This is a genomic window from Streptomyces sp. XY431 (assembly GCF_001279805.1).
Lineage (GTDB): Bacteria > Actinomycetota > Actinomycetes > Streptomycetales > Streptomycetaceae > Kitasatospora > Kitasatospora purpeofusca.
The window spans coordinates 1-47,513 of the sequence record NZ_LGDO01000480.1 but is presented as its reverse complement, the minus strand read 5'-3'; the positions used below and the strand labels follow the sequence as shown (position 1 = coordinate 47,513).

The 47,513-nt window shown below is 70.5% G+C and carries 31 protein-coding genes; 16 read left to right on the top strand and 15 right to left on the bottom strand.

Annotated features, from left to right (window positions below; all coding sequences use genetic code 11):
* The 4 genes from ADK60_RS31015 to ADK60_RS30995 all read right to left on the bottom strand — a co-directional run.
* Positions 1–4,566 (bottom strand): hypothetical protein (locus ADK60_RS31015; RefSeq protein WP_053650337.1); only part of this gene is annotated, 4,566 nt, incomplete at its 3' end.
* Positions 4,566–7,466: an SNF2-related protein gene (locus ADK60_RS31010; protein WP_234371361.1), complete on the bottom strand. Its 2,901-nt coding sequence runs from the start codon at positions 7,464–7,466 to the stop codon at positions 4,566–4,568. The genes ADK60_RS31010 and ADK60_RS31015, both read right to left, overlap by 1 nt.
* Before the next feature lie 163 nt (positions 7,467–7,629).
* Positions 7,630–8,760, bottom strand: coding sequence for a serine/threonine-protein kinase (locus ADK60_RS31005; protein ID WP_053650336.1), 1,131 nt, complete (start codon positions 8,758–8,760; stop codon positions 7,630–7,632).
* Between the two features lie 1,346 nt (positions 8,761–10,106).
* Positions 10,107–10,340, bottom strand: a complete 234-nt coding sequence (locus tag ADK60_RS30995) for a hypothetical protein (RefSeq protein ID WP_053650334.1) — start codon at positions 10,338–10,340, stop codon at positions 10,107–10,109.
* A gap of 500 nt (positions 10,341–10,840) precedes the next feature.
* Here ADK60_RS30995 and ADK60_RS30990 point away from each other — a divergent pair, with 500 nt between their 5' ends.
* Positions 10,841–11,230, top strand: coding sequence for a hypothetical protein (locus tag ADK60_RS30990; RefSeq protein WP_053650333.1), 390 nt, complete (start codon positions 10,841–10,843; stop codon positions 11,228–11,230).
* 180 nt (positions 11,231–11,410) lie between these two features.
* Here the strand turns inward: ADK60_RS30990 and ADK60_RS30985 are convergent, their stop codons facing one another.
* Complete coding sequence (locus ADK60_RS30985) at positions 11,411–13,024, bottom strand: peptide chain release factor 3 (RefSeq protein ID WP_045940472.1); 1,614 nt, start codon at positions 13,022–13,024, stop codon at positions 11,411–11,413.
* A 1,744-nt stretch (positions 13,025–14,768) separates the two neighbouring features.
* Between ADK60_RS30985 and ADK60_RS30975 the strand changes: the two genes are divergently transcribed.
* From ADK60_RS30975 to ADK60_RS30965, 3 genes are all read left to right on the top strand, one after another.
* Positions 14,769–15,518: a hypothetical protein gene (locus ADK60_RS30975; protein ID WP_053650331.1), complete on the top strand. Its 750-nt coding sequence runs from the start codon at positions 14,769–14,771 to the stop codon at positions 15,516–15,518.
* Between the two features lie 194 nt (positions 15,519–15,712).
* The gene (locus tag ADK60_RS30970; RefSeq protein ID WP_159400667.1) at positions 15,713–19,003 is read left to right on the top strand and encodes a S16 family serine protease; all 3,291 of its coding nucleotides are present in this window, start codon (positions 15,713–15,715) and stop codon (positions 19,001–19,003) included.
* Between the two features lie 434 nt (positions 19,004–19,437).
* Positions 19,438–19,680 (top strand): DUF5302 domain-containing protein, encoded by a 243-nt coding sequence (locus ADK60_RS30965; RefSeq protein WP_159400666.1) that lies wholly within the window; start codon positions 19,438–19,440, stop codon positions 19,678–19,680.
* 262 nt (positions 19,681–19,942) lie between these two features.
* Here the strand turns inward: ADK60_RS30965 and ADK60_RS30960 are convergent, their stop codons facing one another.
* Positions 19,943–21,169, bottom strand: a complete 1,227-nt coding sequence (locus tag ADK60_RS30960) for a glycosyltransferase (RefSeq protein ID WP_053650329.1) — start codon at positions 21,167–21,169, stop codon at positions 19,943–19,945.
* Between the two features lie 297 nt (positions 21,170–21,466).
* Between ADK60_RS30960 and ADK60_RS30955 the strand changes: the two genes are divergently transcribed.
* A complete protein-coding gene (locus ADK60_RS30955; RefSeq protein ID WP_053650328.1) occupies positions 21,467–22,597 on the top strand; it encodes a glycosyltransferase in 1,131 nt (376 codons plus the stop codon).
* A 46-nt stretch (positions 22,598–22,643) separates the two neighbouring features.
* The gene (locus ADK60_RS30950) at positions 22,644–23,402 is read left to right on the top strand and encodes a glycosyltransferase family 2 protein (RefSeq protein WP_053650327.1); all 759 of its coding nucleotides are present in this window, start codon (positions 22,644–22,646) and stop codon (positions 23,400–23,402) included.
* Between the two features lie 39 nt (positions 23,403–23,441).
* On the opposite strand, the gene ADK60_RS30945 is transcribed toward ADK60_RS30950, so the two are convergent.
* Positions 23,442–24,584, bottom strand: a complete 1,143-nt coding sequence (locus tag ADK60_RS30945; protein ID WP_234371360.1) for a hypothetical protein — start codon at positions 24,582–24,584, stop codon at positions 23,442–23,444.
* A 348-nt stretch (positions 24,585–24,932) separates the two neighbouring features.
* On the opposite strand from ADK60_RS30945, the gene ADK60_RS30940 reads away from it, so the two are divergent.
* A complete protein-coding gene (locus ADK60_RS30940; protein ID WP_053650325.1) occupies positions 24,933–26,225 on the top strand; it encodes a M23 family metallopeptidase in 1,293 nt (430 codons plus the stop codon).
* 57 nt (positions 26,226–26,282) lie between these two features.
* Here ADK60_RS30940 and ADK60_RS30935 read toward each other — a convergent pair whose 3' ends face one another.
* On the bottom strand, positions 26,283–27,170 hold the full coding sequence (locus ADK60_RS30935) for an NAD(P)-dependent oxidoreductase (RefSeq protein WP_053650324.1): 888 nt from the start codon (positions 27,168–27,170) through the stop codon (positions 26,283–26,285).
* 53 nt (positions 27,171–27,223) lie between these two features.
* Between ADK60_RS30935 and ADK60_RS30930 the strand changes: the two genes are divergently transcribed.
* Positions 27,224–27,619, top strand: a complete 396-nt coding sequence (locus tag ADK60_RS30930; RefSeq protein WP_053650323.1) for a winged helix-turn-helix transcriptional regulator — start codon at positions 27,224–27,226, stop codon at positions 27,617–27,619.
* A gap of 112 nt (positions 27,620–27,731) precedes the next feature.
* Positions 27,732–29,105 carry an MFS transporter gene (locus ADK60_RS30925; protein WP_079008824.1) on the top strand — a complete coding sequence of 458 codons (1,374 nt, stop codon included), beginning with the start codon at positions 27,732–27,734 and terminating at the stop codon, positions 29,103–29,105.
* Between the two features lie 113 nt (positions 29,106–29,218).
* Here the strand turns inward: ADK60_RS30925 and ADK60_RS30920 are convergent, their stop codons facing one another.
* From ADK60_RS30920 to ADK60_RS47120, 5 genes are all read right to left on the bottom strand, one after another.
* Entirely contained in the window at positions 29,219–29,923 is a 705-nt protein-coding gene (locus tag ADK60_RS30920) for a hypothetical protein (protein WP_053650322.1), read from the bottom strand.
* A 19-nt stretch (positions 29,924–29,942) separates the two neighbouring features.
* A complete protein-coding gene (locus tag ADK60_RS30915; protein ID WP_053650321.1) occupies positions 29,943–30,653 on the bottom strand; it encodes a class I SAM-dependent methyltransferase in 711 nt (236 codons plus the stop codon).
* An 823-nt stretch (positions 30,654–31,476) separates the two neighbouring features.
* Entirely contained in the window at positions 31,477–32,166 is a 690-nt protein-coding gene (locus ADK60_RS30905) for a DUF4097 family beta strand repeat-containing protein (RefSeq protein ID WP_053650319.1), read from the bottom strand.
* Between the two features lie 73 nt (positions 32,167–32,239).
* Positions 32,240–32,884: a response regulator transcription factor gene (locus tag ADK60_RS30900; protein WP_045940454.1), complete on the bottom strand. Its 645-nt coding sequence runs from the start codon at positions 32,882–32,884 to the stop codon at positions 32,240–32,242.
* The gene (locus ADK60_RS47120) at positions 32,875–34,200 is read right to left on the bottom strand and encodes a sensor histidine kinase (RefSeq protein WP_234371358.1); all 1,326 of its coding nucleotides are present in this window, start codon (positions 34,198–34,200) and stop codon (positions 32,875–32,877) included. Before ADK60_RS47120 ends, ADK60_RS30900 begins: the two co-directional genes overlap by 10 nt.
* A gap of 201 nt (positions 34,201–34,401) precedes the next feature.
* Between ADK60_RS47120 and ADK60_RS30890 the strand changes: the two genes are divergently transcribed.
* Positions 34,402–34,731 carry a hypothetical protein gene (locus ADK60_RS30890; RefSeq protein WP_053650318.1) on the top strand — a complete coding sequence of 110 codons (330 nt, stop codon included), beginning with the start codon at positions 34,402–34,404 and terminating at the stop codon, positions 34,729–34,731.
* A 151-nt stretch (positions 34,732–34,882) separates the two neighbouring features.
* Here the strand turns inward: ADK60_RS30890 and ADK60_RS30885 are convergent, their stop codons facing one another.
* Entirely contained in the window at positions 34,883–35,953 is a 1,071-nt protein-coding gene (locus ADK60_RS30885) for a MupA/Atu3671 family FMN-dependent luciferase-like monooxygenase (RefSeq protein WP_045940452.1), read from the bottom strand.
* Between the two features lie 952 nt (positions 35,954–36,905).
* On the opposite strand from ADK60_RS30885, the gene ADK60_RS30880 reads away from it, so the two are divergent.
* From ADK60_RS30880 to ADK60_RS47890, 3 genes are all read left to right on the top strand, one after another.
* On the top strand, positions 36,906–38,489 hold the full coding sequence (locus ADK60_RS30880; RefSeq protein ID WP_045940451.1) for an MBL fold metallo-hydrolase: 1,584 nt from the start codon (positions 36,906–36,908) through the stop codon (positions 38,487–38,489).
* A 75-nt stretch (positions 38,490–38,564) separates the two neighbouring features.
* Complete coding sequence (gene hppD, locus ADK60_RS30875; protein WP_053650317.1) at positions 38,565–39,584, top strand: 4-hydroxyphenylpyruvate dioxygenase; 1,020 nt, start codon at positions 38,565–38,567, stop codon at positions 39,582–39,584.
* Positions 39,584–42,001 (top strand): aminotransferase class I/II-fold pyridoxal phosphate-dependent enzyme, encoded by a 2,418-nt coding sequence (locus tag ADK60_RS47890; RefSeq protein WP_079008823.1) that lies wholly within the window; start codon positions 39,584–39,586, stop codon positions 41,999–42,001. Before hppD ends, ADK60_RS47890 begins: the two co-directional genes overlap by 1 nt.
* Before the next feature lie 249 nt (positions 42,002–42,250).
* Here the strand turns inward: ADK60_RS47890 and ADK60_RS30865 are convergent, their stop codons facing one another.
* Positions 42,251–43,054, bottom strand: a complete 804-nt coding sequence (locus tag ADK60_RS30865; protein WP_053650316.1) for an alpha/beta fold hydrolase — start codon at positions 43,052–43,054, stop codon at positions 42,251–42,253.
* A gap of 719 nt (positions 43,055–43,773) precedes the next feature.
* On the opposite strand from ADK60_RS30865, the gene ADK60_RS30860 reads away from it, so the two are divergent.
* Genes ADK60_RS30860 through ADK60_RS30850 form a run of 3 tightly spaced genes read left to right on the top strand, consistent with a single transcriptional unit; the run spans position 43,774 to position 47,400 of the window.
* Complete coding sequence (locus tag ADK60_RS30860) at positions 43,774–43,983, top strand: hypothetical protein (RefSeq protein ID WP_053650315.1); 210 nt, start codon at positions 43,774–43,776, stop codon at positions 43,981–43,983.
* Positions 43,980–45,737 (top strand): acyl-CoA dehydrogenase family protein, encoded by a 1,758-nt coding sequence (locus ADK60_RS30855; protein ID WP_053650314.1) that lies wholly within the window; start codon positions 43,980–43,982, stop codon positions 45,735–45,737. Before ADK60_RS30860 ends, ADK60_RS30855 begins: the two co-directional genes overlap by 4 nt.
* Positions 45,727–47,400, top strand: coding sequence for an acyl-CoA dehydrogenase family protein (locus ADK60_RS30850; protein WP_053650313.1), 1,674 nt, complete (start codon positions 45,727–45,729; stop codon positions 47,398–47,400). Before ADK60_RS30855 ends, ADK60_RS30850 begins: the two co-directional genes overlap by 11 nt.
* The last annotated feature ends 113 nt before the right edge of the window (positions 47,401–47,513 follow it).

Sequence of the window (47,513 nt, the reverse complement as noted above, 5' to 3'; positions counted from 1 at the left end):
GTCGGGGGCGGGCATCTTGCGGGCCTCGGCGACACGCAAGTCAGACCGGCTGGTAATGCGCAGTAGATAGTCCAGCGGAAGGGCAGCCCAGAACCCTGCGTTCAGCGCGGTACTCCGATTGTCTTCCAGCGCCATGGAGTTCACCGCGTCCATATGTGCTGGCCCGGGTGGGATCAGTGCAGCGAATAGTGAACGCTCGGTATCAAAGGGCACCATACGTCGCCAGGTCAGGCGGAAGTACTCGGTGTAGCGTTGACCGTCCCAAACGTCCTGCGCAGCGCGGTAGGTTTCGAGGTCGCAGGCGCGCACGTAGTTGGTCACTGGCACGGCGTCTTCAGGCAGCACAGCCAGGTTACTGGCGGACCAGTCGCGGTTGGTGCGGCAGGGGATGTTCGGTTGTTTGGAGAACGGATTCGCTCCAGCGATATGGGGGCCCTGAAGGATTACCTCATCAAGGCTCGGCACGTGCGAGGTGTTCCACTCGTACAAGCCGAGCTTCCTTGTTGCCAGGTTCTCAAACATGCCAACCGAAATGTTTGGCTCATGCTCTCCCAGACGCTTGCTGTAAGCGGCAAGAGCCTGGACAGCGCCCTGCTCACTGGCCGTCACCGGATACAGCAGCGCGGCCTGGGCTGCGGGCACGTCCGTCTCGCCGCTCAGGCGGTGCCACTCGGCGAGTTGGACCCAGTCAACTTCGACCAACCGGTCGCGGTGCGGGCGCGACTCCCACCGACCTTCGTGCTTGATCCCAGGCAGCTCACCTTCCCCTTCGTGCTTGAGCGAGTCGCTCAGTGTGGCAGCGTGGAAGAGCCAGCTCACATGGGTGAACCCGATCTCCTTCGGCGGACCGTAGACCTGCACACCGAACTCGGTGTTGGGGTGGATGTCAGGGAATGCACCCGCCCGGTTCCAGAAGTGCGCATGGAACCGGAGCCGCTCGTAGGCTGCCTGCCGCAGCCGCCCCTCCTTCACCCCGTTGAAGTGGGTGTCGGGATGGATCAGCCCCGCCGTCCCCTCCCCACTAGCGAGGTTGCGCCATGCCCGGCACATGAACGCCCGGTACAGGTCCGGCCGTGTCCCCGCGATGAGCGGGTACGTCGTGCCGCTGCTCAGCATCGCCACCGTGCCGGCAACTCCGGCCAGCTCACCGAGCCAGGTTCGCTGCGCGCCCTCGTCCGCGAGGACCTGTTCCTTCCGTGCCAGCCACTCATCCCGCGTCGGCTTCTCCGCCAGAGCGAACCAAGGCTCGAACTCGGCCAGTCCGCTCTGCTCTACCCAGTCGGGCCGCACCCACGGCGGGTTGCCGACCTGGAGGTCGAAACCGCCCTTCCGCGCGAAGACCAGGGCGAAGTCCAGCTCCCAGTGGAGGAAGCCCTGCGCAGTGGCGATGTCCTGTGCTGCATCGAGCCAGGGGAAGCGTTCGCTCAGGCGGTACTCGTTGTCCATGCCCATCCAGCCGGGCAGTTGCTCCTCGTACTCCTCCAGGCTGTCGAGGTCGGCGAAGGAGGGGACGATCGATCCCTCCTCGACGTCCGCTGTGCCGAGCACGCCCTCCAGGAAGTCGAGCCAGTCCTCGAAGTTCGTCAGTGCGATGAACGGCCGCCGTTCAATCGCGTGGCGCGGCTTGGCGGCTGCCTTCTTCCTCGCCTTCGGCTCGGGCAGCGCACGGACCTCCTGCACAACCTCCTCGTCGAAGGAGAGCGCGACGGACTCATAAGTGAGTTTTGGCGTCGCCATCACCGTCTCCGGCGCCAACGCCTCGCCGACGGGCAGCTCCGCAGCAGCCGACGCGTCGTCAGCTGCCGGGAGCTCGCTCCCGTCGAGCTTCCCTGCCAACTCCAGCGGCCAGAACCAGAGCGAGCACCACACGTCCATGACGGTCTTGAGCCGCCAGTACGGCGTGCCCTTCGCAGTGAACAGGTCGTGGAACACCTTCTCCTTCGGCACGGCCTGCTCCGGCCGCGCGAGGAAGGCGTACTCCGGGTCATCCGGATCGGCGCCCCACACGTCGATGTGGCGGGAGATCTCCCGCTCCGAGATCTTCATCCTCTCGACGACAAGCTCCCACAGGAACTCGGCTCGCCGGGACACCGCCTGGAGCCGCGCCAGCTGGGAGAGCTTGCGCCCCCGGGCAGCCGTGGCCGTCGGAGCCTTGAGGATGCCCTTCTTCCAGGCAGCGAGCCGCTTCTCCGCCTCCGGCGCGAGCGCTTTGGCCTCGCTCTCACCGACGACTGACGCCCACCCGGCATTCGGCAGCAGGAACTGGTGCACCGCGCCGCGCGGCAGTTCCTCCGACATGGGCAGCTCACGCGGGGCGAGTGCGCCCTTCGTCTTGAGCCAGTCCTTGCCCTTGACGGCGGACTCGCCGTAGACCGCGCGGCGGCCACCGATCAGCGAGTTGCCCCGGCGTAGGTGCAGCCCGAACCACGGGGCCCGCATGCCCGGGTGCATGGTGTTGAGCCACAGCGACACCTCGGCCAGCTCGACGCCCGTCGCGTTCAGGTCGACGCCGTACGCGTTGTGCAGCGCGATGTAGGCCTTGACCTTCTGCTTCTCCGCCAGGGCATCGGGCGTCGGCACCCGGTATCCCAGCTCTTCCTGACGCCGCCGCAAGTACTCCTCCGCGACCTGGTTGATCGCCTCGTTGAGGAACGCGCCGGAGCCGAGCGCAGGCTCGCAGATCTTGTACTGGAGCAGCTCGGCAGCCCGAGTGCCTTGGCTGAGCCGCTGCTTGAGGGTCAGCTCGACCGTGACCTTGGTCAGTGACTCAGGCGTGTAGTACGACGCCGAGGTCTCCCGGTCCCGCCCGGCCAGACGGTAGACGAACGTCCCTGCCGGGTACTTCTTCACCCCGCGCCGACCGCGCTGCGCATCGGCTTCGCCGTACTCGACCAGGCACTCGCTCGGGTACTCGTTCTGCCGCTTGCTCGGGATCAGCCAGGAGCCCTTCTCCGGGTCGCCACCCTTGGCGACCTCGCAGAGCTCATCGCCGGCGATGATGCCGGTGTAGGACATCAGGCCCTCGTAGACCGCGCCGAGCTGGTTGATGCCCAGGTTGCGGTAGGAGATCACCGCGCCCCGCTCGCCGCGCCGACCCGGCTTCAGGGTGAGCAGCCGCAGCACCTGGTGCAGGCACTCGTTGCGCAGCCGCAAGTCGAGCCAGCGCGGCCCGTATGCCTCCTCCGCGTCCTCGTCCACCCGCGGGTCGGGCAGTCGGGTGCCGATCAGCCGCACCGCGCCCGGCTCGAACAGCTCGCTGCGCAGTGCCTCGAAGCGCAGCCCCCGGTCCTCGCTGCGGCGGGCGGCCTTCTCGCGGCGGGTCTCCTCGTCGTCGCCCGGCAGGTCGTCGTCCGGTTCGGTGCCGTACGGCCGGTGGCCCGAGTTGACCTTGTTGAACAGCAGATCGAGCGAGGCGAAGAGGTGGAAGCCCTGGCGGGCCTCCTCCTCGACCAGCTCCTCGTCCCGCTCGACCAGCTCACGCAGGCGGGCCACGGAGTACCCGGCCTCGTACGAGCCGTCGTCGGCCGGCAGGATGCCGAGCTCCGGGCGGGCCTCGGCGTACAGCAGGAAGAGCACGCGGTACAGGTAGCGCAGCGACTCCCTGGTCAGCTGCCGAGCGAAGGGCGTCCGGGGGTCGGTGACTTCCTCCGGCTTCACGCCTTCCTCACGCAGGCGCTCCAGCACCTCGTTGGCGATGAGCTCGACTGAGCGCTGCAGTCCGTGCCGCAGTTCCTTCGAGACTCCCGCCGCACTGTCGTTGGCCGTCTTGCGCAGCTTGTCCAGGCCTCGTTCGCGGTCGGCGTCGCCCACCGCCAGCATCTCGCGGCAGAACAGGGCGGCCGCTACCGCCAGTTCACCGCCGGCCCGGGTGTCGTTGCGCTCCAGTGCCGCGTCCAGGCTGACCGCCAGATACCGGCCCTCGGCCCAGGCCTGCCGGTCCGCGAGTACGAGCACACCACCGCACAGCAGCAGCACGAACCGCACCCGCCGCCCGCTGTCCTCGCCGCCGAGCTCGGAGCCGAAGAGCCAGGAGGTGAGCTGTGCGCCGGTCTCGTAAGCCTCGCCTGCCCGGATCCGGAGCGGGTGCAGCAGGTGACCGGGGGCCCCGGCCTCGTCGTCGAGCGCGCTGTCCACCTCGGTGGCCCAGCCGCACTCCACGGCGAGGATTCCGTCCTCCTCGCTGGCCCAGGCCACTGACATCTCGACGGTGCGTCCGGCCTGGTGGAGGCTGACTCGCTGCGGCTCGCCGCTGTCGTAACCAAGAGCGGCAAGCAGCTCGGCGTGCCACTCGCCCAGCCGTTCCCGCCACTCGGCGTTCTCGTAGGTGTCGAGCTCGCCGCCTGCCGCCGCCTTGGCGAAGTAGCCGCGCCGGTCGTCGTCGAAGTAGCTGCTGCGCAGAGAGCGCAGCAGCTCCCGAGGGGTGCGACGCGGGTCGTTCTCGTCGTTCTCGCGCAGCGACCAGGTCTTGAAGATGCCCTTCTTGAGCTCCTCACCGAGCTGTTCGGCGAAGAAGTGCGCGGCCAGGTACTCGCCGCGATTGCTGAAGGAATCGAAGTCGGTGACCATCAGCGGTGCCCCTCCTCGGCGGTGGCAGCGGCAGCGGTCGGTTCGAGCACGGCGAGCAGCCGCAGCAACGGCGCGCCTGCGGTCTGCAGGGACTCGGCGAGCCGCAGCCGCCGGTCGGCGGTCTCCGCGACGCGGGCCGACCCGCCCCAGAGCGTCTGCTGCTGCCACCGGCTGACGCGCGCACGGAAGGGTTCGAGTACGGCGTCGATCCGCTTGCGGTACTCGTCCTGCAGACTCTCCATGTGCTGCCGGGCTGCCTCCACCACCTGAGGCACCAGCGCCTGCAATGCCAGCAGGTCCACCGGCACGGCACGGCCCGGCATGTCCGGGCCCACCCCGTAGCGGCGCAGCAGCTCGTCGGTGACTGCCGCCACCCTGGGCCCGTCGTCCTCCGGGCCGAGGCCCGACACCGCCATCCACTCGACCACGGTGGGCCGGCCGAGGCCGTTCGAGTAGACGCCCTGTACCAGGTAGGTAGGACAGTCCACGCCGGCCGCCGCGAGCACCGGTGCCTGCTTTCGGCCGAACTCCACCAGGACTTTGTCAGTGATCCAGTCCATCACCGGATGAATGTCCGTCAGATAGGACACGTTCGGCCACTGGGTGTCGCTGGTTTCCCGGGCGGCGCCCAGCCGGGCGTCGGCCAACGGCTTGCTGAAGGTGACCCTGATCCGACCGGGCTGGTCCTTGCGCGGGAGGATGCGCTGCTCGTCCAGGTACGACTTGGGGAGCGAACGCAGCCGGTGCAGCAGGTCGCGCGGGGGCTCGAAGGCAATCGTGCCGTCCTCCTCCCGGCGCAGTCGCAGCGCGTCCGCGGGATTGGGGCGGAAGACCTGGTCGAGGGCAGCGTCGAAGTACTCCGTCGCGTCCTTGAACAAGCTGGGCACCACGGCACGGGCGACGGGTTCGGCCGTCGTCGCCGAGCCGACGTTGCCGAGCAGGTCCGCGAGGAAATCCGCGCCGGCCAGGCGCGACTCCTTCAGCGATGCCTCGACGGTGCGGCCCTGGATCAGATCGAGGGTGAGTCGGTTCTCCTCCTCCTTGGCGCGGTACAGGCCGGTGACGGCCTCGGCGCTGCCCTCGATGCGGTGGGCCTCTGCCTCGCGGGCGAGCAGCTTCTCGCCGACCAGGCGGTCGTCAAGGGTGCGCGGCGCACCGAGCTCGTCGGTGCGCCAGGCCAGGTCACTGGTCAGCACGATCGCGCGGAACTGCGGCGGGATCTCCTGCTTGTACCGGTCGATCCGACCGTTGCGCTGCTCGATGCGGATCAGTGACCACGGCAGGTCGTAGTGGATCAGCAGATGGCACTGGTGGTGCAGGTTGACGCCCTCGGAAGCGATGTCTCCGGTGAACAGCATCCGTACCGGAGCATCCTTGAGACCGAACTGCGCGACCATGGCCTGCTGCTCTTGGTCGGTGTTGGCCTCGCCGTGCATGACCTGTACGGCACCCCGATAAGCCAGCCAGGGCTTGCCACTGTCCGGGCTCTTTCCACGGGGGAAGTCGAGCGCGGCGGGTACGGCTTCCGCGAGCCACTTCAAGGTCCGTACCCGCTCGGAGAACACCACCACCCGAGTGTCGGAGCCCGGACCGACACCCAGCGTGCGCAGCTCTGCGATCAGGGCGGCGAGCTTGGCGGAGTCGGCGTCCTCAACCCGCCCGGCGCACTGCTTCAGGGCGGCGAGCGCCTCGCGCTCGGCTCGGAGGCGCTGCAGCTTCGCCGGATCACCGGACTTCTCCAGCTCACGGTTCAGAGTTCCCGTGCGCGTGGAGATCGTCTCCAGCAGGGCTTGGTGGGACGAGAGGAAGGACTTGAGCAGCTGATAGGGCACCAGCTGATGGCCGCTCACTCCGGAGGCGGCCTCGTCGCGGGGGATCCAGTGGTCGATGAGCTCCCGGAAGACCGCCAGTTCCTTGTCGCTCGCCGGCGCGTGCACCGGAAGCGAGGGGCCACGGTCCGCCCACGCTCCCTTGAGGCCGTCGCGAACTTCAGGAGTGGTCTTGGTGCGACGGATGTAGAGGTGTTCGAGATCGGCGATGTCATAGCGACGTGGATCGGCGATCGCAGCCTCGTCGAGCATCCGCACCAACTCGGCGAAGGACGTCGCGTCGCCGTTGTGTGGGGTGGCGGAGGCGAGGATCAGCGCGTCGGTCCGCCGTGCGAGCAGCCGGGCCAGCGTGTTGTTACGGGTGCCCCGGTTGACCAGGTTGTGGGACTCGTCGATGACGACGGCGTCCCAGTCGGTGCGCTCCAGGTGGTGGGCGTACAGGTCGCTCTTGAGGGTGTCCACCGAGATGATCGCGCGCTTGAAGTACGCAAAGGGGTTGCGGCCGGCCGGGATCTCCTGCTGGATGCGTTGGATCCCGGTGGAGTCCAGCCGGACCAGCGGGATGGCGAAGCGTGTCCACAGCTCGCGCTGGAACTGTTCGAGCACATGCTGAGGGGTCACCACCAGGATCCGCTCGCCGCGACCCCGGCGGATCAGCTCGGCCAGCAGGACACCGATCTCCAGCGTCTTGCCGAGTCCGACCACATCCGCGATGAGGAGCCGGGGCTGCGGATTGCGCATGGACAGCGCGAGCTCGGCCGGCCGCAGCTGGTGGGTCTGGGAGTCCATCAGGAAGTTGTCGGCCAGCGCGAGCCCGTGTTCCGTCTGCGGCAGGGCGGTCTTTCGGATCACGGCTTCGAGATGGAGGCGGGAGCGGCGGTGGCGTGGGGAGTCGTCGCGAACCAACTCGGTGTCGGCCGGGTCGAGCACGCGGACAGCGTCGAGCCTGCTGTAGAAGACGGCGTCAGCGCCGCGGACGAACGGCGAGACTCCGGAGACCTCGATCATCCAGCCGTCGTGCTCGGTCCACTGACAGCGGCGCACCAGCCAGAGCTCGTCGCGGACCTCCACCTGCGAGCCCGCCGGAAACCCGCTGCCCCGGCCCGCCCCCGCACTGACCTCGCTGTCTGCCGACGCCGGTGTTGACGCCGAGTCCAGTCCCAAAGCTCTACTCCACTCCCGCCATCACCAGTACGTCTACTTCACACAGCTTGCCATCTGCCACCGACCGTGATCAGAGCCGGGTCGCCGCCGCGTACTCACGCCGCAGGGTGTCGGCGATCCGGCGCGAAGCAGGAACTCTGACCGCTCGGGCCGTGCCGGGCTCCGGCTCGCGGTCCGTGGCAGGAGCAAGGGGCATTGCCAGCTGGTCGTACGAGTCCTGCGGGTTCCCGGCCGTCTCCGCAGCATCATCCGCGACTGCCGGCTCGGCCTCGGCCTGCTCCAGCCGTCGCTGGAGCGACTCGGTCAGCTCCGGAACGGGTTCGAGCTGCGGTGCGGTGCGGGACATCAGCAGCAGTCGGGCATCCACCGGCGTGAGGCCGACAGCTCCGATCAGTTCGCCGCAGTGCTCGGCCACCTGGTCGAGGGTGGGCCGGTCTTGCGGGTTCTGGGCCAGCATCCAGGAGACGAGCGGACGAAGCGACGTCGGCAGGGCCCCCAGATCCGGGGCCGTCGCCGGGTCTACCAGACGCCCGCGCAGCTCGTCCCAGCTCGCACCGTCGTAGGCGTAGCAGCCGGCTGCGGCGTACAGCAGGACCGCGCCGAGACCGTACACGTCCGCCGCCGAGGTCACCTGCGGGTTCCCCGCCGCCTGCTCCGGGGGCATACAGCGGATCGAGCCGATGACCAGTCCCTGGTGCGAGAGCGAGTCCTGATCTGCGGGGCCGGGCACCGTGAACGCGCCGAGACCGAAGTCGATGATCACCGGTCCGTCCGCACCGAGCATGACGTTCTGCGGCTTGAGGTCCCGGTGGACCAGGTCTGCCCGGTGCGCGGCGTCCAGCCCCTCGGCCAGGAGTGCGCCCAGACTGGCGACCAGCAACGGCGGGAGCGGCCCCTCGGCCTCCACATGGTCACGCAGGGTCCGCCCTGGGACGTACTCCATCGCCATCCACGGTTGGTCGGCGAAGGGGTCGGCCTCCAGGAACCGGGCGACTCGGTTCGTGGCGACCAGTGCCTTGGCGATAGCCGCCTCCCGCTCGAAGCGGAGACGGGTGGCCTCTTCGAGCTGGTCGCGGCGGATCAGCTTGACCGCCACCGGATCACCGGCCGGGGTGTACGCCTTGTAGACCGTGCCCATACCGCCAGACCCGAGCTCCTCCTGCAGGAAATACCGACCGACCTTCTCAGGCATCGCCGCCATCTGCTGCTCCGCACTCCTATGTCGATGCTCTGGACAGGCCGTCCGACTGTTGAAGTCATTGGTGCCGGGTTCGCCAAGCCTATCTGTTGTATTCGCGACCTTGCTGTTCTTCGGGGTCCAGGCACGGGTCAGTCCCCGTGAGGGAGGGCTAGCGACACCCGGAGTCGTAGTGGTCGGCGGTTGGGGCCCGGACGCGGCAGTCAACGCGTCGGTGCTCATGGTGGCAGTCTGGGTCGGGCCTGACCAGTGGTCGCCCTACCTGATCTTCAATGGCCAGGTCGTCATCACTCACAGCTCCGAGGAGCCCCGTACTCCCGGGCATGCGCCCAGTAGCCGAGACGAGGTGCGCGGTCGCACCAGAGACTCCTGCGAGAAAGTCACCCACTCCGCATACCTGGAGCTGCTGCCTGACCGAACCCCCGGCCTCGTGCTTATGCAGCCCTTGTCCCCTTGCAAACAGCTTCACCGGGAGCCCACGTGATCTCGGCAGAGGCCACCGAGACTTTGTGGGCTTCCACCAGACGGCCGTCGCGTGCTGCCCGGTCGTAGAAGCAATGGCGGGCCATAAAATCACGAAGTCGAATCCTGCCTTATCGGTGATTGTCGGATCGACGGCAGGCGTCACCTGGAAACCCCCGGCCAGTCTGATTGGAAGATCAGCTGGTCTCTCGAATTTGCCCTAGCGAGACAGTAGACCACTCTCTGAAAGAGTCTTCCCTTTCTGGCGCCTCGGTCTACGATGAGATCATGGATGACGTGAAGTTGCAGGCGAGCTGGGGTTGTGTGGCCTCGTGGCCTGGGGACCAGTCGGGGACCACACGTCCTGCACACCTCTGCGCGACGTCCCTGCATTGCCCTTTTCTGAACACGTATGACGTGCGCGAGCAGGTATTTCGGGGGGAATGGCGAACCGCTGGGGGCCAAGGGGTCGCAGGTTCAAATCCTGTCGTCCCGACCAGCGTTGTCGCAGGTCGGAGGCCGTTCTTGTCGAAATGATGATAACGGCCTTTTCCTTTGGTGGTCGCAGTGTGGTCGTGAGCGCTCGTTCGCATCGCCTCGCTGAGCACGTTTCCGCAGGCCCGGCTCCTCCGACCTGGTCGTGACGGGGCATCTGTTCATTCACCCGGGAATCCGCGTGCCGGCGATCTCGGGCTGGTCGCCTCTTCGGCGCTGAAATGGGCGGGGACTCGCGGGAAATGGGCATGCCGACGGAACCTGCGGCGGCATCTGCCTCGACGGGCCGCACGTTTTCGGGTGTCAGCTGTGAGCCGTGAATCCCGGTTGCTTGTCGGCCCTGGTGGCCGGAGCGGCCAGGAGCGCCGAGCCGTCTGCAGCGGTGGGGGCCATCAGGCCGCGTGGCTGAACAGCGGGTTCGGCGAGCCGATGTCGTGAACGGGGGCGTCCGGGGCGTGCCGGGTGCGGGCTTCGACGAGGTGGAGCCTTGCCTCGATGGTGTTCACGGCGGCTCTGGCGACGTCCCAGGTCAGGTGGCTGTAGATGTTCGCGGTGGTCGACAGGGTGGAGTGCCGCAGGGTCTTGGAGACCCGTGACCCGCCTCCCCCAGCAGCCGCACGCACCACGGACCCAGCTGCTTCCCGTGCCCGCCCGTACAACCACACCGCCGGTAGACCCTGCCACGCTGCGCACGCTGTCCCATGAGCTTCCCCTTCTCTCGGACTGGGTGGTCCCTCTGGGGCAAGAGTGGCTGCCGTGTCGGGTGTGGCGGCAGGGCGTGCGGGGCGAAGCGCGAAGCACTCAGAACCAGACGGCGAAGACACGCTCAAGGCGACACACCGCTCGGAAGATCACGATCCGTTGAACGGAAAGGGTCTGCCGGTGCAGGCCGGTAGCAACTGAATGATGTTGCACAGCGATGAGGGTTTTGGCCCCTCGGAGTCGCCCCCGGGGAGGGAAGCTCCAAACCGCCTCCTGCTGCGTCGGCTGAAGACCGTCGCGGTGAGGGTCGGAGGAAGAGGTGCTCTTGAAAGGGCGTAGCCGGCCCGGCTCCCGCCTCGGATACCGTGTGCCTCTACGGGGTGCCACAACGGATGTGGTGCCCCCTACCGGAGGTAGTCGGCGTATGAGTTCAAAGCGCAGCAAGAATCCAGCCCTGCCCGTACTTGACGACGCATTCCGACTCGCGTCGGTCAAGGACGCCGAGGAGTCCACCCGTGACTTGGCCGCGCGGCTGGCCACCACCGAGCTGCGCCGCGTTTCCCACCCGGGCCGGGTCACCTGGGATCCCACCGATCAGGCCGAGCCCGTACCGGTCCCGCCGAGTGTGGTCGACGGTGACGGGGACCTGTGGCTGCGGGACCGGGGCACTGGCACCTGGACCATGCCCGAGTTCGACCCGAAGGAGTTCCCGGCCCGCTGCGGCGAGGTTCTGACGTGGAACGAGCTTGCCTGCGAGTACGGCCCGCTGACGGCACTGGCCGACGACCGCCGTATCGGCGGCGGCCGACGCTGACGGCGCGCCCTCTGGGACGACCGCGCCCCTGAAGCACCCGTTGCGGGTAGCGGTCGGCCTTCGGTTGCCGTGGTGAGCGCGCGGCCCGGCTCGCCGAGCGACTGCTGCCGGTCGGCCAACTGCCCGAGCGGGCCGCGCAGCAGTTTGTCGACGGCGGCCGCCGGGCCGAGAGTACGGCGATCAGTCCGCCGTGGCGATCAGCGGCTGGAGCAGGATGTCGGGTTGGGCACGCTGGAAGGCGTTCAGCTGCCACTTGTCGGCGAACAAGGCCAGCAGCACGCCATCCGAGCGGCGGGTGAGCACCTCGCCGCTGATCAGGCGGGCTTTGGCCAGGGCAGCGGCGCCGTCGGCGTCAGTGATCCGGGCCAAGCGGTAGGAGAGCTGGTCGAGGGCGATCGGGGAAGAGAACTCGTGCTCCATCCGGTGCAGGATCACATCGAACTGCATCGGGCCGACCGCAGCCATGACCGGCGCCTGGTCGCCACGCCGGTCGGAGACCAGCACCTGGATCACGCCTTCCTCGTCGAGTTGGGCGACGCCCTTGCGGAACTGCTTGGACCGGCTGATGTCCTTGGGCCGTGCCACCGCGAAGTACTCGGGGGCGAAGGCGGGCAGCGGGGGAAACTCGGTCTTCTTGCCGGTGAAGAGGGTGTCGCCGACCCGCAGCGCGCTCGCGTTGATCAGGCCGACCACATCGCCGGGGTACGCGGTGTCGACCACGGTGCGCTCGGCTCCGAAGACGGTGTGCGCGTACTTGGTTGCGAACGAGCGGCCGCTGGCCGCCCGGGTGACGTGCATGCCGCGCTCGAAGACGCCGGAGCAGACTCGGACGAAGGCGATCCGGTCGCGATGGGCCGGGTCCATGTTCGCCTGGATCTTGAACACCAGGCCGGAGAACTCCTCGCCGACCTCGCGGCTGCCGCCCTTGGCCAGCCGGCGGGGCCCGGGAGCCGGAGCGAGGTCGACCACGGCGTCCAGCAGGAGCTTCACACCTATGTTGGTCAGCGCGGCGCCGAAGAAGACCGGGCTGATCCTGCCGGCCTCGAAGGCCTCCTGGTCGTAGCCGGGGCCGGACGAGAGCACCAGCTCCAGCTCCTCCAGCGCGGTCGTCCAGGCTTCGCCCTCCTGCTCGGCGGCCTTCTCGGAGGTGAGCTGCTCCTCGAGGGCGGCGTGCGTGCCGGCCGGCACCTTGGTGTAGCGCAGCATCTGCTCGGTGTTCCCCGCTTCGACCAGGCCGCGCAGGTTGCCCGCGCTGCCAACCGGCCAGACGACCGGGACGGGGGTGATCCCGAGGTGCGTCTCGATGTCCTCGAGCAGGGTGAGTGCATTCTGGCCGCGCCGGTCCCACTTGTTGATGAAGGTGATCACGGGGACGCCGCGATGGCGGCAGACCGCGAAAAGCTTGCGGGTCTGCTCCTCCAGGCCCTTGGCCGCGTCGACCAGCATGATCGCGCAGTCGACGGCGGCCAGCACCCGGTAGGTGTCCTCGGAGAAGTCGGCGTGGCCGGGGGTGTCGACCAGGTTCATCACGTGGCCGCGATAGCCGAACTGCAATGCGGCCGAGGTCACCGAGATGCCGCGCTCGCGTTCCAGTTCCATCCAGTCGCTGGTCACGCCGCGTCGGTCACCCTTGGCGTGCACCGCACCGGCAGAAGTGATCGCCCGCGCGTGCAGCGCCAGCGCCTCGGTGAGCGTGGACTTGCCCGCGTCCGGATGGCTGATCACAGCGAAGGTCCGTCGGCGGCCGGCCTCATGAAGGACCTGCGGGACGGGGAACGATTGTACGGTGCTCACGTGTTTCCTCGGGTACGCATCGGCAGCAGGCCGGGTGACGCCTCTCCGTACCTGGTGAGCCGGGGATCAGGTCCGCAGGCCCAGGAAGCGATAATAGGCTGTCGGGCGGCGTGGCCCCGAAATTCCCGTTCTCCGGGGGAGAGGCTGATCCAGGCTCGTCCGGCCTCGGTCTTGGACCGGCCGAAGGCCAGGCCGTTGTTGGTGACGGCGGCGAGCGTCCAGCGGACGAAGAGCTGGCGGCCATGAGGTGGACGTCCGACCAGTGCAGGGCGAGGGCCTCGCCGCGGCGCAAGCCAGTACCAAGGATGACCTCGAACAGGTCGGCGTACTGCTCGGCGTACTGCTCGGCGTTGTGCCGCGGGAAGCTCGCGGCCTCTTCCGGAGTCCAGCAGGTACGCTCGGCGGCGCGGGGCTTTGGCGGGACGGAGTGCTTGGCCGGGTTGTAGCGCAGCCGCCAGGAGGAGACGGCGCCGTTCAGCGCGTTGCGCAGCGTGGACGCGGCCGCGCCCGGCCTCCAGCTGGGCGGCGATCCACTCGTCAACGTGATGGGGACGAAGGTCGGGGTAACTCGCCCCCTTGGTTCGGCGGTTCTCGTACACCCCGCGCAGCTCACCGTCCAACACCGCCCGCATCTCCCGCAACGCCTCCGCACGGCTGGCGAAACACGCTCAAGGCGACACGCCGCCTGGAAGATCACGCGCTGGGGGTCAAGGGGTCGCAGGTTCAAATCCTGTCGTCCCGACAGTGATGTCGGAAGGCCGTTGGCCGGGAGTAATCCCAGGTCAGCGGCCTTTTTGTCGATGGCCCGACAGGTGGGGCGGGGCGCTGGGGCAGCCGGTCCGTGATCTTGCTGGGGGTCGGCCGGGGACCAGCGGGTCGGCGAAGCCGGGACCCGCCGCGGCTCACCCTGGTCCGGGGGCGCGCGCATGGGGGCTTTCGGATCTTGCCGCATCAGCGTGCACCGTTGGGGGTCCGGCGGGTGCGCCGCCGACGCAGGCCCCGGGCCGCCGGCGCGGTGACCAGCTCTCCTCGGGTTCGGCAGCTTTGCGTGGTTGATCGCGTTTGCCCCGGGCGAAGGGCAAGTGCGGCGCCGGTACCACTTGCGCGGCAGGGTGGCCATGTGCACTGGCAGTCGGCCGGCTTGGCGACTTGCCCGGTCGGCCTTGGGATCAGCGCTGTCGCCGGTCGGCCCCGGGCTTGCGGGCAACACCGGGCAGGTGCGTGCCGATTGCCGAGGCGCGCGCCGTCAGTTGCCCTCTCGGAGTCGGCGCGCCGAAGGCGTACGCCGACTCTCCGTCAGGAGTGGTGGCACGAGGTCGGCTGGGGGCGGATTGATGCTGACGTGGATCGAGGCCGTGGTTGCCGGGGCGGGCGGTGGACTGATCGCCGAAGCGGTCGTCACCTACGGACGTCTGCGCAGCTGGCAAGAGGCACGGCATGCGGCACGGGCGACCGAGGACCCGCTCCCGCCGCTCGGTAGGTTCGTCGATCCACTGGCAGACTCGCTCGCCGCACTCGTGCGCGTGGCGCTGGGAGGCGCGGCCGGGTGGCTGCTCCATACCGAGGTCACCGGCATCTACGCGGCGGTGACTGTGGGAGCCTCCGCCCCTGCACTATTGGCCCAGATCGGTCGGGCGACCACGCCGACCCAAGCTGTCCGCAGGCCCGGCGAAGCGGTGCCGGACGCGCCTGCGGCCCCAGCGGACCACGGAGGGGCGCCTCCCGTTCCGAGGGAGGCGTCGTGATGGCCGCAGACTCGGTCGCCCGGCGCTCCTGGCGCTCGTTCACCGGCGGCACGGTCGCCCACCGTCCCCTGGCAGGGGCCCGCGCCCGCGAGGGGTACACGCTGCGGCAGCGGCTCTGGGCCTCGTTCATCGGAGCGGACCTGCCCGCCGGACCGCTCGTCGCCGGACCGCTCGTCGCCGGGACGGTCTCCCCGGGGGAACCGGCTGGAAACCGGAATCCGGAGCCCGAGGCTGCGCGCGATCGGTCACGCTCCCGGCCGATTGCTCCGGGTTGGTTTTCTCTCCCGCAGCTTCCGCGGGCCGGCGGCCTGGCCGCTGCGGGAGGGGACACCCCGCTGGTGGAGGCCGCCTCCCCGGACGGCACCGCCCGGTTCCTCGTGCGCAGCCATGGGATCCCTCCTGAGTACAGCCTGGAACTCGTCGTGCACGGAGTCGAGGGCACCGTGCCACTGATGACGGTGGTCGAGTACTCGAGCCTGGCCGGTCCTGAGCAGGTGTTGCTCGTACCCGTGGTTCGGGGGCGTTTCGGACCTGCCGCCTCGTACGTCCGGCTCCCGGGCTTCGGCGGGGAGGGATGGAGGGCCTCCGTGACGGCTCCGGTGGGTCCGGACAGTACGTGGGACGGCGCGACGGTCGCACGGTCGGTCGGCGCAGCGCTCAATGATGCGACCCGTGACAGCTGGCGCCAGGTACGGGCGCTGATCACGGATGTCGGTCTTCGTCGCGTCATCGACCAGGAGCTGCGGTGACCGGGGCGGGGGGACCGGGGCAGCGCGCGAGTACCCGGGATCCAGCCCCCTCGGACGCTGTGGCGACGCGCCGAACCAGCGGGCGCCGGCGGGGGGCCCGGGTCGGCTCCACGGCTCGGAGCACGGTCGAGGGTGTGCTGGAGCGGGCATCCGGCCCGCAGGCCGCAGTCCGGGAGCTGCTCGGCGAGTCGGCGTTGTGGTGGAACTGCTGCAGCGAGGGGGTTCGGGAGGATCCGGTATGGCTCACCGGTCGTGGCTGCGAAGAACTGCACGCCTGGCTCGGGGCGACCGCATCGGACCAGGAGCACCCTGCTGTGATGCGAGCCGATCACCCCCTCCTCCTGGCCAGGGCGCTCGTCGCGGCCGAAGGCGGCGCCGAGGAGCACGACGTCGCACTCCTGCAACTGCTCAGGGCATGGGAGGGCGGCGGGCTGCTGTGCTCCGAGGTCGCTCCCGGACCCGCACGGCCGTCCGGCAAGGAACTCGCCGGACTCTCCCCCCGTCTCGCCGGCGGAATCGACGGCCTCCTGCAACGGAGCCAGCAGCTGCGCAATGCTGCGACTCCGGGCGGGCCGCCGTCCGCTGCCGAGGGACTTCTGGTGATCGCCGCGCTCATGATGGCGGGCATCGCACCGCGCAAGCGCGCTGTGGTCCGGGTCCCGGTGGTCTTCAGTCGCTCATCCGGACGGAGCGGAGAGGCCCTGTCCGCCGAGGGCGTCACCGGTGTTCTGGAACTGCGCGAGTTCCCTCCGGGACCGGCGGGACTGTATCCCGACCCTCGAACGATGGACGGGGTGCGCAGCCCGAACGGCCAGTTCGCCGCAGCGCTGGGCGACGCTTGGCGTCTGGCGGGTTCGCAACGCGAAGGCCGCTGCGTGGTGTGGCGGATCGTCCTGTCCGACGAACCCACGGCTCCGGACCGGATCGAGGGACCCTCGCTCGGTGTGGCCTTCGCACTCGGACTCCGGGCCCTGCTCCGGCACGGGCCGGGTGTGGGCCGGCTCCGCGACGTCTTCTACGGACTGCGCCCGCGCACCGCGCTCACCGGTGCCCTTGATGCGGACGGTCATGTGCTCAGGGTCGCCGGTTTGGACGCCAAGCTGCTCGCCGCGCGCCGCAAGGGCCTTCGCCTGGTGGTGCCTGAGGCGAACCGGCTCGAGGTCTTGGGCGCCGCTCCCCGTCCCGGTGATGTGAGGTTCGCTGCCACCCTGCGCGAAGCCGACCGGTACGCCCGGCAGTTCCGTACCGGTCGCATCGCCGTCTCGGCGCTCGTCCTCGCTGCCGTTACGGCCGGGGTGTTCGCCCTCCACCGGCGCGACCTGGCACAGGTAGGTCGGCAAAGCGCCCTGGTCAGCCAGGTCTCGGCCCGAGCGGATCAGCTCCGCGCCACTGACCCCTCGCTCGCGGCCAGGGTAGACATCGAGGCGTACCGCCTCAGCCCCACCGGGGATCACTACACGTGCTTGCTCGAAGACGCGAACAAGCCGCTGTCCACCGTTCTGAGCGACTTTCCCGGCAGCGTCCTTGCGGTGACGTTCAGCCCCGACGGCCGTACTCTCGCCGCCGTGGGCTCCGACGGAGCCAGGGGCGTCCTGGGCCTGTGGGACATGGCGAACCCCGCGCACCCCACGCTGTTCGGCGAGGCTGTCCGGGTCCGCAACGGGGTCAGCCAAGTCAGGTTCAGCCCTGACGGACGGACTCTCGCGACCGCCGGCGTCAACACCGTCGACACGGTGCAGTTGTGGGACGTGACGGACCGGGCGCGTCCCCACGGACTCGGCGAGCCCCTCGCCGGCACTCCGATGGGCCCGCTGCAGTTCAGCCCTGACGGACGCATCCTCGCCACCGGCAGCAGGAAGGTCGAGGACGAGCAGCTGTGGGACGTGACCGACCCCACGCACCCGGCGCCGCTGGGTCCGCCCCTCCGGCACACCTCGGCGGTGAACACGGTGGCGTTCAGCCCTGACAGTCGCACCCTCGCCACCTCCTCCGTGGAGTACGGGGTACGCCTGTGGAACGTCGCGGACCCCGCCCGTACTGTGCCGCTCGACAAGATCTGGACCAGTGCCGGCTCGCTGGCGTTCGGGCCGGACGGCCGCACGCTTGCCGCCTCCGATCACGGGAGCGTGCGCCTGCTGAACGTGGCCGATCCAGCCCACGTGGTCGCGGTGGGCAGAGCACTGACAGGCTCCGCCAGCGTTGGCTCCATGGCGTTCAGCCCGGACGGACACATCCTCGCCACCACCTTCGCGGACCACACCGTGGGGCTGTGGAACACCGCCGACCCCGCACGTTCCATGTCCCTCGCCCCGCCCCTGGCCGGCCACACCGCCGCCATCTACTCCGTGGCGTTCGGCCCCGACGGGCACACCGTTGCTACCGCATCCGAGGACCGCACCGTACGGCTGTGGCACCTGCCCACATCCCTGCTGACCGGCCACACCGACATCGTCACGGAAACGCTGTTCGGCGCAGGAGGGCGCCTTCTCGCCACCGCCTCCACCGACCTCACCGTACGGTTGTGGAACACCGCGGACCCGGCCGGCCCCACTCCTCTCGGCCGGATCCAGGACTCCGACAGCGCCATCACATCCATGGCCCTCAGCACCGACGGACGTGCTCTCGCCACCAGTGTCTACGGCGACAAGCGCGTGACCCTCTGGAATCTGGCAGAACCCGCCCGTCCCACCGTGGCCGCCCGGATCACGAACTTCTCCGCCGGCGTCAGCACGGTGGCGTTCAGCCCCGACGGACGCATTCTCGCCACCGCGACCTCCACCGGCATCAGCGGCGGCGACAACAGTGTGAGGCTGTGGGACGTGTCGGACCTGACCGGTGTCCGCCTGCGCGGCCGGCTGCCGACCGGCGCCGTGACTGTGAGCGGTACGATCGCGTTCAGCCCCGATGGACGTACCCTCGCCGTCTCCGGCCGCTACGTCAACGACACGACGCAGTTGTGGGACGTGACCGATCCGGACCGTCCGGCCCGATCCGGTCCGCCCCTCGACGGGGGTTCTGTCTCGCTGGCGTTCAGCCCGGACGGCCGGACCCTTGTCACCACCACCTCCACGGGCGTCACCGACGGTACGGTCCGGTTGTGGAACGTCTCCGACCATTCCCGCCCCGCCCTGCTCGGCCAACCGCTCAGCGGCTACACCAGCCCTGTCAGAGCAGTGGCCTTCAGCCCCGACGGGCATGTCCTCGCCACCGCCGGAACCAGTGTGCGCCTGTGGCGCGTCACCGACCCGGCCCACCCGACCGCGATCGGCCGACCCATGGCCATCGCCGCTGCGGAGCTCACCTCCCTGGCGTTCACCCCGGACGGCAGCACCCTCGCCACCGCCGGCTACGACCACACGGTGCGGCTGTCGGCGCTGGGAGCGGCCCAGTCCGTCCGGCAGATCTGCACGAGCACCAACACCCCGACGCGCCCGCAGTGGCAGCAGCATCTCCCCATGCTCCCCTACCACGACGCCTGCGGCTGACGGCGGATCCCGCAGGACAACGATCAGCTGCCCATCCCCTGGCAACATCGTCCCGGGCGCCGAGAACCACCACCGCCCCATCCAGGGAGCAATCGGGGAGATCTTTCGCCAGTCACATCCCCCAAGGCCGACCACTGGTGAAAGCCCTGGCCACCCATGGGTGAAACAGGCCCGTCGGCCCCGACCGAAGCGTCCCGGCCGAAGCTTGGTCCAGAAGGTTGGAGAGGGCCATTTCTTCGGTATGCGCGGTTCTGCGGGCTGAGCCGGTCCTGACCCCCGCTGTTCCTGCTCGCGGACAACCCCTCGGGACCCGGCCGGGCCCTGAGGGCCGGACGGGGTACAGGATCGGTACCACCCGCAGATGGGAAGCTCGGGCATGACATGGTGTGCGTGAAGCTATCAACCGCCACCATCCTTCAAGGAAGAGGTTCTGCATGAGCAGCAGCGACGTGGAGTCGTCCGAGAACCCCGAGAGCCCGGAGGCCGTGGAGGCTGCCGAGGTCCCCCCGCGCGCCGCCCAGGACGACGTAAAGGCCCGGTTCCTCGCCGCCCTGGAGCGCAAGCACGGCGTCAAGTCCGGTGGCGCGGCCGGCGGCCCGAATGGCGACTCGAAGATCCACGGTACCCACGGCGCGGCGGCCGGCAAGCGCAACTTCCGTCGCAAGAGCGGCGGTTGACAAGCCCGGTTCACGCCGGAGGTCGCCAGGTCCGGGGGGCCTGACCGGGCGGCCGTAGCTGTACGCGACAGGCAAGGGCGCCCCGCTGCACCCAGCAGGTACTGCAGGGTCTTCACCCGCTCGCCCGAGGCGCCGCTGCTCGGCACCGGCCGCACCGGGCCGGTCGGGTCCCCGCCGATCCGGGCGGCCACGTCGCGGCGCAAAGGCCGGCCGGGGGAGAGCGTCCGGGGCGTCCCAGGGACGGGAAGGCGGCTCTGCCCCGTCAGGGAACAGGGTTCGGGCCCTCGGCAGGCTGCGGGCCGAGCTCACGTGGAGCGGACGGCTCCGACGCCGGGGTGGGCGCCCCGGTAGGAGTCCGGCGGGTGAGCCAGGTCTGGCGCCGCATGGTGAGCAGGCCGACCAGGTCGAGGTTCTTCAGGGCGAGGTCGATGGCGAGCAGGGCAGGCACGTGCCAGCCCGGCAGGGCCCGGCGGCGGACGAACGTCCGTGCCGCGCGGGCGCGGTGCTGGACGGACCACCCTGCGGCGATCGCCGGTACGAGCACGTGCCCGTTGGCGGCCAGCACGACGAGGTAGATCTCGCACAGCCAGAACCCGCTGCGGGCGACGACGTCGGCGAGGGTGCCGAAGGCCAGGTAGGGGTGGAGCCAGACCCGGCCCGTGACCAGGGCGGTGAGTCTCACCCGCCAGAAGTTGCGGGCGTTCCTCAGTCGCTGGCCGAGGAATTCCCGGCCGGTTCCCGGATACCGGGACCGCACCGCGGCGCTGCTCTGGAAGACGGTGCGGTAGCCGGCGCGCAGCGTCAGCTCGGTGAGCCGGGTGTCGTCCCCGACGACGCACCGGCGGCCGAGGAAGGTCTCGTCGACGAAGGCGTCGGCGGCCTCCACGAGGACGGATCGCCGGTAGACCGCGGTGCGTCCGATGAGGCACATCTGGGCCCGGCCGGCGACCGTGAACGCGGGGAGCCGGCCCTCCCCCTTGAAGCGTTCCCCCGCGAACTCCCAGATGCTGTGCGGGTCGAGGGCGCTCTGGGAGGTCGCCACGCCGCCCACCTCGGGGTCGGTGAACGGGGCGCGGACCGCGGCGGCCACGCCGGGCTCCCAGACGACGTCGGAATCGACCAGGGCGACCAGCTCGGCGGACACGGCCTGCCACCCCTGCCGCAGCGCCTCGCGCTTGTCCGCCCGGTCGGTGGTCAGGACGCGGACGGGATAGTGGCGTGCCACGTCGAGGCAGGCGAGGTCGTCCTGGTGGACGACGCAGACGATCTCGGACACGTCCTCGGCCAGCCAGGATTCCAGCGCCCGCCGGAAGAGCTGCGGATCCTCGCGGTAGACGGGCGAGACGACGGCGAGCGGCAGCCGGCACGAGGCCGTGACAGGCCGGTAGCGGCGACCCACCCGCCGGTGGACCAGGTGCACGGCCCGCACGAAGCCGGCGAGGGCGACGAACGGCACGGCGGCCAGGAGGTGCGGTACGAGCGATGGCACAGAACGGTCCTCCGGCGCCCCGGCCGTGAAGACGGCCGGCCGTGATCGGTCGGCCGTGGTCGGTCGGCCTGTTCCGCCGTCAACGCTGCCCGTTCCCGGCGGAGTTCAACGCACCTCCGGTCCGCATGGCCGGATCTCGTGGCCGGAACGGCCAGTAACTGTCGAACAACCGAGAGTCATGGGTCGGCGGCCGAACTCTCTGCCATGCTGGCGGCCATGGTCGGCATCTCATCCTCGCCCGGGCCGGAAGCGGACGGTGTTCCCGGGCCACGGGAACCGCGAGCGGCAGCCCGTGTCGTGCTTCACGCCATCAACGGCATCGGAGCCGGTCACCTGGCCCGCCAGACCGCGCTGGCCCGCCATCTGCGGGCGGGGCGGACCGGGTTGGATCCGGTCGTCCTCGGTTCCGGCCCCGCCGTGGACGAGGTCTGCGGCGAAGTGCCGGTGATCGAGCTGCCGTCGATGGGGCGGGCGGGGCGGTACCGCGGCGAACGGGCCCATCCCGACATGCTGGCCGCCATCACGGCGATGACGCACGCGGCACTGGCGGGCCTGCGACCCCGGGTGGTCGTGCACGACACCCTGGTGTGGCCGACGGTCGAACGGGCGGCGGCGCTGCTCGGCGCCCGCCAGGCGATCTGTCTGCGACCGCGCCGGGACCTCGCCGACTACCTGGCCCGACCGGACTGCCCGCTGCCGCGGATGGACCTCGTCTTCGTCCCCGACGACCCGGCCGCGCACCCGGAGTTCGGGGAGCGGCTCGAAGCGGCCGGGATCGACGCGATCTGGACGGGACCGGTCTTCCGGACCGCGGCGGCCGATCCGGCGGAGACCCGGGAGAAGCTGGGCGTCTCCGCCGAGGAGCGGATGGTGGTGGTGATGTCCGGCGGGGGACGCGGCAACGGGGCCGAGGCGCGCGAGCACTTCGACCTCGCTCTGGCCGCGCTGTCCCGGGTCACCGAACCGGGGCTGTCGGTCATGCTGGTGCTGGGCCCGATGTTCCGCCCCTGGGTGAAGATCCCCGCGGAATTCCCCCATCGCCTCACCGTGCTGCGCGGAGCGCGGAACCTGCCGGACATCCTGTCCGCGGCGGACGTGGTGATCTGCCGCGGCGGCTACGGCTCGTTGCACGAGGCCACCGCGGGAGGCGCCAGGGTCCTCGCCAATCCCGCCCAACGGAACTTCGACGACCAGCGGGGCCGGATCGAGCAGTTCGCCGCCCACCACGCCTGCGAGCTGGTGCGGAGCGCCGCGCCGGAGGACCTGGCGGAGCAGATCGGCCGGGCGCTCAAGGCCGGCCCGGTCCGGGACCTGCCGACCCGCCCCCGCACCGAGTCGCTCGACCGGGTGGGGGAGCGTCTGGCGCACCTGGCACACCAGGACGGGGCCGTTCCCCGGGGCCTGGCCGAACAGTTCATGTACCGCTGAGCCGTGGGCCGTGGGCCGTGGGCCGCGGGACGCGTCGGGAGGCACGATGGCGGAATCCACGGGAAGGCTCTCCTACTGCACGACGTGCAAGAACCGTCTCTGGCAGCTCCGCGACACCCTCCCCGACAATCTGCGGCGCGTCAGCGAGGACGGGAACAGCGAGATCGTCCTCGTCAACTACCACTCGGACGACGAACTCGACTCCTGGGTGCGTCAGTTCCGGTCCCATATCGACAACGGCACACTGCGCTACCTCCATCAGCGCACCGAGCCCCACTTCCACGCCTCGAAAGCCAAGAACCTCGCCCACCTCGCCGCCACCGGCACCCACCTGATCAACCTCGACGCCGACAACTACATCGGCGACACCCTCCCCGCCTGGCGCACCCACTGGACGGCGGACCCGGACCTGCTGATCTGGGGCTTCAGCCCCAACCCGGACGGCAGACCGGACGGCGGCAACGGGTCGTACGGCCGCATCGGACTGCCCCGCGCGCATTTCGACGCGCTCGGCGGGTACGACGAGCGGCTGCTTCCGATGGGCTGCCAGGACCTCGACCTGATGGACCGGGCCAAGGCCCGCGGCCTGCGCGTCCTCCGAGCGCCCCAGCAGGCTCCGTTCGCCATCCGCAACACGGACGCCGACAAGGTCCGGCACACCGGAAGTCCGCTGAGCTGGCACGACATGTGGCAGCAGAACCTCCGCCGGACCGAGGAGAACCTGCGCTCCGGCCGACTCACGGTGAACCACGACCGCACGCCCGCCGAGGTCCTGCTCAACTTCACCCGGTGGGTGGAAGTCTGACCCGGTTGCCTGGGCACGGGGTCGCCTGGTGCCCGGTGGTCAGGGGGTGGCGAGCTCGGGGTGGGGCGCTTCCAGGGCGCTCCGGCAGACGGGGTGGGTGCGGGCGCCGTAGGAGCGGGCGGCGACGACGAGACCGAGGCCCAGGCCGCCGAACGCCAGGCCGCCGAACTCGACCATCCACGTCGTCTGCGCGGTGGTGAACGGCCCGACCGGCTTGACGGGGGGCAGCACGCCGACGGCGATGAGCGGGGCCATGACGCTGAGGACGGCTCCGTACAGCGCCAGGGGGAGGCCGGTCAGCCAGGCCGGGACCAGCGGCAGCAGGCGCGGGACGCGTCGTCCGGACAGGAACGGCGTCCAGCGGGGGAAGACCTGTCCCCAGACGTACAGCAGGCCCAGCAGCAGGAAGATCCCGACCAGGGCGGCCAGCACGGTGATGTCGATCCCCACCGCCGCGGCGGCCTTCGCCGGTCCCGAGGCGCCGGGGCCGATCGCCTCCCGCCACTCCTCGGCGGAGACGCCGAGGACGTTGCCGCCCAGGGTCCAGACGGTCTTGACCCCCGCCCACGGCAGGAGTCCGCACATGAGCAGGTACACCGCGCCCCGGGTCCGCCGCGGGGCGCGGGACGCGGCCGGGTGGACGAGCGGGCCGTCGTCGGCGCCGGTGTGCGGCCTCGCGCACCGGGGGCATTCGCCGCGCAGCCGTCGGCGGTACGACAGGCCGACGAGCAGCAGCAGCACGGCCCCGGCGGTGTTCAGCAGCACCTGGGCCAGGCCGGTGGCGCTCTCGACCCCGGAGAGCGTCACCAGCGTCACGAAGTAGAGCGGCAGACCGCTCATGCCCACGGCGAACAGCGGGAGCGCCACCATCAGCGCCGCCGCCACCGCGACCCGGCCGGGCCCGGCCGGCGGCCGGGTGCCGGCCAGGCAGGCGGCGCCGGCCAGGAGGGCGAGGGCCGCCAGGGAGAGCTGGACCCCCGGCGCGTACGCGGAGTGCTCCTTCCACTGCACGGTGGTGCGGGTCGCCGCCCAGGTGATCTCGACGGCGGCGTACAACGCGCCCCACAGCGCGGCGGCCGTGGGTGCCCAGGCGGGCCAGCGGCGCCTCCACAGCATCCGCTCCGGGCTCGCGGTCCCCGGCCGGGGAGCGAGGCCGGCCTTCGGACTCGTAGGAACAGCCACCGTGACCTCCGTACCTCCGGAACGCGCATGCAGGTCAAGACTCCCCGCCGGCCGGGGCCGGTCGCATCCGTCGATCGGAGCACCTGCCTCCCCCGGGCGGGGGAGGCAGGTGTGCCTGGCCGGGGTGAGCGGCATCGGGGTGAAACCCGGGACCGGACCGGCCGCCGCGCGCCGCCCGGCAGGGGGGCGACCGGTGAGGGGCCCGGACGGGTGCAATTCGGCGTGGACCCAGGGAGCGTCCGTCAGGATCGGGCCGCCGCCACGTTGCATGAGCCTGCGCCTCGCCCCCGGGGCGTACCGGCGCTCCTCCCCCCAGAGCCGTCGGCCTCGACGAACGACGGGGACCACATGGCACACCGAAACTCCCCCAGGTCCACCGGGCACCGGGCCCTGCTCCGCGGGCTCGCCGGCGGCGTGCTCGGAGCTCTCGTGGCGGCGACCGCGATCGCGCCCGGGCACGCCGCCGCACCGACCGCACCGACCGCACCGACCGCACTGCCGTCCGGCACCCAGTTCACCCCGCTCACCGCAGCGGTGCTGACCGAGCCCGCGCCGTTCGACGCCACGGACGGCAAGGTGCACCTCTCGTACGAGCTGCTCACCACCAGCGCTCTGCCCAGCAGTGCCCGGGTGCGACTCGACCGGGTGGACGTCCAGGACGCGAACACCCACCAGGTCGTCGGCTCGCTGGGCGGACCGGTGCTGGGCGCGGCCGCCAACCCGGTGGGCGACCCCCTGCCGGGGGCGGACGCGTACACGCCGCCGCCACCGCCGCCGACGGAGACCGTCATCCAGGGTTCCCAGCAGTGGATCATCTGGATCGACCTGGCCCTCGACCACGGGCAGCCCGTGCCCGAGGTCCTCGAACACCACCTGGTGGGCGCGGTCCTGACCCCGTCCGGCACCTCGCCGTTCGAGGAGACGGTGCAGTCCACCCCGACCGCCCGCACAGCTCCGCCCGACCTGAGCCCGCCGGTCCTCCCCGGGAGCTGGTACGTCAGTGAGTCGTGCTGCGGCAACACCCACCACCGGCGCGGCTTCGCGCCGATCAACGGCCGCTTCTACGTGCCGCAGCGCTTCGCGATCGACTGGTACCGGGTCGGGGAGCAGGGACAGACCTGGGAGGGCGACCCCACCCGGCTCACCGACTACCTGAGCTACCGCCAGCCGGTCGTGGCATCGACCGGCGGCCGGGTGGTGGAGGTCCAGGACGGTCTCCCGGACAATCCGCCGCCCGTGTCACCCCCCGTTCCGCCGATCGCGGACACCGTGGGCAACCACGTCACGCTGGAGGTCGCACCCGGCCGGTACCTCCTCTACGGCCACCTGCACCCCGGGTCGCTGAACGTCCGGGAGGGGGACTGCGTCGAACCTGGCCAGACCCTCGGGCTGATCGGCAACAGCGGCAATTCCACCACCCCTCATCTGCACTTCCAGGTGCTGACGACGGCCGAGTTCTTCCCGACCGACAGCCCTCCCTTCACCTTCCGGGAGTTCCGGGTCGCCGGACACGTCGAGCCCCGGCTCTGGGACGACAATCTCGGCCTGCAGCCGACCGGCGTCCTGCCGATCCAGCCCTCGCCGTACGACGGCGAGCACCGGTCGGAGTACCCGCTGGACCGCGAGGTGATCGACTTCTGACCGCCCGGGTCGGCGGCCCGGGGTCCGCTCCCACGGGGCCGCCGGACCCCGGGCGGTTCAGCGTCGGCCCAGCACCTCGGCGAGGCGGCTCGCCCCGTCCTCGCCGTGGCCGAGGGCGATGGTCCGGCGGACCAGCCCCTCGGCCGCACGCATCACCCCGGACTCGATGCCGTGCGACTCCGCGGTGTGCACGACGTGGGCCATGGTGGAGACTGCCGAGGTGAGCGGGTTGATCGCGCCCGAGTAGCTGCCGCTGTCGAAGTCCTCGGCGAACTCCGCGAACAGCGGGGGCAGGATCGCACCGATCCCCTGGGCCAGCGGCGCCAGCTCCCGCCCGCTGATCCCCTCCGCCTTGGCCAGCGCCAGCGCGTGCACGTATCCGGCCATCGCGGTCCAGAAGATGTCCAGGAGCGCGAGGTCGAAGCCGGCCGCCCGGCCGATCTCCTCGCCGAGGTGGGTGTGGGTACCGCCGAGCGCCGCCAGCAGCGGTGCGGACCGCTCGTAGAGGTCGGCCGGCCCGCTGTGGATGAAGACCGCTTCCGGCGTGCCGATGCTCGGGGCCGGCGTCATGATGGCGCCGTCCAGGTACTCGACGCCGTGCTCCGCCGCCCAGGCGGCCGTGGACCGGGCCCGGTCCGGCGAGTCGGCGGTCAGGTTGACCACCGTCCGGCCCTTGAGCGCGGCCGCGACGTCCTCGCGGTGCAGCACGGCGTCCGAGGCGTCGTAGTTCACCACGCAGACGACCGTCAGCTCGCTTGCCGCCACGGCCTCCGCCGCGGTGGCCGCGCTCACCGCGCCCCGGGCGACCAGCGCGGCGTCCCGGCCCGGGGTGCGGTTCCAGACCGTGGTGCGGACACCGGCGTCCGTGAAGGCGCCGGCCAGGGCGCGCCCCATCGGCCCGAGACCGAGCACGGTGACGGTGGGCCGGGTGTGGTTGGTGGGCATACTTCATCTCCTGTAGACATGGTGGTGGACAACGACGACCCCGGGGGGAAGAGATGACGCGCAGTCAGGCCGTGAACCCGAACGTGTGCGGGGTGACCGCCGTGATCTCCGTGATCGACGGCAAGTGGAAGACGTCCCTGCTCTGGCTGCTGGAGGCCGGTCCGCAGCGCCCCGCCGCAATCCGCCGACGCCTTCCCGGGCTCAGCGAGAAGGTCCTCACCCAGGCCCTGCGCGAGATGGAGTCCGACGGCCTGGTGCACCGCGAGGTGCACGACGTCCTTCCGCTGAAGACGGTCTACTCGCTGACCGACTTCGGCCACCGGCTCTCCGACGCCCTCGGCCCGGTTTCCGACCTGGGCCACGAGCGCCTCGACCGCATGGCGGCCGAGCGGGCCGAGCGGGCCGAGCAGGTCGGACAGGCCGGACAGGTCGAACCGGTGGCCTCCTGACCCGCTGCCATCTCCTTTCGTTCTTCTGGGTGCCAGTCTCGTCGCGCCGCACGCCGCTGCCCAGTACGCACTAAAAGGTGGCTACTGGGCTGGCCGGGAAAGGCCGGTCGATGTGCGTGCGAACTACCTGGTGCTGTACAACACCGAGGAGCAGTGGGCCGGTTGGCGCGCCGTGATCACCGACCAGGAACGAGGGACCGTGAACGTCGACTCCGAACCCGTCCCGGCGGTTGCCGCTGCCCGGCCGGTCAGCGTATGGCGGCAGCGCAACTTCCGGGCCATGTGGTCGGCGCACACCGTCAGCCAGTTCGGCACTCAGATCACGTTCTTCGTCATCCCCGTGCTCGCGCTGACGACCCTTTCGGCATCGACGGGCCAACTCGGCCTCATATCGGCGCTGGAGACCGTACCGTTCCTGCTGTTCGGGCTCCCGGCGGGTGCGTTGCTCGACCGGTGGGACCGCAGGCGGGTGATGGTGGCGGCCGACATCGGGCGGGCCGCGGCCATCGCGCTGCTGCCGATCGGCCACCTCGCCGGGCTGTTGAGCGTTCCGCTGCTCTGTGCGGTCGGGTTCGCCATCGGGCTGTGCACGGTGTTCTTCGACATCGCGGATCAGGCCTTCCTGCCGACCGTCGTGTCCAGGGAGCAGACCCCGGACGGCAACAGCAGGCTGGAGTTCTCCCGCTCGGCCGCCGAACTGGCCGGTCCGAGCCTCGGCGGCCTGCTCCTGCAGTCGGTCGCCGCGCCGCTGATCCTGGTGGTCAACGCGGTGAGCTACCTGGTGTCCGCGCTCCTGCTGGGCCTCGTCCGGGTGCCTCGCGCCGAGGCGGCGGCGCCTCGGGCGAGGACCGGGATGCGTACGCAGATCGCCGAGGGGCTGCGGTTCGTCTTCCGCCACCGGACGCTGCGGTCGCTGGCGCTCGCGACCGGGACGAGCAATCTGGTGGGACTGGGCGGTGCGCTGGGGGTCGTGCTGACCGCCTTCGCCCTGCGTGACCTCGGGCTCTCGCCGGGAGAGCTCGGCCTCGCCCTGACCGTGGGCAACTGCGGTGCGCTGCTGGGTGCCGTGATCAGCGGTCGGCTCGTCGAACTCGCCGGCCTCGGCAGGGTCCTGATCGCGGCCAAGTCGATGTCGGGCATCGCCGTCGTCGTCCTGGCGACGGCGGCGCCGACCCGTGCGGTCCCCACCCTGATCGTGGCGACCGGCATCATGGCGTGCGGCATCACGGTCTACAACATCGCCCAGGTCAGCCTCCGCCAGGCCGTCACGCCCACCGGCATGCTGGCCCGGATGAACGCCTCCGTCCGGTTCGCCGTCTGGGGCACGCTCCCGGTCGGCGCGCTGGCCGGAGGCTACCTCGCCTCCGTCATCGGTACCCGGCCCACCTTGTGGCTGATCGCCGGAATCGGCCTGCTCTCGTGCCTGCCACTGATGTTCACCAGGGACGTGCGGGCGTTGCGCGGCTTTCCCTCGCAGTTGCCGTAACGGCGGACGGTACCCGTTCTCCGGACAGGCCGCACAGTTCTCGTTCGTCAAGCAGAAGGAATTCACTCGGGGGGAGCCGACACGACGCGTCGCCGCCCCGGTCGCCGGTCAGGTCACCGTGGCCGGGGCGCCACGGCGACGGAGCCGTGCGCACCGAGGGCGGCCAGCCTGCGGGCGACCCCGTCCGCGAGCAGCAGCAAGGCGGCGGTCACCAGCGCGGCCATGTGTTCGTAACCCGCCAACTCCGGGTCCACCGCCGTGATCGCGGTCGTCAGCAGCACCACGCCCAGCGCGGTCCGGCGCGCCCCGAACCGCCAGGCGACCAGCAGGCCCAGCCCGATCACGGCCACCGACGGCCCGGTGTCCCGGACCTGGGCGAATTCGGCGGGCAGGTGGAGCAGGTGGCCGGGCGGCTGGGACACCCCGAAGCGCGCGTAGCAGGTGCTCACCAGCGAGCAGGTGTATCCGATGGCGAGCGTGCGCCACGGGCCGAGGGTCAGCTCGGCGGTCCCGAAGGCGAGGACCACCAGTAACACGGCGGTCCAGCAGGGCAGGCCGATGGCCGGTACGAATATCGAGACCGGGAGGCGCAGCAGCGCGACCTCCCACGGGTCGGTGGCCCGGACCACGCCTGCCCGGGAGACGAAGGCCGCCCCGTTCGGGAACTCGTCGATCGCCGCGAACAGCAGCACCAGGCAGCTGGAGACCAGGGTGAGGGTCAGTGCGGCGGCGCCCCTGGCCCGCAGTCGGGCGTGCGCCCGGCGGTAGAGCAGGCCCCACTCGCTCTCGGCCGCGCGCCGGATATCGGGATTGTTCACGACGGTCCTCCAGTCCCGATCAGGAGTCGATGGTGGCCGCACGCCGGACCGCGGCACCGGCGAGCGGCCGGCCTTCGGAGCCCGAGGTGCACGGCCGCAGCAGGGCGAAATAGGCCAGGGCCGGTCCGGACTGCCGGATGACGTGCAGGCCGACGGCGTTGGCGTGCCGGGCCAGGGTCGCCGGGCGGATCTGGTGGCGGTCGAAGAACTCGCCGACGACCAGGCGACCGGTCGGCTTGAGGACCCGGCGCAGCTCGCTCAGGGCGGCGGGGACGTCCGGGATCTCGCCCAGCGCGGTGACCAGGTAGGCGGCGTCGAACGTGGCGTTCTCGAAGGGGAGTTCGCGCGCGTCGGCCAGGGTGGGGACGATGGTGTCGAGGCCGGATCCGGCGGCCCGGCGCATCACGTGGTCGAGCATCTCCTGCTGGATGTCGACGATGTCCAGCCGGCCCTCGGCACCGAGCCGGGGCGCCACCTGGAGCGACTGGAGCCCGGTGCCGGGGCCGATCTCCAGCATCCGCTCGCCCGGCAGCGGCTGGAGCTGCTCGGCCAGCCGCTCCGAGGACAGGAACGGCAGTGGGAGGTCGAGCAGTCGGTGCTGCGCGTAGGGGTACGGCGCGGAGTCGGTCACCCACCAGGCGGTGGCCGCGGCCGCGGCCGAGGCGCCCGCAAGGGCCCAGATGCCGGCCTTGCCGAACGGGGCGCGCAGGGGTGAGGGGGCGTGGCGCATGGTTCTTCTCCAACGTTGGTCGTCGGCGTGGGACGGTGGTGCCCGCTCAGTGGATGTGGATGCCGCCGTTGGTGGCGGCCACGGCGAGGGAGGCCGACGCGTCGTCGCCGGTCGTCCTGGTGCACGGTCGGGCGGTGCGGTTCGAGGTACTGATCGTTCCGCTCCTCGTTCTCGGGAAGGCCGGTGGCCTTCACGGGGATTCGCGGTGGCGCTGCGGGGCGACGCACCCGCACCGCCCCGCACCGACCATCTGCCCTCCAGCCAACAGCAGTTCGGCCGGGCCGGACACGTGGTCAGCCCACCGAACCGGGTATGGATAACCCCCAAGTCAGTCCGAGCCCTTGTTGTCCGAGCCGTTGTTGTCGGGCGGGGCGATGCCGGTGGCCTCGGCCGGGGCGGCAGCGGACTGCGGCCTCCTCGACCGCTGCCCGGAGCCGGGCCGGCTGCCCGGGTGGCTGACCGAACGGGTCGGCCTACTGCCTGGAGATCCCGGCCGAGCAGATCAAGCCCGACGTCGAGCCGACCCCGGCCTGGGACCGCCCCGGAACCGACTCACTCGTCGCCCTGCTGATCGAGAGGACGGCCGAGGCCGCCTGGCCGCGGGAGACCGCAGAGAGGAGAGCCGGCGGTGCGTGCCGCCATGCCCCCGGCATGCTCGCCCGGTCGTCGACGGCGCACCGGTCGGCGCGAAGATCGTGCTGGGCGGCGTCTGCCTGCGCACCGGAACGGCCGACCCAGGGGTGGTGGCCGGCAAGAAGCTGGACATCCCCGGGTCGTTCGGCGGCAGCCCGGGTGAGTACCGTCGTTCGCGGCACGGGCGTGCTCAGTGGACCGTGATGCCGCCGCGCGTGGTCTTCACCACGACGCTGTGCGGCGCGTCCGTGGCGGTGTTCGGCAGCGAGACGCTCGGCGACGACTGGGAGCTCTGTGCGTCGACGTGGTAGGTGGCGTCGCGGGGCATCCTGAGGTCGACCCTGCCGTAGCCCGTGGTGACCTTCAGGGAGGCGGGTGCCGCCGTGAAGGAGGCGCTGACCGCGCCGTCGGTGGTGATCACCTCGGCGTTCGGGGCGCTGCTGTCGGCGAGGGTCACCGTGCCGTAGGTGCTCCGCACGGTCAGCGGGCCGGACGACTGGTCCACCTCGACCCCACCCAGCCCGGTGGTCAGATCCAGCCGGCCGGTCAGGCCCTGCGCCCGGATCCCGGCGTCCCCGGTGCTCACCTGCGCGGCCAGGCCGGCCGGCAGCGTGATCTGCAGGTGCTCCGAACAGTCGTTGGAGCAGCCGGCGGTGACCGTGACGTCCGACCCGGACCGGGTGACGGAGACCTGTGGGACACGGCCCGTGTAGCTGCCGCTCATGGCCACCGTGACCTGCGAGGAGCTGTCCTGACTCAGCGTCACGCGAAGTCCGTCGGCCCGGACCGTCACCTGGCTGGCGCCGGCCGCGTCCTGCTGCCAGTTGCCGCTGTACGGGTGGTGCGCCGGAAGCAGGGCGACCAGAATCCAACTGGCCACGGCGACGACCGTGACGAGGAGGGTCAGCCCTATGAGGAGGAGTCCGCGGCCCTTCTTCGATGTGGTACTGATCTCAAGCTCCCAGATAGCGCAGAACGGCGAGTACGCGGCGGTGGTCTCCCACCTCCTGCTGCAGATCGAACTTCACGAAGATGCTGCGGATGTACTTCTCCACCGCCGCCGTGCCGATCACCAGATCGGCCGCGATCCCGGCGTTGGAACGGCCCTCCGCCATGGCGGTGAGGACCTCCCGTTCGCGCGGCGTCAGGGTGGACAGCGGATCCCGTTGCCGGCTGCCGGCCAGCAGCTGCTTGACCACCTCCGGGTCGAGGACCGTCTCGCCCGCGGCGACCCGGCGCAGCGCGTCCACGAACTCCTCGGCGTCCGACACCCGGTCCTTGAGCAGGTAACCGACCCCGTTGTCATTGGTGTTGACCAGGTCGATGGCGTAGCGCTCCTCGACGTAGTTGGAGAGCACCAGGACGCCGGTCTCCGGCCAGCGGGCGCGTACCGCCAGTGCGGCGTGCAGGCCCTCGTCCAGGAAAGTGGGCGGCATCCGGACGTCCGTCACACAGACGTCCGGCCGGTGTTCGGCCACCGCGCGCAGGAGTTGCTCCCCGTCGCCGACCGCGGCGACCACCTCGATCCCCTGTTCGCTGAGCAGCAGTTCGATGCCCTGGCGCAGCAGCGCGGAGTCCTCGGCCAGCACTACCCGCATGGCAGTTCCACCTCGATCACGGTCGGTCCACCCACCGGACTGCTCAGCCGGAACCGCCCGTCCACCCCGGACACCCGGTCCGCCAGACCGGTCAGACCCGTGCCGGCCGCGAGGTCGGCTCCGCCACGCCCGTCATCGCCAACCTTAACGTCCAATCGGGCGCCCTCCCGCCGGATCTCCACCCAAGCGCGGGTCGCATGAGCATGTTTGGCCACATTGGTGAGCGCCTCGGTCACCGTGAAGTAGGCGACCGCCTCGATGGAGGAGGGCGGGCGCGGCTCCACCAGGACGTCGAGGCGCACCGGCACCGGGGCCAGCGCGGCGACGGCGGAGAGCGACCCCTCCAGGCCGCGGTCGGTCAGCACCGGCGGGTGCAGGCCGCGGGCCAGGTTGCGCAACTCGGCGATGGCGCTGAGGGTTTCCCGCCGGGCGTCCTCGACCATCCTGTTGGTCTCGTGGTCACCGGACTTCTTCAACCGCGAGCTGGCCCGGCCAAGGGTGATCGACATCGCCACCAGCCGTTGCTGGGCACCGTCGTGCAGGTCCCGCTCGATCCGTTTGCGCTCCGCCTCGGCGGCGTCCACCACCCGGGCCCGACTTTCCGTCAGATCGTTGACCCGCTGCTCCAGGTCCGGGCCGCGGGGCCGGGAAAGCAGTGCGACGGCCAGCGCGGTGTCCAGTGCCAGCAGGAGTTTGACGAGCAGTGGGGAGAGGACCGTGCCGACCAGCAGTGCCACCGCCGCGACCAGCAGCGCCCGGGGCAGGGAGTCCACCACGAACGGCCCGAGCTGGGCCTCCCCGCCGGGCACCAGCCGGTAGTAGGCCGGAAGCAGTACCAGGGTCAGCGGCACGGCCCAGATCAGCGCCACCCCGACCACGGTCACCGCCGCCACCGGCATCAGCAGTACGAAGTAGCCGATCAGCCGCCAGGTGCAGAGGTTGTGGACGAGCGACTGCAGCGACTTGGCCAACCGCCACGAACAGACCGGCGTCGGCAGCTCGTCGAGCTCCAGCCCGCAGGTCACGGCGAACCGGGCGCGCTCGACGGCGGCCAGCCGGAACAGCGCCCACCCCGCCGCCACCGTGAGCGGCAGGCCCACCAGGCCGGCCGGCGCCAGGCAGACGGCGACGACCAGCACGACCAGCACGACCAGTCCCGCCAGCGCCACCAGACCGTCGAGTACCAGGTGTATCGACGCCCGCCACAGCACGGGGGAGGCCAGCGCGCGCAGCGGATTGCCCGGCACTACCTCGCGAGGTGGCCGGGCATCCGTCCGGGCTCTGCCGATGGCACGGCCGGCGATGTTCTCGGTCAACTGCTTCAGACCCGCTCTCGTGGGCAGTGCGGGCGGCGACCAGGTCACCGTCCGCGCCTCGATTCGACAAGGGGACGGTACCCAACCCGACCACCCGTCGGCAGCGAGGCAAGCCAGCCGGCGGGGGTAGGGTTTACCCCCCGTCCGGCCGGTGGGTTCACGTTGTCGACTCGGCGCCGCCCGGTGCGACATCGTGGGGACATGACCGATCGACACTCGAGCGCCGCCGGCCGCCCCTGCCCGGCCGGCAGGACCGACGACATCGAGCAGTTCCTCGTGCACTACGGGGACACCATAGACGACCGGGTCGCCGAGATCGTCGCCGAGATCGTCGAAGAGGCCGTCGGCGAGCAGCTGAGGCGGTACCGGCGAGACGTCGCGCTGCCGGTCACCGTCGCGCTGCTGGCGGCCGCGGCCGTCTCGGTGCCGCTCATGTGGTGGAGCCTGTGGACAGTCCCCCTGGTGTGGGCGGCCACCGCCGTCATCTGCGTATCGCTGTCACGGACCGCCCGGATCCCGCGCCGCCAGTGACGGGCCGCGGGCGTCCGGGCTTCGGCCGACCCTCCGTGCGTACCCCTGACGCACGGCGGGTCGGCCGTGGCCGAACTCCAGGCCGCCACCCGTGGTGTCGAGGACGGTGCTCCGGCCGCGGGCGCGGCCCGATGTCGGCCCAAGGGCGCTCTCAGCGCCCGGTGTGCGCACGCCAGGTGTCGTGCAGCCGGGCGAGGTGCTGGAAGCCGTCCACGACCTGGTCGGTCGCCACGCCGAAGTCCACCAGGCACGCGACTTCGTCCACGCCGGCGTCGGCGAGCTGCTTGAGCATCGCCATGCACTCCTCGACGGTCCCGAACATGCCGCTGGTCTCGAAGTACCGGTCGAAGGCCTGGGACACCAGGAAACGGCGGTCCTCCTCGCTCACCTTCTTCATCTCCCGCATCATCGCGGCACCGTCGGCTCCCGCGGCCTCGGCAGCCTTGACCAGCAGGTCGAAGGAACTGGCGAGATAGCGGGAGAACGGCTCGCGCACGGTCTCCCGTACGGCCTCGCGGTCAGTGCCCACGAAGGTGTGCAGCATCAGCGACACGTGGGCGCGCCCCACGTCGCCCTGGTGCTCCTGGTATGCCGCCCGGTACTCGGCGATCCGCTTCGCCAGCGTCCCGATCTCCTGGCCCAGCAGGTGGGTGAGGACGCCCATGCCGTGCTGTCCGGCCAGTTCGAAGGTCGCCGGGGAGCCTCCGGTGGTCAGCCACATCGGCAGCTCGGGCTGGACCGGCGGCGGGAACACCTTCAGCGACACCGACTCGCCCGCGCCGTCGACGAGTTCGATCGACTCACGCCGCCACAGTCGGCGAATCGTGTCGATCGTGTCCATCAGCGCGCTCTTGCGGGTCTCGTAGTTCTCCGGGCGCAGCGCGAAGTCGGCGGCATGCCACCCCGAGGCGATCGCCACCCCCGCCCGCCCGTTGGAGAGGTTGTCGACGACCGACCACTCCTCGGCGATCCGCATCGGGTGGTGCAGCGGTGCCACCACGCTGCCGGCCCGCACGGCCACCCGCTTGGTCACCGCGGCGACCGCGGCGCCCGTGACCGCGGGATTGGGGTAGAGCCCGCCGAAGGCGTGGAAGTGGCGCTCCGGGGTCCACACCGCGGTGAAGCCGTTGTCGTCGGCGAAGCGCGCGCCCTCCAGCAGCAGCCGGTAGCAGTCCTGCTGCTCGGTGTCGTTGTTGGCGAAGTAGAAGAGGCTGAAGTCCATCCGCGTCTCCGGATCGTGTGCACGTGGTGTGTGGTTGGGTGAAGGAGGACGCCGGGTCGCCGCGCCTGACCACCCGGCGGGCCGGATCCCGCCGATCGTGGGAATCCAACCGAAGGCAACCAGCAGACGGGTGGCTTCAGAAGCCGACAGTGCGGCCCATGAGCAGGATCAGTGCCGAGCGGTACCGCTGGGCGTACTGCAGGACTCTGCGCACGGTGCCTGCTCGGACCCGCTGTCCGGTGACCGAGTCGTCGTCAACAGGCCCACCAGGTCGACAGCACCTGGCTGTGCCGGGGGTTCCATCGCCATGTGTGATGTCCCGTCAGTGTTCTCGTGGAAGTTCGAGGACCGGATGGTGGCGCGTATGGACCGTAGTGGCTGGTGCGCCTCCTCCTGGTCCCGCTCGGCAGTGGCGGCGACTCGGCCATCGAGCGTCGGCACGCTCTGCCGCGGCCACCTTGGCACCATGCGCGACGTGGATCAAGACCGACCGCGGACGGTGCGAAGTGCCCCGTTCAACCGGTGCCGGGCCGCAGTTGGACGGATGATCGGGGCCGCGGCGTGCTCGGTTCCGTACTTTCCCCGAACGGGGCTCCTGGAGAGACGGTGCGAGCACATTCGACTGTCGGGGCGGCCTCCGGCCGAGGGTGTTCAACTGTCGCACTGCCGCAGTTGAACTGTACGGCCGAGCACGGTACCTGCGCCGAGTCTGCAACGGACCGTGCTGTGCAAGGCACACGTATTGATCGACGGTGCCTGCCGAGCCATTCTGCTGATGTCGCCCATGCGGGCGGCGAGGTGAGCGCCCCCTCCTCAATGACTTGATTTCAGGTTCTTGTTGTTCTCCGGCGTTTAATGATTCCGCGATTCGCTGCCGCGTCCGGGTGGGACGGGCACGACGAATCGGCGGCTGCCCTGTTGATGGTGTCGTTTTTCCCGAGAAGGTGTGCAGATGGCTGATGAGCAGTTGTTTCTGCGGTCCAAGGTCATTATCGAGCCGTTGGTGGACCGGTTTGTCGCCCAGCCGCACACCATGGCGCCGGTGCAGGCGGCGATGAACCTGGCGTTCCTGCACGTCCCGCTGCTCGAGTCGTACCTGCAGTCCCCGCAGGTGCATGTCGCGGCCAGCAACAACCCGGAGCTGCGCGGCGGTTACTTCATCAACATCCCGGAGGAGCGCGCCGAGGAGGTGCGCGAGCTGCTCGCCACCATCAAGCGGGACCGGGCGGACATGCTGAAGTTCGCCGAGGCGATCGCCGCCGGCCAGGAGCTGCTGCGGGCCAACGCCACCGGCTTCGACCTGACTCCGCTCTACCCGAAACTGCCGGACGAGCTGGGCGGTCTGGTCGAGCTGGCCTACGACACCGACAACCAGGCGCAGCTGCGTTTCATGGAGCCGGTGCTCTACCGCAGCCCGTACTACCAGGAGTCGCGCCAGTCGGTGCAGCTCTCCTTCGAGACCGGCATCGAGCGCCCGTTCATCCTGAGCACTCCGCGGCTGCCCTCCGAGGACGTGCTGGAGCTGGACATCCCGTTCCGGCACCCCGGTCTGACGGAGCTGTTCAAGGCCCGCGTCAAGCCGACCACGCTGGCCCACCTGCGTGAGGCCCTGGAGCTGAACGACGAGCAGGCGGCCGTTCTGCGCACCATGCTGAGCGAGACCCCGGCCCTGAACGAGGACCGCCACATCGATTCCGGTGGCCGGATCCGCTACTTCGGCCACGCCTGCCTGGTGCTGCAGACGCCCGAAGCCGCCATCGTCACCGACCCGTTCATCAGCGCGGACAGCGACGCGGGCGACCGCTACACGCTGGACGACCTGCCGGACTACATCGACCTGGTGCTGATCACCCACGGCCACCAGGACCACATCGTCATGGAGACCCTGCTGCAGCTGCGCGGCCGGGTCGGCAGGATCGTCTGCCCGCGCTACTCCCGCGGCAACCTGGCCGACCCGTCGATCGCGCTGATGCTCAAGCACCAGGGCTTCGACGTGGTGGAGGTCGACGACTTCGACGAGGTCGAGTTCCCGGGCGGGAAGATCACCGCCACCCCGTTCCTCGGCGAGCACTGCGACCTGGACATCCGCGCCAAGTCGACCTACTGGGCCGAGCTGGCGGGCAAGAAGGTCTTCATCGGTGCCGACTCCTCCGGCATCGACCCGCAGCTCTACCGCTACATCAAGAACCACCTGGGCACCGCCGACTACGCCTTCCTCGGCATGGAGTGCGACGGCGCCCCGCTCACCTGGCTCTACCAGGCACTGCTGACCATCCCGGTCACCAAGAAGATGAGCAACTCCCGCAAGCTGTCCGGGTCCAACGCCGAGCAGGCCGCCGCGATCATGGTCGAGCTGGGCGCGAAGGAGGCCTGGATCTACGCGATGGGCGAGGAGGACTGGCTGGGTCACGTGATGGCGACCACCTACACGCCGGACACCTACCAGATCAAGCAGATCGAGGAGTTCCTCGGTTGGTGCAAGGAACAGGACATCCCGGCCGGCCACCTGTTCAAGCAGCAGCAGTGGCGCTGGTAGCAGCCCGTGGTTGACCGCAGGATCCAGGCGAACCCTCACCGAATTCCGCTCCCAGCCCCTGTTGGAGGTACTTCCATGGCTGTCCACGACATCGGCTATGTCGAGCTGTACACGAGAGACGCGGTAACGGCCGTCGACTACTTCGTGTCCGCCATGGGGTTCACCCGGGTGGCCGACTCGGTTGAGCCGGAGCGGAGTTCGGTGCTCCTGCAGCAGGGTGATGTCCGCCTGGTGGTCACCTCCGGGCGGGGGATCGTGAGGTTCCTGGAGCAGCACGGCGACGGCATCGCCGACATCGCGCTGACCTGTGACGACGTGGCGGCGACCGCCGCGGCGGCGGAGTCGGCCGGCGCCACGGTGACGCGTTCCTTGCAGGGCCTGCCGGTCGTGTCCGGCTTCGGAGATGTCGTGCACACCCTGCTGCCGACCGGGTCGATGGTCAACGGCCTTCCCGTCAGTCGTAGTTGGTCTCTCACGCCCGGGGTCACCGCGACGGCGGCAACCGGTCGGGTCACCGGCCTGGACCACATCGCGGTCTGCCTCGAGGGCGGCGCCCTGGAGAAGTACGCCGACTTCTACCGTGATGCCTTCGGCTTCTCCCGCTACTCCTCGGAGTATGTTGCGGTCGGCGCCCAGGCGATGGACTCCATCGTGGTGCGCAGCGACTCGGGAAGCGCCATCTTCACCCTGGTCGCACCGGACCCCGGCAAGGAGCCCGGGCAGCTCGACAACTTCCTGGAGCGCAACGGCGGCCAGGGGGCGCAGCACCTGGCCTTCCGCACCGGTGAGATCATCACCGCGGTGCACGAGTGCCGTGAGCGGGGTGTCGTGTTCCTCGACACACCGGACAGCTACTACGACATGCTCGGCGAGCGGCTCGGCGGTCTGCAGGCCCAGGTCGAGGAGCTGCGCGAGACCAAAGTCCTGGCTGACCGCGATGAGTGGGGTGACCTGCTGCAGATCTTCACCCGCTCGCCCTACCCGCGCAACACGCTCTTCTTCGAGCTGATCCAGCGCAACGGTTCGCGCGGTTTCGGCAGCGCCAACATCCGAGCCCTGTACGAAGCGGTGGAGCGCGATCGGCTGACTTCGTGATGGGTACGGAAGGCCCCGGGGCCACCGGACTGTTCACTCTGAAGGACTACGAGGAAGCCGCCAAGGCCCGTTTCGACCACGGGAGTTGGGACTTCATTGCCGGTGGCGCCGGCCAGGAGCGTACCCTGGCGGCCAATCTGGCGGCGTTCGACCGGGTGCGGTTGCGGCCGCGGGTGCTGTCCGGATCCGGGGTGCCTGTGACCAGGACCACCGTGCTGGGCGGCAGTTGGCCGGCGCCGATAGCGGTGGCGCCGATGGCCTATCACACCCTGGCTGATCCGGAGGGCGAGGTGGCCACCGCGCGGGCCGCCGGCCGGGCCGGACTGCCGCTGGTGGTGAGCACCTTCGCCGGCCGGACCTTCGAGTCCATCGCCGAGGCCGCCAGTGCGCCGCTCTGGCTCCAGGTGTACTGCTTCCGGGACCGTTCCACCACCCGGCAGCTGGTGGAACGGGCCGAGCGGGCCGGCTTCGAGGCGCTGGTGCTCACCGTGGACGCCCCCCGGCTCGGCCGCCGGTTGCGCGACCTGCGCAACGACTTCCGGCTGCCGGACGGGATGGTGCCGGCCAACCTGGCCGGCGGCGACTACGCCTCCCCGAGCGCACACGCGCTCACCGAGTTCGATCCCGCGCTCGACTGGTCGGTCATCGACTGGCTGCGTGAGATCAGTTCACTCCCGGTGCTGGTCAAGGGAGTTATGAGCGGGGTCGACGCCCGGGCGGCACTGCGCGCCGGGGTCGACGGGATCGTGGTGTCCAACCACGGCGGCCGCCAACTGGACGGTGCCCCGGCCACTCTGGACGTGCTCGCCGAGATCACCGCGGCGGTCGGCGGGGTGTGCCCGGTACTGGTCGACGGCGGCATCCGCCGCGGTGCCGACGTGCTGGCCGCCCTGGCCCTGGGCGCTGACGCGGTGCTGCTGGGCCGTCCGGTGCTGCACGGCCTCGCGGTCGGTGGCGAGAACGGCGCGGCGCACCTGCTTGAGCTGATCACCGAGGAGCTGGTCGAAGCCATGGCACTCACCGGGACCCCGTCGGTTGCCGAGGCGGGTCCCGCGCTGGTCGGCGCGGAACCCGAAGCCATCCCGGCGCCGAGCGCGGTTCGGACCACGCCGGCCGCCGGGCTGCGCAAGGCCGAGCTGCACGGCAGTGTCAGTGACCCGGTGCTGGACACCATGAACTTCCTCAACGAGGTCACCACCCGCTATCCGCAGGCGATCTCGTTCGCCCCCGGCCGCCCGTACGACGGCTTCTTCGACACCGAGCAGATCTTCACCCATCTGCGGCGCTACCTCGACCACCTGGAGGCGCAGGGCGCCTCGCCCGGACAGGTACGCTCCGGGCTCTTCCAGTACGGCCCGACCAGCGGCCAGATCCGCGAGCTGATCGCGGACTCGCTGCGCAAGGACGAGAACACCGACGTCGCCCCCGAGTCCATCGTGGTCACGGTGGGGTGCCAGGAGGCGATGTTCCTCGCCGTGCGGGCGCTGATCTCCGGACCCGAGGACGTGCTGCTGGTCTCCAGCCCCTGCTACGTGGGGATCACCGGCGCGGCCCGACTGCTGGACGTCACCCCGACCGCCGTGGCCGAGCGCGAGTCGGGCTTCGACTGCGCCGATCTGGAAGCGGCCGTCCTGGCCGAGCGGGCCCGCGGCCGTCGTCCCCGGGTGTTCTACGTGATCCCCGACCACTCCAACCCGTCCGGCACAACGATGCCGCTGCAGACCCGGCTCGACCTGCTCGACCTGGCACAGCGTCACGACATCCTGGTGCTGGAGGACAGCCCGTACCGGATGGTCAGCCCGGGGCAGCAGTTGCCCACGCTGAAGTCCCTGGACCGTCACCGGCGGGTGGTGCAGCTGGGATCGTTCTCCAAGACGCTGTTCCCCGGTGCCCGGGTGGGCTACGTGGTGGCCGACCAGACGGTGGTGGATGCCGACGGCCGCACCGGCCTGCTGGCCGACGAGCTCGCCAAGATCAAGAGCATGGTCACGGTGAACACCTCGGCCGTCAGCCAGGCCGTGGTAGCGGGCATGCTGCTCGCGGCCGACGGTCGGACCTCCGAGCTGAACCGCGAGACCGCCGCCTACTACGGCGACGCGATGCGGGTCACCCTGGAGGAGCTCGCCAAGCAGTTCCCGGCCGCCGAGCGGGAGGCCCTCGGGGTGCGCTGGAACGAGCCCACCGGTGGCTTCTTCCTCAGCCTCACCGTACCGTTCCGGGCCGACAACGCGGCACTGATCCGCTCGGCCGAGGAGTTCGGTGTGATCTGGACCCCGATGTCCTACTTCTATCCGGACGGCGGTGGCGAACATGCCGTCCGGCTGTCCGTCAGCTACCTGACGCACCAGGGGATTGCCGACGGGGTCCAGCGGTTGGCGCGGTTCATCGAGTCCCAGTCCCGGACGGACCGCGACTGAGCCGTCCGCGCCCGAACCGGAGGGGGCTGCCCGTGCCGGCGCCGACCTTCACCTGCTGGTCGATCACCGAGGCGCTGCTTCTGACCCGAGCAGTACGGCAACCCGGACCACCCGGCCTCCTGCCGGGTGGTCGCCCGGTGCTCCGGCACCGAGGCCACCCGCGAACTGCGTGCCCGGCTTGGGCGCCCGGGCCGACGGCCGGGCGGGCGAACAGGCTCGTGCGAGGCCCCCGTGCTGTCAGGGGGACCGTCAGTACTTGGCGAGGAACTCGGTGATCGCGACGTTGACCGCCTCCGGTCGCTCCAGGTGCCCCAGGTGTCCGGCATCGGGGATCTCGACGAAGTCGCAGCCGGGGATGGCGTCGGCCACCTCCGCGACCAGGTGGGGCGGGCAGATCAGGTCGTCGGCGAAACCGATCGCCCGGCACGGCGCCGTGATCGCGCGCAGTGCCTTGCGCCGGTCGCCGGTCTGGGTTGCCCAAGCCTGGCCGTCGGCGGTGTTGCTGCCGTTGCCGGTCAGTTCGAGGATGTCCAGCCAGGAGCGGATGGCGGCGTCGTCGTTCAGCGAGGCGGGGGAGAGCATCTCCAGGACGGTGCGGACCGCCTCGTACTTGGGCGGCAGTCGGACACCGTTCTCCCGCATCAGCTGTTCGCTCTCCAGCATCGCCCGGCGCATCGCGTCGGACCGGGCCCTGGTCGCCATCAGGACCGCCGAGCGCACCAGACCAGGGGCCTCGACGGCCAGCTCCTGGGCGATCATGGCGCCCATGGAGTACCCGACGATCCGGCACGGGCCGAGGTCCAGCGCCTCGATCAGCCCCTTGGTGTCAGCCACCATGTCGGCCAGCGAGTACCTGCCCTCCGGTGCGTCCGAGCCGCCGATGCCCCGGTTGTCGAAGACGACCGCCTGGTAGCCGGCCTGGATGACGGCCGGAGCCTGGTGCATCGTCCAGACACGGCCCGCGGCCCCCGAACCCATGATGAACAGGACGGGTTCGCCGCGGCCCGAGCGCTGGTACGAGAGGCGGATGCCGTTGGTGCTCACCTGGGGCATGGTGTCGGGACTCCTGGGGGAGAGGGAATCGAGGTGGAGGAGGCCCGTCGATACGGCTCCGCTGCACCCACCTTGGCACCGCCGCGGCCCCGGAGGCCAGGAACCCGAGGAACGGCCGGGTCCGCTCCGCCGGAATCCCCGACTCGCGCAGGCGCGCGACCCACCTGCGACGCGTAGCGCCGCGACAGTCGCACGGCATTGTCGGAAAGGTGGAACAGACTGGACCGTTCATGCCGGACGGTCGAGCCTGCGCTCCGAGGAGCACCTCCGAATCGGGCAGTCACCCGCGGATCCGACAGCAACGGGCCCTCGAAGCACGGTTGTTCACGAGTCATGGCTTGACATCGGCGCCAGCGACGCGGTCCCGCTCGCCGGGCGACCGGATGTTCAACCGATGGTGTGCGGCAGTTGGACACCCGCGCGCACTCGTCCGGGAGCGCACACCCTTGCGTTCCAGCACTTTTGCACCATCTGGGTGTTCAGGGTCCGCGTGCACTGCGCCACTTACCGAGCGACGAGGGTTGGGGCATAGTGGTCGGCGGCCTCGCCATGATCCCTGATGCCGACGCAACCGATGCCGATGATGCGCGTCGCGAGCGGTCCGGCCCGGACGGCGACGCGAGGCGGCCGGCCGCATCTCGGCTGAGGCAGGAGCCGGAACGGTGCGCAGCACCCCCGGATCAGAAGTGACTGACGGAGCAGCAGCCTAGGGGAACACCATGGATGACGATCTCGGCGGCTACCAGAGCCTGGGGGCTGCCTTCGACGCGCGGATCGCGCCTGACCCGGCGAGAGCCGTTCCCACTGTCTCCCGTGGCGCTGCCGGGGAGGACAACGGGAGCCTCGGCTTCACGGAGCCGGTGCGGCTCACCCCGTCGCGCGAACCGGACCCCAGGGTGCGGCGCCTGGCGGCGGGAGACCTCACGTGACCGCCACCCGCGCGGAGGCCGGGATCGAGGCGGCCCTCGACGAAGCCCTGGGCATGCTCGACGAGACGGCTCGCCGGTCCGTGGAACTCGATGAGAACGAGCAGTTTCCCGCGGACTTCTGTTCCCGCCTCGACGGGTTCGGCATGCCGGCCTACTACGTGCCGACCGAGTGGGGCGGCGCGTTGTTCGACCACGAGGAGATGATCCGGCTCTGGCGCACCGCCGCTCGCCGTGACATCAGTGCAGTGACGGCCCACGCCAAGACGTACCTGGGCGTGGCCCCGGTGTGGATCGCCGGTAGCCCGGAGCAGGCCAGGGCCACCGCCGACGCGGTGATGTCAGGCCGCCCGGTGGCTTGGGCGCTGTCCGAGCCGGAGCACGGCGCCGACCTGTTGAGCGGCTCCGTCACCGCCACGGCGGAGCCTGACGGCTACCGTGTCGACGGCGTGAAGTGGCCGATCAACAACGCCACCCGCTCCAGCTGCGTCACTCTGCTCGCGCGCACCGGCCGGGGCGGATCCGGGCGTGGCCAGAGCCTCTTCCTTGTGGACAAGGAAGTTCTGCAGCCGGGTACTTGGCGCACTCTGCCGAAGGTACTGACGCACGGCATTCGCGGGATCGACATCTCCGGCATCGAGTTCGACGGTGCGCTGCTGTCGGCGGACGCATTGATCGGCCCGGAGGGAAGCGGCCTGGAGACGGTGCTGCTCGCGCTCCAGTTCACCCGGACGATGTGCACCGCACTCTCCCTCGGCGCCGGTGAGCACGCGCTGCGTCTCGCGGCCCGGTTCACCGCGGCGCGCGTGATCCAGAAGCGCCCGCTGACCGAACGGCCCTTCCCTGTCTCGGTCCTGGCCCGCAGCGCTGCGCTGCTGACGGCCGCCGAAGCGACCTCGCTGGTCGCCGGCCGTTCGATCCACAGCCTCACTGCGGAGATGAGTGTGACCTCGGCGGTCGCGAAGGCACTCGCGCCCACCCTGGTCGACGACACGCTCGGGGAGCTCGCCGAACTGCTCGGCGCACGTTCCTTCCTCTCCGACGTCTACGAGTACGGCGCGTTCCAGAAGGTGTGGCGTGACCACCAGATCGTGGCGGTGTTCGACGGCAGCACCCCGGTGAACCGCGCCGCCCTGGTGCAGCAGTTCCCCAAGTTGGTCCGTGGCTTCGCCGCCGGCACCGTCGATGCGGACGGACTGGCCGAAGCCGTGTCGGTCGGCGGCCCGGTCCGACCCGTCGACCGTGGCGCACTGACCATGGTGTCCCGGCAGGGATGCTCGGTCGTGCAAGCACTGCCGGCGCTCGTCGAGTCGATCGGCGGCAAGCCCGCCCCCACCGGGCTCGCCGACCAGTCCGTCGCACTGCGCGCCATGGCCGAGTACCTGCACGGCCGGATGGCCGAGGTGGCGCCTGCCGCCCGTCCCGCCATGGCCGCCTACGAGCTGGCCGCCGCCTATGAACTCTGCTACGCGGGTGCGGCCTGCCTGCACCTGTGGGCCACGGGTGAATCCGAGCACGCGGCGGAACCGCTGTGGCAGGACGGCCTCTGGGTGCGGGCCGCGCTGCGCGCTCTGCTGGCCAGGCTCGCCGCGGTACTGCGGGTGCCACAGCCGGTTGCCGCGCCCGGCGACGACCGGCTCGACGGCGCGCTGGCCCGTCTCATCGTCGACGCCGCGACCACCGGTGCCCCCGTCACCCCGTTCGGGGCGCCGGCGCCGCGATCGCTTCAGCAGGGGAAGGACTCGCGTGAGCGCTGAGAAACTGGACGCACTGTTCGGCAACCCACGGGATGCGGACAACCCGGTCGGCTACGCCGCCATCCTCGCCGCCGACGAGCGGCACGAGATGCTCGCCGAGGGCGAACGCCTGCTGGACGCCTACGGCATGAACGCCGAGTTCGTGCCCGCCGCGTACGGTGGCCGGCTGGTGCGGGCCGACCGGCTTGCCGAAGTGCAGCGGGAGCTCTGGCGACGCGACCCCTGCCTCGGCCTCGGCTACGGCTTCAGCTCCCTTCTCGGATCGGTCAACATCTGGTCCGCGGGCACGCACGAGCAGCGCACGAAGGCGTCCGAGATCCTGCTGAGGGGCGGCCGGATCGCGGCCGCCTTCCATGAACTCGACCACGGCAACGACTTCGCGCAGGCCGAATGCGCTGCTTCTCCGAGCGACGACGGCTGGGTGCTGAACGGACGCAAGGAGATCGTCACCAATCTGCGCCGTGCCGAAGCCATGGTGGTCTTCGCCCGGACCAGCGAGGCCGCCGGCAGCCGCAGCCACAGCCAGTTCTTCGTCACCCGGGCCGAGTTGCCGGCCGACCGCGTGCTGGATCTGCCGCGGTTCCCCAGCTCGGGAATGAACGGAGTGCAACTCGGCGGACTGCGGTTCTCCGACTGCCCGATCCCCGGCGACGCGATGCTCGGCCGGCCCGGTCAGGGCATCGAGAACGCCCTGCGGGCCTACCAGCTCAGCCGAGTGGTGCTCCCGGCCGTCATCGTCGGTCCGTTGGACACCGCCCTGCGTCTGGCGCTGGAGTGCGTGCACGAGCGCCGCCTCTACGGTGGCTTCGCCGCCGACCTGCCCTATGTGCGCACCGCCCTCGCACGCGTTCTCGCCGACCTCCTGGCCATCGACGCCTTCTGCGGCGTCGGACTCCGGGCGCTGCACCTGGCCCCGGAGGCCACGCTGCTCTACGCGCCGGCGGTGAAGTACCTGACGTCACGGATCCTGCTGGATGCCTTCGAGGATCTGCGTGCGGTCATGGGCGCCCAGGGCTACCTCCGCGAGGGCTCCTACGCGATGTTCCAGAAGCTCGTCAGGGACGCCGCTCCGGCCACCTTCGCCCACATCTCGCGCTCCGCCTGCCTGGTGCTGATCCTGCCGCAACTGCCGCGGCTGGCGCGGAAGTCCTGGCTGACCGACCCGGCCGCCGCTCAGCAGCTGTTCGACCTCGGCGCGGATCTGCCGCCGCTGGACTTCGACCGGCTCGCCGTCGGCATGCTGTCCGGTGACGGGCTGATCGGCGTGCTGGCCGAGACCGCCGAGCGCGAGTCGGCCGGGAGCCCGGTCGGTCGGTTCGCAGTGCGCTTCAGGGACGAGGTGCTCGCGCTGCGCGACCAGTGCGCCGCACTGGCTCCCTCGGACCTCACGATCGGAGCCTCCCCGGAGGCCTACGCGGCGGCCGACCGGTACACGGTGCTGATCGCCGCCGCCGCCGCGCTCGCGGTCTGGCGCAGCGATGGCCGGCAGCAGGAGGCGGCGCTCCTCGGGATCCTCGACCGGCTCTCCGGACGCCTCGGTGGCGCCCCGGTGCTCACTCCGGACGAGCGCGCGAGTGCCGAGCAGGCACTGTTCGACATCGCTGTCGAGCGCTTCCAGGACGGGCGGCTCCTCGACCTGTCCGCACGTCGTGTTTCGGGATGAGAGAGGGAGTTCGGTGACTGACAGGGGAGTGGGTGTGCGGGTGTCGGACGAGGACATCGAGCGGTGGTTGATGGAGCGGGTGTCCTACTACCTGGAGACGCCGGTGGGGGAGA

Excerpts from the sequence above, each read along its gene's own strand:
- ADK60_RS30975 (WP_053650331.1), top strand. The coding sequence starts at position 14,769 with ATGGCCGCAGACTCGGTCGCCCGGCGCTCCTGGCGCTCGTTCACCGGC.
- ADK60_RS30860 (WP_053650315.1), top strand. The coding sequence starts at position 43,774 with ATGGATGACGATCTCGGCGGCTACCAGAGCCTGGGGGCTGCCTTCGAC.
- ADK60_RS30880 (WP_045940451.1), top strand. The coding sequence starts at position 36,906 with ATGGCTGATGAGCAGTTGTTTCTGCGGTCCAAGGTCATTATCGAGCCG.
- ADK60_RS30940 (WP_053650325.1), top strand. The coding sequence starts at position 24,933 with ATGGCACACCGAAACTCCCCCAGGTCCACCGGGCACCGGGCCCTGCTC.
- ADK60_RS30950 (WP_053650327.1), top strand. The coding sequence starts at position 22,644 with ATGGCGGAATCCACGGGAAGGCTCTCCTACTGCACGACGTGCAAGAAC.
- ADK60_RS30885 (WP_045940452.1), bottom strand. The coding sequence starts at position 35,953 with ATGGACTTCAGCCTCTTCTACTTCGCCAACAACGACACCGAGCAGCAG.
- ADK60_RS31005 (WP_053650336.1), bottom strand. The coding sequence starts at position 8,760 with ATGGCGGCGATGCCTGAGAAGGTCGGTCGGTATTTCCTGCAGGAGGAG.
- ADK60_RS30865 (WP_053650316.1), bottom strand. The coding sequence starts at position 43,054 with ATGCCCCAGGTGAGCACCAACGGCATCCGCCTCTCGTACCAGCGCTCG.
- ADK60_RS30965 (WP_159400666.1), top strand. The coding sequence starts at position 19,438 with ATGAGCAGCAGCGACGTGGAGTCGTCCGAGAACCCCGAGAGCCCGGAG.
- hppD (WP_053650317.1), top strand. The coding sequence starts at position 38,565 with ATGGCTGTCCACGACATCGGCTATGTCGAGCTGTACACGAGAGACGCG.
- ADK60_RS47890 (WP_079008823.1), top strand. The coding sequence starts at position 39,584 with ATGGGTACGGAAGGCCCCGGGGCCACCGGACTGTTCACTCTGAAGGAC.
- ADK60_RS30990 (WP_053650333.1), top strand. The coding sequence starts at position 10,841 with ATGAGTTCAAAGCGCAGCAAGAATCCAGCCCTGCCCGTACTTGACGAC.
- ADK60_RS30900 (WP_045940454.1), bottom strand. The coding sequence starts at position 32,884 with ATGCGGGTAGTGCTGGCCGAGGACTCCGCGCTGCTGCGCCAGGGCATC.
- ADK60_RS30930 (WP_053650323.1), top strand. The coding sequence starts at position 27,224 with ATGACGCGCAGTCAGGCCGTGAACCCGAACGTGTGCGGGGTGACCGCC.
- ADK60_RS30890 (WP_053650318.1), top strand. The coding sequence starts at position 34,402 with ATGACCGATCGACACTCGAGCGCCGCCGGCCGCCCCTGCCCGGCCGGC.
- ADK60_RS30915 (WP_053650321.1), bottom strand. The coding sequence starts at position 30,653 with ATGCGCCACGCCCCCTCACCCCTGCGCGCCCCGTTCGGCAAGGCCGGC.
- ADK60_RS30935 (WP_053650324.1), bottom strand. The coding sequence starts at position 27,170 with ATGCCCACCAACCACACCCGGCCCACCGTCACCGTGCTCGGTCTCGGG.